A 56,841-nucleotide genomic window follows, 5' to 3' on the forward strand; every position below is an offset into this window, starting at 1 on the left:
GGGCGGGGTCCGTGGGGGCGGACAGGCGGCGCAGGCCGCGTACCGGTCTGATCAGCAGCAGGGCGGCCGACACGCCGACCGTCACCACCGCCGAGCCCAGCAGGAAGGTCTGCGGCTCGACCACCAGGGCCGCCGGGCCGGCGAGCGCCTGGCCGACCGCCATGCCCGCGACCGACCCGGCCACCTGGTAGGCGGAGACCCGGTTGAGGACGTCCGGCGCGACGAGCGTCTGCACGCTGGTCGACCACATGACCGACCAGAACGCCATCGCGCATCCCCCGATCACGTGGCCCGCCATCAGCGTCGGCAGCGGCGCGCCGAGGGCGACGGTCAGCGGCACCGGAGCGTAGCCGATCAGCGCGATCGCCCCGGCGGCCAGCGGCCGGGCCGGGCGCAGCCGGATGGCGACCACGCCGCCGATCACCGTGCCGAGGCCGAGCGCGGCCATCACCCAGCCGTAGTCGGCGCCGATGACCTGCGACGACAGCGGCACGGACGGCCCGACGACCAGGACGCCCCAGAACACCCACACCAGGATGACCGACCACATCCAGCTCCTGGCCTTGAACTCGTGCCAGCCCCGGCGCAGGTCGGCCAGCACGTTCGAGGGTTCGGGCCTGGGCACGGTGACGCGGACCAGCAGCAGGCAGATGGCGCTGACCAGGAACGTCCCGGAGTCCAGCGCGTACACGAACACCGGGCCGGCGGCGAGCACCAGGATTCCGGCCAGCGCGGGCCCGGCGAGCTGGGTGATGGCCTCGGCGATCTTCAGCGTGGCGTTGGCCCGCTGCGGGTCACGGGCGACGAGCGGCACCATGCCGTTGACGCCGGGCTCGAACATGCCGGCCCCGATCCCGGAGAGGAACGCCATCGCCAGCAGCAGGCCGTACGGCGGGGCGCCGTCGAGGAAGGCGACCGCCACCGTGGCCTGGGTGAGGATCCGCAGCAGATCCGCGACGATCATCACGGTACGGGCGCCGATGCGGTCGGCGAGGACGCCGCCGAAGAGCATGACGAGGACGGCGGAGGCGGTCCAGAGGGCCAGCACGTAGCCGACTCCCGCGATGCCGTACACCTGGCCGACCGCGAGGGCGGCGGCGACCGGCATCATGGCGTCACCGAGCAGCGAGATCGTCCGGGCGCCGAAATAGAGGGTGAAATTCCTCGTCCACATAAGCAACAATTGTGGATATTTCCAGATCAGGGCGCTGGTGTCCCAGATGACATCATTGGGTACATTTGCGCCATGCTCCTCGCGCCACCCCTGGACCTGCCCTCGGCCACGCTCCCCGCCTGCCCCCCGCCGCCTCCGCCGCTCGACCCGCACCGCGTGGTCGCCCTCGTCGGCGAGAACCAGGAGCTCTACCCCGTCACCTCGGCCTCGGCGGTCTTCGGCTACCAGGGACGCGAGATCCCCCAGCATTACAGCTTCCGCCTCTGCGCCGAACGCCCCGGCTCGCTCACCACCACGCTGGGCGCCCCCATCCACGTCGAACACGGCCTCGACGCCCTCGACACCGCCGACACCGTCGTCATCGCGAGCTGGACGGTCGCCCCCACGCCCGCCGTGCTCGACGCCGTCGCCGGGGTCCACGCCCGCGGCGGCCGGATGGTCGCCGTCTGCGCCGGGATCTTCATCCCGGCCGCGCTCGGCCTGCTCGACGGCCGCCGCGCCTCCGTCCACTGGGACCTCGCCGCCGACCTGGTCGCGCGCCACCCCCGCATCGTCCCCGACGACACCGTCATCTACGTGGACCACGGCGACGTCGCCACCGCCGGGGCCTCGGCCGCCACCCTGGACCTCTGCCTCCACCAGGTCCTCCAGGAGCACGGCGCGTCCCACGCCATGCGCGTCGGCCGCCAGCTCGCCGCCGGGCCGCACCGCGAGGGCTGCCAGCGCCAGTACCCGCCGCTGCCGACGGCCGGGCCCATGCCGGACTCCCTCGCGCCGCTGCTGGAATGGCTGCTCGCGCACCTGTCCGAGCCCGTCACCGTCGAGGACATGGCCGCCTTCTCCGGCGTCTCCCCGCGCACGCTCACCCGCCAGTTCGCCGACCAGCTCGGCGTCCCGCCGGCCCGCTGGCTGCTGGAGCGCCGCCTGGCCGCCACCCGCGCGCTCCTGGAGGACACCGACCTGCCGGTGGAGACGATCGCCGCCCGCGTCGGCCTGTCCTCGGCGGTCAACCTGCGCCGCCGCTTCCACGCCGCGCTCAACACCACCCCGGCCGCCTACCGCCGCGCCTTCCGCTGACCGGCCCCGTGCCAGGCTCGGCCGGGGGCGGCTACGGGGCGCGGTCCTCCGGGTCGGGGGCGGAGCCGCCGGCGACGAGGGCGTCGCCGAGCTCGGAGCGCAGGTAGAGGACCGAACGGCCGTGCCGCGCGCTGGTGAGCAGGCCGGCGTCACGCAGCGCGCGCAGGTGCTGGTTGACGGCCGAGGTGGTGACGCCGAGCCGGCCGGCCAGCTCGGTGGAGGAGGCCGGGGTCGCGAGCGTCGTCAGCAGGCCCGCGCGGGTCGCGCCGAGCAGTCCGGTGAGCGCCGCGGGGGAGCGGTGCGTCTCCGTCTGCCAGAGCGTGCCCGCGCCGCGCGTGCCGTACATGATCAGCGGCGGCTCCTCCGGCGAGATGGGCGCGGTAACCCCCCGGCCGAACAGCGTCGGCACGAGGGTGAGCCCCTCGCCGCCGGTGGAGCGCCGGTAGCCGGCGTTGGTGGTCAGGCGGACGCGCACCACGCCGCCGTCGAGGGAGACGCGTTCGCTGAGCCCGGCGAACATGGCCGCCAGGCCGTGCGCCGAGATGACCTGCGCCCGGTGGATGATGTCGGCCTGCAGGACCGTGCGCATCCTCGGCCACCAGGGCGCGAAGCAGGCGTGCCAGTACGCGCGCAGCGCCGTGGTGATGCGCTCGCGCACGGCGGCCGGGTCGCCGCGCAGCGGCTCGGGCAGCTCCCCTGGATGCAGGGCGCGCAGGTCGTCGAGCATGCGGTCCAGAGGGACGCGGGCGATGGCGGCGAGCTCGTCGTCGATGCGGGTGAGCGGCGCGTACGGCCGGGGCGTCAGGTAGTCGGGCGACCACATGGACGCGTTCGTGAGGGCGAGGAGCAGGGGCAGGTCGAGCCCGGCCCGGACCCGCTCGGTGCGCCGCAGCCAGGGCAGGTGCACGGGATAGCGCCCGGGGTCGCGGAACGTGCGCAGGGACAGCGTCAGCTCGTTGACGGGCGAGACGGCGAAGCGCACGTCGGCGACGTCCATTCCGGCGAGCTCGTACGAGATCAGCCCGCCGCCCGGGAGCATGACCATGTAGCCATACCCTACATCAATTCGCCCATCGGTCCCGATACGGCACAAAGGGGACCGTGATCCGTACCTTCTTCCCCGAGGACCGCGTCGGCCGCTCGCTCACGCTGAGCACGATGGCGTTCGCGCTGTCCAGCGGCGTCTTCTACACCGTCAGCACGCTGTACTTCACGCTCGTCGTCGGGCTCGCCCCCACCACCGTGGGCCTGGGGCTCGGCATCGCGGGCGGCGCCGGCGTGCTGTCCTCGTACGTCTCGGGACGGCTGTCCGACCGGCTCGGCGCGCATCGCGTCCAGGTGGCGGCCACGGCGCTCAACGGCGCGGCGATGCTCGGCTACACGCTCACCTCGGACGCCGTCGCGTTCACCGTGGTCGCCTGCCTGGCGACGGCGATGCGGTCGGCCAGCGGCACGTCGAAGCAGGCGATGCTGGCGCGCTGGTACACCGGCCCGGAACGCGTCGAGGTGCGGGCCCGGATGCGCGTGGTCACGAACGTCTTCATCGGCCTGGGCACCGTGGCCGCCGCCGCGGCGCTCCTGGCCGGCACCGCCGCCGCCTACCGGGCCGCGATGCTCGTCTCCGGCCTGCTGCTGCTGACGGCGAGCGTGCCCCTGGCGCGGCTGGGCAGCCGGGTGCCGGAGCTGGCCGGACGGATGGCCGCCCCGGCCGGTCCGGCGAAGGGCGCCGCCGCCGGGCCCTCGCCGCTCAAGGACCGCACGTACGTGGCGAGCGTCGCGTGCAACACGGTGGTGGCCATGCAGTTCGGCCTGATGACCGTCGGCGTGCCGCTGTGGGTCGCCTCCACCGAGGCCCCGACCGCCCTCGTGTCGGTGCTGCTCGTCCTCAACACCGTGGTCGTGGCCCTGCTCCAGGTGCGCTTCTCGCGCGGCGTGCACGACGTGCGCCGCGCCGGGATCGCCGTCCGCCGCGCGTCGTGGCTGCTCGCGCTCGCCTGCGGGGCGTACGCGCTGGCGGGCTACGGGAACGTGGCCGTCGCGTGCGCGCTGCTCCTGGTGGCCGCGTTCGCCCACACGCTCGGCGAGATCCTCGGCGAGGCGGGCGGCTGGGGCATGGCCTTCGAGCTGGCCGACCCGCGCAGCGCGGGCGCCTACCAGGGCCTCAGCCAGACCGGCTACTCGATCGCCGCGATGGTCTCGCCGGTGCTCGTCACCGCCACCGCAGTCGAGCACGGGACCGCGGGCTGGCTCGCGCTGGCCGTGCTGTTCGTCGCCGGCGGCACCGGGGCCGCGGCCGTCGCCCGCCGGCACCGCCCCGCGCCCGCCGCGGACGGGCCCCCGGCGGTCAGCGAGCCCGTCGGCTCGCCGCCCGCCTGACAGGCGCGCCGGGGCGACTTGACCGGATGATGTTGCCCGGCTCCCCGGAAAGGGCAGGGATCCCCGGAGACGATCATCCGCTCGGACGACCTGAGGAGCTGGTGTGCAAGACATCCTGTCGAGGATCTCGGACTTCGTCTGGGGACCGTTCCTGCTGATCCCGTTGCTCCTGCTGACGGGCCTCTACCTGACGATCATGCTGCGCGGGCTGCAGTTCCGCAGGCTGTTCTACGCGTTGTGGCTGGCGCTCATCCGGCGCAAGGAGCCGGGCGGCGTCGGCGACATCACCCACTACCAGGCGCTGTCGACGGCGCTGGCGGCCACCGTGGGCGTCGGCAACATCGCGGGCGTCGCCACGGCCATCCACTTCGGCGGGCCCGGCGCGCTGTTCTGGATGTGGGTGACCGGCCTGGTCGGCATGGCGACCAAGTACTCCGAGGCGTTCCTCGGCGTCCGCTTCCGCCGCACCGACGCCAAGGGCGAGCAGAGCGGCGGCCCGATGTTCTACCTCACCTACGGGGTGGGCGGCAGGTTCGGGGCGACGCTGGGCGTGCTGTTCGCGGTGTTCGGCGCGCTGGCGGCGTTCGGCATCGGCAATATGGTGCAGTCCAACAGCGTGGCCGACGCGATCAACGCGCAGTGGGACGTGCCCATGTGGCTGACCGGCGCGGTCATCACGGTGCTGGCCGCCGTCGTCATCCTGGGCGGCATCAAGAGCATCGGCGCGGTCACCAGCGCCTTCGTCCCCGTGATGATCGTCTTCTACATTCTCGGGGCGCTGTGGATCATCATCGCGAACGTCGGCGAGCTGCCCGGCGCGCTCGCGCTGATCTTCACCGACGCCTTCACGGGCACCGCCGCCACGGGCGGCTTCGCGGGCGCGGGCGTCCTGCTGGCGATCCGGTACGGGGTCGCCCGCGGCATCTTCTCCAACGAGTCCGGCCTCGGGACCGGCGGGATCGCCGCGGCGGCGGCCAAGACGACCGAGCCCGCGCGGCAGGCGCTCGTGTCGATGACGCAGACGTTCATCGACACGCTCGTCGTGGTCAGCATGACCGGCCTGGCCATCGTCGTCACCGGCGCCTGGCGCAGCGGCGAGAACGGCGCGCCGCTGACCACCCTGGCCTTCAGCCACGGCCTGCCCGGTCAGTGGGGCGGCATCGTCGTCACGATCGGCCTGGTGTTCTTCGCGTTCTCCACGCTGCTCGGCTGGGCGTACTACGGGGAGCGGTGCATGGACCGGCTCTTCGGGCGGGTGGCGGTGACGCCGTACCGGCTGCTGTTCATCGTGCTGATCTTCACCGGCACGGTGCTGGAGCTGCAGACGGTGTGGACGTTCTCCGACATCATGAACGGCCTCATGGCGCTGCCCAACCTCATCGGCCTCATCCTGCTGTCGGGCCTGGTCGTCCGCGAGACCCGCGCGTACTTCGCCAGACCGGACTGGCGGGACGACACGGTGTCGCGGTGAGCCCACGCGCCGTCACCACGGCCGGCTCCCGGACGGCCCGCGCCGCCAGGGCCTTTGGCCCGGACCTCTGTTTGAAACAACTGTTTACGGGCGCTGGTAGGATCGCCCGAATGGGAGTCCCTGAGGATTTGCTGGCCGCGGCCAAGCAGTGCCTGTCCGAGCGCGGCTACGCCCGCACGACGGTGCGCGACATCGTCGCCGTCTCCGGCAGCAACCTCGCCGCGATCAACTACCACTTCCGCTCCAAGGACGCCCTGCTCACCCAGGCGATGATCGAGACGACCGGGGAAGCGGTTGCCGAGGTCCTCAAGGCGTTCCCGGACGACTCCAAGCAGTGGTTCGAGGCGTTCTGGGGGGAAATGATCGAATCGTTCCGGGCCAATCCGATGGTGTGGCGCGCCAACGTGGAGACGCTCGCGCAGGCGCCCCACCTGCCCGAGGTACGGGCCCGCCTGACCGAAGGGCAGGCGCTCGCCCAGCGCGAGCTGGGCAGGCGGCTGCCGCACGGGGACGAGGCGGGCGCGCAGGTGCTGCTGACGCTGTTCATCGGCCTGCTGGTGCGCTGGCAGCTCGACCCGGACAACGCCCCGTCGGCCCGCGACCTGGTCGCCGGGATCCGCTCGGTGGCCGAGGCCGCGGGCGGCTAACGCATCGCGTGCCGTCCGGCGGGGTCCGGCTGGGCCGGCGGCGGCGTCGCGCGCCGCACGGAACGCAGCAGGACCGGCGCGAGCACCGCCATCAGGCACAGGCCCGCCGCGGCGGCGATCATGGCGTAGTGCTGGCCCTGCGTGAAGGCCACCCGGGCGGCCCCGGCCAGCGCGCTCCCGGCCGCCTCCGGCAGGTGCCGGGCCGTCTCCAGAGCGCCGCCGAGGGTGTCCATCGCGGGCGCGGGCGCGCCGGTGCCGGCGAGGTGGCCCCGGTAGACGGCGGTCCCGATACTCCCCAGCAGCGAGATGCCGAGCGCGCCGCCGAACTCGGTGGCCACCTGCGACAGCCCGGCGACCGACCCGGCCCGCTCCGGCGGGGCGGTGGCGATGATCAGATCCGAGGAGACGGTCAGGACGAGCGTCACGCCCCCGGCCATGAGCATGATCCCGGCGATCAGCAGACCGCCCTGGCCGGTCACGTCCAGCATCGAGAGCACCGCGAACCCGCTCGCGCCGACGAGCAGCCCCACGCAGACCACCAGCCCGGGCCGCACCCTGCGGACCAGGACGGGGGCCAGCCCGGCGGCGAGCATCGCGGTGCCCGCCGACGGCAGCGCGTACAGCCCGGCGATGAGCGGCCTGGCGCCCATGACCATCTGCAGATACTGGGTGGTGAACAGGCTGGAGCCGACCATGGCGAAGACGCCGAGCGTGTTGGCGCTGATGGCCGCGGTGAAGGCGCGGCTGCCGAACAGGCGCACGTCCAGCAGGGGATCGGCGGCCGAGCGCTGGCGGCGGACGAAGGCCACGCCCAGCGCCAGCCCGGTGACGACGGCGAGCACCGGGGCCCAGCCGAGGCCGTCCTGGGCGATGTGCTGGATCCCGTAGATCGCCGGCAGGATCGCGCCCAGTGACAGGGCCACGCTCACCAGGTCGAAGCGCCCCGGACGCGGGTCACGCGACTCGGGGAGCAGCAGCGGCGCCAGGACCAGCAGCAGCGCCATCACCGGCAGGTTGACCAGGAACACCGAGCCCCACCAGAAGTGCTCCAGCAGCGCGCCGCCCATCAGCGGGCCCAGCATGGCGCCACCGGCGAACGCGCCCGTCCAGATGGAGATCGCGACCCGGCGCTGGCCGTCGTCGTGGAACATGTTGCGGATCAGCGACAGCGTCGAGGGCATCAGGGTCGCGCCGCCCACCCCGAGCAGGGCCCGGGTGACTATGAGCAGGTCCGCGCTGGGGGAGAAGGCGGCGACCGCCGAGGCCGCGCCGAAGGCCGCCGCCCCGGCCAGCAGCAGCCGCCGCCGTCCGATCCGGTCGCCCAGCGTGCCCATCGGCAGCAGCAGCCCGGCCAGCATGAACGGGTAGATGTCGATGATCCACAGCAGCTGGGCGCCGCTCGGCGCCAGTTCGGCGCTGATGAACGGCAGCGCGTACGACAGCACGTGCAGGTCGACGGAGATCAGGAGCACGGGCAGGACCAGGACCGCCAGCCCGATCCACTGCTTGCGTCCGGCCCTCATGGCCGGCCCGCCCGGCCGAGGGGGTGCGGGGGGTGTGGGACCGCGGTCGTCGCGGTGGGTGATGTCATGCCGCCGACCATACACACGTTTGGCACAGTCGTGCAAAACACTTGTTTGTGACGATTGTTTGGATAGGGTGGCGGCATGACCGAGCGAGACGACCCGGCCCCGGCGATGCCGTCGCTGACCCTGCGTCAGGCTTTGCTGATCGTGGACGCGGTGAACGGCCTGGCCCCCACCGGCCGCCTGGCCAGGGCACGCCTGCTGGCGCGGGAGGTGGCGGCGGTGATCGCGCTGGGCGCGCCGGAGGTGTGGGCCGACGACGGGCGCGCCCTGCTGGGCCTGATCGGGACCTGGACGACCGGCGAGCGCCTGGCCGTCATCGACGCCGCCGAGCGGTTCTGGGCGTCCGCCGAGGGCGGCTACGAGGAGGGGCTGCGCGAGGCGGGCCTGCTGCCCGGGGCATGAACCGGGCGGGAACCCGGCCGTGCCCGGCGCCGGAGAGTGAGCCGGGCCTCCGTCATCGGTGGCGGACGACGCCCGTCATCGTGGTGCCGCCGGCGGGCACGCTGTTCACCGTCACCAGCCCGCCCACCTCGGCGAACGCGGCGCTCAGCGCGGCGATCCGCGACGCCGGCCACGGCTCGCCGCCGCCCTCGTGGCTGACCGTCAGGCGCACCCCCCGGGCGCCCGACGTGCAGGCCACGTGCACCACCGCCGGCCGCTCGCCGTCCTCGACCGCGCCCAGCGCCTCCCGCAGCGCCCGCGCGAGCGCCCCGGCGACCCGCGCCGGCACGGGCGTGCCGGTCCAGAGCCACGCCTCCACGGGGACGCCGGTCCGCTCCGACCAGGCGGCCAGCACCTCCGCCACCGTCGCGGGACGGCCGGGCGCACGCGTCCCGCTCACCGCGACCGGACCGCCATCCGCACCCCGATGACCCCGTACGTGCCCACCAGCCAGGCGGCGCTGACGTACGTGGACACGACGCCGCCGCCGAGGATCTGCGCGGCCATCGTCACCGGGAACCAGCACCCGGCCACGAGCGGCAGCCACCGCATCGCCCCCCGGTAACGGCCGGTCACCGCGACCGCCACGCCGAGCACCAGCATGCCGAGCATGCTCAGCGGCCAGCACCCGTCCAGAATCATCAGCCACAGCGGGAACTCGTCGTGCGTGGCGTAGCCGAACGACAGCGCGTTCAGCAGGAACGCCCCCGGCAGCAGCGCGAGCAGGACGACGGGCACGGCCCGCCCGGCCCGGTCGCCGCCGGCCCGGTCGGCCCGCAGCCGCCACACGAACGCCCACACCCCGGCCGCGAACATCATGCCGGTGACCGTGTCCAGCGTCTGGATGCCCTCCTGGATCTTCTCCCCGACCACGAGCGTGCCCACGGCCCAGGCGCTCGCGCCGGCCGCGAGCAGCACCCCGGCCGTCCGGGTCGCCGCCCGTCCGTCGGGGACCCTCGCGGCGAGGGTGGTGTCGTGCGGGCTCTCTGACATGGGGCGCCTCCGTCGTCGCGGGCCCCGGCCGGGCGCCGGGGCGGCCTCCACGGTCGCGCCGCCGCGTCCCGGGCCACCAGGGAACGCCGCCATCCCCGCCGTCCCGGCGCTGTCCCGGACCGGACGGGACAGGAGTCCCGGCCGATCCGGGATCGCGGTCACCTCCCGCCGGCGGCGGCGCGTGCCACGCTAGGGAGGTGTTCAGGTATCGCGCGGGCCGCCGCGTCCCGGGCCACCAGGAAACGCCCCCGCCCCCGTCCCCGCCGCCCCGCGACCCGGCGCGGACGGCCGCCGTCGCCGTCGCCGCCGCGGCGGGCCTGGCCGCGCTCGCCGCCACCGGGCTGGACCTCGCGGCGGGCCCCGCCGTCCGGCCCGAGCCGATCGACTGGCCGGTGTGGTCGTCGACGGTGCCGGGCGTCGCGCTCGCCGCCGCCGGGTTCGTCCTCGCCACCCGGCTGCCCCGCCACCTGATGACCTGGCTGCTGCTCGGCGGCGGCGCCGTCTCCGGCCTGAACGCGCTCGGCGCCGCCTACGCCGTCCTGTCGCTGCACGCGCACGGCGGGCGGCTGCCGCTGACGGCCGCCGCCCTGTTCGCCGGGGCGCGGCTCGGGCCGCTGCTCAACCTGGTGACGCCGCTGGTGCTGCTGTACTTTCCCGACGGGCGGCTGCCGTCGCCGCGCTGGCGCGCCGCGGCCTGGCTGACGCTCGGCTCGGCCGGGCTGGCCGCCCTCCTGTTCATGACCGTGCCCTGGCGGCTGATGTCGGCCGGACCCGGCTGGCCGGGCGTCGACGCGCCGCTGCCGCCGCTGCCCGACGCGGTGTGGACCGCCCTGCTGCCCGCCGCGCCCCTGCTGCTCGTGGTGAGCACGGCCGTCCCGGCGCTCGCGTTCGTCAGCCGCTTCCGCGGCTCGCGCGGCGTGCTGCGCGCCCAGCTCCGCTGGATGGCGCTGGCCGCGCTGCTCAACGGCGCGCTCATCCTGCTGCCGCTCGCGCTGAGAGGGCTGCCGCAGGACCTCGCGTTCGTGCTGTCGCTGCTGGCCGTCGCGGGCGCGGTGCTCGTCGCCGTCGGCCGCTACCGGCTGTACGACATCGACCCGCTGCTCGGCTGGACGCTGCTGTACGGCGGCCTGGCCGTGGCCGTCGTCGCCATCGACGTGCCCATCTTCGTCGGGCTCGGCGCGCTGATCGACGAGCCGGTCGCCGCCGTCCTGGCCGCCTCGGCCGTCGCCCTGGTGTACGCGCCGCTGCGCGAGCGGGCCCGCCGCTGGGTGAGCCGCGTCCTGACCGGCCGGGCCGAGCCGTACGAGGTCGTCTCGGTCCTGGCGCGGCGGCTGGAGGAGGCGACAGGCCCCGAACGCCCCCTGCTGGAGCCGCTGCTGGAGACCGCGCGGGCCGTCTGCGCCGCCTACGGCTCCCCGTACGCGAGGGTGGAGCTCGACCAGGCGGACGGCGGGACGCTCGTCGCCGAGCACGGCACGCCGGGCGGCGCCACGGTCGTGCTGCCGATCGGCTACCGGGGCGAGCCCATCGGGCGGCTGTCGCTGACCCCGCGCGGCCGGCTCGCCGAGGCCGACGAGCGGCTGCTGGCCGACGTCGTCCGGCAGACGGCGGCGGCGGTGCGGGCGATCGCGCTCAGCGAGGAGCTGCAGGAGAGCCGGGCGCGGCTGGTGTCCGGGGTGGCCGAGGAACGGCGGCGGCTGCGCCGCGACCTGCACGACGGGCTCGGCCCGGCGCTCGCCGCGGCGGCGCTGAAGGTCGAGGCGGCGGGCAACCTGATGGAGCGCGACCCCGCCGCCGCCCGGCAGGCGCTCGGCCAGGTGCGCGCCGATCTCGGCGCCGTCATCGGCGACGTCCGGCGGCTCGTGCACGACCTGCGGCCGCCCGCGCTGGACCAGTGGGGGCTGGCCGGGGCGCTGCGCAAGGAGGCGGCCAGGTTCAGCGACGGGGGGCTGGCCGTGCGCGTCGAGGTGCGCGGCGAGCTCGACGGGCTGCCCGCCGCCACGGAGGTCGCCGCGTACCGGATCGTGTGCGAGGCTCTCGTCAACGTGGCCAGGCACGCGGCCGCGCGGACGTGCGAGGTCCGGCTGACCCGGACCGGCGGCGAGCTGGAGGTCGAGGTGGCCGACGACGGCCGGGGCGTGGAGCCGCAGGCGGCGCCCGGGGTGGGGCTGATCGCCATGCGGGAGCGGGCGCGGGAGCTGGGCGGCCGGTGCTCGGTCGCGCTGCGGGCGGGCGGCGGCACGCTCGTCCGGGCGGTGCTGCCGTCGGGAGGCGTCGCGTGAGCGTGCCGCGCGTGCTGCTGGCCGACGACCATCCCGTCTACCGTGACGGGCTGCGCATGATGCTCGACTCGACGGGCCAGGTCGAGGTGGTCGGCACCGCCGCCGACGGCGCGCGGGCCGTGGCGCTGGCCGCCGAGCTGCGGCCCGACGTGGTGGTGCTCGACCTGCAGATGCCGGGCCTGGACGGGCTCGCCGCCGCCGAACGCATCCTGGCGGCGGCGCCGGGCACGGGCGTGCTCGTGCTGAGCATGCACGAGGACGACGACACCGTGCTGGCGGCGATGCGCGCGGGCGCGCGCGGCTACCTGCTCAAGGGCGCCGACCAGACGGAGATCCTGCGGGCGATCACCGCCGTCGCGGGCGGCGAGGTGATCTTCGGGCAGGCGCTGGCGGCGCGGGTGAGCGGCTTCTTCGCCCGGCTGGCGGGCGGCGACGCGCCGAGGGCGCAGCCGTTCCCGCAGCTCACCGCCCGCGAACGGGAGGTGCTTGAGCTGATCGCGGCGGGGCTGTCCAACGCGCAGATCGCGGCGCGGCTGTTCCTGTCGCCGAAGACGGTGCGCAACAACGTGTCGAACGTGTTCGCCAAGCTCCAGGTCGCCGACCGCGCCCAGGCGATCATCCGGGCACGCGACGCGGGTCTCGGCCGCTGACCTGCGCCCGGCCGGTCAGGAGCGCAGCAGGTGGCTGGTCAGCTCGTACAGGCGGTGGGCGGCGGCCGGGTCGAGCGTGGGCAGCGACGGGTCGAGCGGGCGGCGGCGGTCGTAGGCGAGCAGGCCGCCCGTGCCCGGCGGGTCGTCCATCAGCTCGATGATCGGCGCGATCGCCCGCTCGACCGGCTGGGCGGCGAGCCTGGCCAGCAGCTTGACGACGGACCTGGCGGGCTGCGCGAGCCCGTCGGCGCCGCTGTCGGTGAAGCCGGGGTGGTGCAGCAGGTAGCGGGTGCGGGCGTCCGGGTGGTTGCGGGCGTACGCGACGCCGAGCAGGTCGGTGGCGCGCCCGGCCTGCAGCATGGCCTTGACGGTGCCGTAGCCGCGCTTGAGCGACAGGTCGTCCCAGTGGATGCGGCCCTTGGTGACGCCGACGCCGCAGATGTTCACGATCATCGGGTTCGCGCCGCGTTCGAGCAGGCCGGTGAGGCCGTAGGCGAGCAGGAAGCGGCTGACGTAGTAGAGGGCGAACGTGGCCTCGTAGCCGTCGGGCGTCTCCACCCGCTTCGGGAACGGCCGCAGCGCGGTGCAGACCAGGCCGTCCAGCGTGTCGTGCCGTGCCTTGACCTCCTCGATCACCCGGGCGTTCTCCGCCGCCGACGTCAGGTCGGCGCGCACGAACGCGGCCCGGTCCGCGGCGCTCAGGCGGGCGGCGTCGTCGAGCAGGCGCCGCCCCCTGGCGGGGTCGCTGCCGACGACCGTCACCCGGTCGCCCCGGCTCAGGAAGTGCAGGGCGAGCCCGCGGCCCATGCCGTTGGTCCCGCCCGCCACCACGTACGTCCCCATGAGTCACTCCGTAAGTCATCGAACGCTGACTTGAGTGAACGTAGCACGACCTCCGCCTACAATGTCAACGGTCGATGACCGAGCGAGGAGGACCGCGGTGCAGAAGAGGGACAGGGAGGCCACCCGGGCGCGCCTGCTGGAGGCCGCCAGGCTGCGCTTCGCCCGCGAGGGCTACGACGCCACCAGCGTCCGCGACATCGCCCGCGACTCCGGCGTCGACGCCACCCTCATCTTCCGCTACTTCGGCTCCAAGAAGCAGCTCTTCGACCTGGCCACCGCCGCCGACGTCCCCGCTGGGCTGCTCGACGGCCCCCAGGAGGAGCTGGTCGCCCGCATGGTGCGCACGGTCGTCGAGCACGACTGGACCGCGTACGGCGGCGAGCACCCCCTGGTCGCCATGCTGCGCTCGTCGGCCCACGAGGACGCCCGCCGCCGCATCCGCGACGAGGTCTGCGCCACCTACGTCGACGCCCTGCGCGACCTGGCCGAAGGCGAGGACGCCGAGCTGCGGGCCGAGCTGCTCAGCGCCTGGATGGTCGGCATCGGCATCCTGCGCTCGGTCGTCGCCACCCCCGCCCTGGCCGGGGCGAGCGCCGCCGACCTGGACCCGCACGTCGCCGCCGTCGCCACGGCCCTCCTCGGCCGCCCCATGTCGGGCGCCGTCGCCCCCACCGGCGAACGCTGACGCACCCGCCTCCGCGCCTGGCCGCCGCTCAGGCACCCCGTGTATACCCTCGGTATATATTGGGCTCCCATGACAGTCCCCCTGGCCCTGCTCGGCCTCCTGGACCGAGAGCCCAGCTACGGCTACGACCTCAAGCGCGACTACGACACGTACTTCGCCAGGGGCAAGCCGCTGCCCTTCGGCCAGGTCTACTCGACGCTCAGCCGCCTGGCCAGGGACGGCAAGGTCACAGCCGGTCAGAGCGAGCCCGGCGACGGCCCCGACCGCAAGCGCTACTCCATCACCACGCTCGGCAAGCAGGAGGTGGACGCCTGGCTGGCCGAGCCGGTGGCGGCCGAGCCGTTCCTGCAGACGGTGCTGTTCACCAAGGTCGTGCTGGCGCTGATGCTGGGCCACGACGCGCAGCGCTTCCTCGACACCCAGCGCGCCACCCACATGCGGCGCATGCGCGAGCTGTCGGAGATCAAACGCGGCGGCGCGCTCGTCGACGCCCTGCTGGCCGACCACGCGCTGTTCCACCTGGACGCCGACCTGCGCTGGATCGACGTGACCACGGCCCGGCTGGGGGCGCTGGCCGAGACGGTGCGCCGCGCATGACCGTCGACGGCCTCCCCGTGCCGGGCCCGCTGCTGGAGGCCCGCGCGATCGACCGCTCCTACGGCCGCACGCAGGCGCTGCGCGAGGCCAGCCTGTCCGTGACGCCGGGGGAGATCCTGGCGATCATGGGCCCGAGCGGATCCGGCAAGTCCACGCTGCTGCACTGCCTGGCCGGCATCTTCACCCCCGACGCCGGCGAGGTCTGGTTCGACGGGCGGCGGCTCGACACGCTGAGCGACGCCCGGCGCTCGGAGCTGCGCCGCACCGCGTTCGGCTTCGTGTTCCAGTTCGGCGAGCTCGTGCCGGAGCTCACCGTGGCCGACAACGTCGCCCTGCCGCTGCTGCTCGGCAGAGCCGGGCGCAAGGAGGCGTACCGGCGGGCGGCCGGCTGGCTCCAGCGGCTGGAGCTGGACACCCTGAGCGGGCGGCGCACCGGCGAGCTGTCCGGCGGGCAGGCGCAGCGGGCGGCCATCGCGCGAGCGCTGGTGACGCGCCCCAAGGTGGTCTTCGCCGACGAGCCCACCGGCGCGCTCGACTCGCTCACCGGCGAGCGGGTCATGGACCTGCTCGTCGGCCTGGCCCGCGAGGAGGGCACGACCGTGGTCGTGGTGACCCATGACGCCCGCGTCGCCGCCTGCGCCGACCGGGAGGTCATGGTGCGCGACGGCAGGGTGACCGATCCGTACGTCGGCGGGGCCGTCCGATGACGCTCCGGCTCGGCCTGCGGCTGTCGCTGCGCGGCGGCCGGGAGGCGGCCGGCCGGCTGGTCCTCGTCGCGGCCTCGGTCGCGCTGGGGGTGGCGGTGCTGCTGTCCACCCTGGCGCTGTTCAACGCCTTCCGGGCCACCGCGGCCCGCCCGTGCTGGGAGTGCACGACCGGCTCCGCGCCGGGCGCCACCCCGGGCGCGGTGCTGTGGAACCACCGCCAGGACTCGTACGCGGGCCGCCCGATCGTCCGCCTCGACGTCGCCGTCCCCGCCACGCGGGCGGCCCTGCCCGGCATCCCGGGAATCCCGGAGCTGCCCGGAGCCGGCCGCCACTACGTCTCGCCCGCGCTGGCCGGGCTGATGGCCGCCGTGCCGCGCGACCAGCTCGCCGACCGCGTCCCCGGCACCCGCGCCGGCCTCATCGGCAGGGCTGCGTTGTCCGGCCCCGACGACCTGGTCGTCATCGCCGGCCGGAGCGCCGCGGAGCTGACCGCGATGGCCGGCACCGTGGCCGTCGGCGAGGTCGCCACCGCGCCGCGCGCCGACGACACCACCGCCCTGTACGAGCACGGGTTCGGCATCGCCGCCGTCGGCCTGGTCTTCCCGCTGCTCGTCCTCGTCGGCACCGCCACCCGCCTGGCCGCCGCCCGCCGGGAGGCGCGGTTCGCGGCGATCCGCCTGGCCGGCGCCACCGCGCGGCAGGTCAACGCGATCGCGTCGGTGGACGCGGCGCTCGGCGCGGCCCTGGGCGCGCTCGCCGGGATCGCCGTCTTCCAGGCGATCCGTCCCGTCCTGGCCGAGGTGGCCATCACCGGGTCCCGGTTCTTCCCCGACGTGGTCGCGCCCACCGCGCTCCAGTACGCAGCCGTGGCCGCGGGCGTCCCGCTCGCCGCGGCCGGAGCCGCCCTGTGGTCGCTGCGCCGGGTGCGGATCACCCCGCTCGGCGCGGCGCGCACGGCGCGGGGCTCCGCTCCCGGCTGGTGGCGGGTGCTCCCGCTCCTGGCGGGCCTGGCCCTGTTCGCCGGCCCGGCGATCGCGCCGGGGAAGGAGCCCGACGCGGTGCTCGTCGACACCGGCCTGGTGCTGATCATGGCCGGGCTCGTGCTGGCCGGGCCCTGGCTGACGATGCTGACCGCGCGGCTGGCCGCCCGCGTCACCTCCGGCCCGGCGACGCTGCTGGCCGCGCAGCGGCTGGCGGCCGACCCCAAAGGCGCCTTCCGGTCGGCGAACGGCATCGTGCTCGCGGTCTTCATCGGCACGGCCGTCGCCGGCATCGTCCCCGCCGTCGTCTCCGGCCAGCAGGCCGCGGGCGGCGGCACGCTGAACGCGGTCCTGCGGGCCTCCTTCGGCGACGACCGGCCCCTCCCGCCCGCCGCCGAGGCCGGCCTGCTGGCCCGGTTGCGCGCCCAGCCCGGTGTCACCGTGCTGCCGATTCACCACCGGCCCGACGCGCCGCCCCTGCCCCTGCGGCCTCCGCCGTGCGACCCGGGCCCCGGCTGCCGCCCCGGCTTCCTGCTGCGCCACGTGGTCGCGTGCGACGACCTGGCCGCCTTCCCGGCGCTCGGCCGGTGCGCCCCGGGCCCCCGCGCCGTGGCGGCCGACCTCAACCGGCTGCTGACCAGCGACAACATGCTCTCCGTCGACCGCAACCTGCCGGTCGTCGACGCGGCCAACCCGGCCGCGCCCGGCGACCCGGGCGCCCGGGCCGGACTGCCGCTGGCCGCGGTGCTGGTCCACACGGACGACCCGGCCGTACGCGAACGCGTCCGCACGCTGCTCGGCCCGTACCTCGCCCGCACCGGCAGCACCGAGACGCCGCAGACGTTCGCCGAGGTCGCCCAGGCCCGCGAGGTGCTGCTGGACCGGGTCGAGGACGCCGCGCTGGCCATCGTCGCGCTGACCCTGCTGGTGGCGGGCTGCGGCCTGCTGGTCGCGGTCGCCGGCGGCGTCGTGGAGCGCAAACGGCCGTTCACGCAGCTGCGGCTGTGCGGCACGCCGACGCGGACGCTGTCGAGCGTGGTGCTGCTGGAGACGGCGGCCCCCGTGGTGCTGGCCGCCCTGGTGGCGGCGGTCGCGGGGGTGGGCGTGGCCGGCCCGGTGATCGGCCGGCTGGCCATCAAGAGCGCCCCGGCGGCGCTGCCGGGCCCCGCCTACTTCCTGACCGTCGGCGGCGGCCTGGTCGTCGCGCTGCTCGTGATCCTCGCCGGGCTGCCGCTGCTCAAGCGCGTGACCGCGCCCGGCGGCGCCCGCTTCGAGTAGGACCGCCGGCGAACCCGGGCCCGGTCCGGCGACCGGCGGTGCCGACCGGCCGATCTTCGCCTATGCTCACAGTGACCCTTCGATCACCATGAGTGTCACTCGTGCGGCAGGAGCTCGGCATGACGGTCAGTCCGGCGCAGTCCCCGGCGACGAGAGCCGGGCGCCGCGACCGGGTCGTGCTCCGGCTCGGCGTCGCCTTCATTCGACCTCGGCTCTTAGCGGACGCCTCGCCGGGCGCGGCCGGCGCACATGACCGACGCCCCCGAGGAGAGTCATGACCCGATACGCGCCGATGCTGATTCCGGCCTGGCTCGCCCTGGGTGACCCCGCCGTGACCCGGGCCTTCGACCGGGCCGGCGACATGATCACCAGCTGGGCGCCGGGCATCGGGCGGCTGGTGGTGATCCGCGACCCGGTCCTGGTCCGGCAGGTGATGCGCGCCCCGGGCGAGGACGTCGACGCCGTGTCGGCCAACCGGCTGCAGGAGCCGGTGGTCGGCCGCCTCGGCCTGGCCGTGCTCGACGGCGACGAGCACCGCAGCATCCGCGCGATCATGCTGCCCGCGCTGAAGGGCCGGATCCTGCACGACCTGCGCGACGTCGCCGCCCGCATCGCGCTGCGCACCGTCGAGACGTGCCCGGCGGGCACGCCGTTCCGGCTGCTGCCGCGCCTGCGTACGGCCATGCTCCACGCCATCCTGCACACCACGGTCGGGAACGACCCGCTCCTGCTGCGCCGGTGGGGCACCCCGCTGCGCCGCCTGCTCAACCTGGCCGACTCCTACGAGATGAACGTGCGGTACGCGCTGCGTGACGTGGGCGGCCTCGCGCTGTGGCAGTCGTACCGGCGGCTGGGCCGCGAGTGCGACCGGCTCATCCACGCCGAGGTCGATCGCCGGCTGCGGCGCGGCGAGGACCACGACGACGTGCTCGGCCTGCTGATGCGGGCCCGCGACGAGCGCGGCGCCCGGCTCACCCAGCAGGCGCTGCGCGACGAGCTGATGAGCGTCATCAGCGCCGCGCGCACCTCCACCGCCACCGGCATCGCCTGGGCGTTCGAACGGCTCGCCCGGCATCCCGAGGCGCTGCGCCGCCTGACGGCGGAGGCAGACGCGGGCGAGGGCGCGTACGCCGACGCCGTCACCTACGAGACGCTGCGCGTGCGGCCGCCGGTCGCCTTCATCGGCCGCCGCACCGTGCGCGCCTACCGACTGGGCGGGCGCGTCCTGCCGCCCGGCACGCTGATCGCCGTGCACCTCAAGAGCCTGCACCACGGCCCCGGCCTCTACCCGGACCCGGAGGAGTTCCGTCCCGGACGCTGGTTCGACGGCCGGCCGGGCGGCTACGGCTGGATGCCGTTCGGCGGCGGCGCCCACACCTGCGTCGGCGACCGCCTGGCACTGCTGCACATCAGGACGTTCCTGCACGTGTTCGCCAGGCACGTGACGATCTCGCCCGCCGATCCGCGGGACGAGCCGGTCAGGTGGCGGGCCGTCTCCAACGTCCCGGGCCGCCAGTGCCGGCTCGTCCTTCACCCGCGCTGAGCCCCGGCCTGCGCCGGAACCTCACTCCACCTCGGTCACCGGCTCGGCGAACTGCGCCGAGTAGAGCGCGGCATAGGCCCCGCCGGCGGCCAGCAGCGACTCGTGGGTGCCCTGCTCCACGATCCGCCCGTTCTCCATGACGAGAATCAGGCTGGCGTCGCGGATCGTCGACAGCCGGTGCGCGATCACGAAACTCGTCCGCCCTTCGCGCAGGGAGCCCATGGCCCGCTGGATGAGCACCTCCGTCCGGGTGTCGACGGAGCTGGTCGCCTCGTCCAGGATGAGGATCGCCGGCTCCGACAGGAACGCCCGCGCGATGGTGATCAGCTGTTTCTCGCCCGCGCTGACCGTCGCGCCCTCCTCGTCGAGGACCGTGTCGTACCCGTCGGGCAGCGTGTGCGCGATCCGGTCCACGTGCGCGGCCTCGGCGGCGGCCTCGACGCGCTCGCGGGTGGCGCCCTCGGCGCCGTAGGCGATGTTCTCCGCGATCGTGCCGCCGAACAGCCAGGCGTCCTGGAGCACCATGCCCATCGCGCCGCGCAGCTCCTCCCGCGACATCGCCGCGATGTCGACGCCGTCGAGCGTGATCCGGCCGCCGGTCACGTCGTAGAAGCGCATGAGGAGGTTGACCAGCGTCGTCTTGCCCGCCCCGGTCGGGCCGACGATGGCCACGGTCTGGCCGGGCTCCACGGTGAGCGACAGGTTCTCGATCAGCGGCCGGTCCGGCGCGTACCGGAAGGACACGTTCTCGAACGCCACGCGCCCCCTGATCCGCGCCGGCCGGGCCGGGACCGCCGGTTCGGGCGACTGCTCGGGGGCCTCCAGCAGCTCGAAGACCCGCTCGGCCGAGGCGGCGCCCGACTGGACGATGCCCGCCATGCCCGCGACCTGGGTCAGCGGCTGGCTGAACTGCCGCGAGTACTGCACGAACGCCTGTACGTCGCCGAGCGAGATCGAGCCCGACGCCACCTTGAGCCCGCCGACGACGGCCACCAGCACGTAGTTGAGGTTGCCGATGAACATCATCGCCGGCTGGATGAGCCCGGAGATGAACTGGGCGCGGAAGCTGGAGGCGAACAGCGCCTCGTTGTGCTCGGTGAACGTCTCGGCCGCCTCGCGCTGCCTGCCGAACACCCTGACCAGCGTGTGCCCGCCGTACATCTCCTCGATGTGGCCGTTGAGCCGGCCGGTCGACGACCACTGCTTGACGAACTGCGGCTGCGAGCGCTTGCCCACGACGGCGGTGACGTAGATCGACACCGGCACGGTGACCAGCGCGATGAGCGCCAGGAGCGGCGAGATCCAGAACATCATCGCCAGCACGCCCACCACCGTCAGCAGCGACGAGATGAGCTGGCTCAGCGTCTGCTGCAGCGACTGGGCGATGTTGTCGGTGTCGTTGGTGGCGCGGCTGAGGATCTCGCCGCGCGGCTGGCCGTCGAAGTAGCTCAGCGGCAGCCGCCCCAGCTTGGCCTCGATCCGCTCGCGCAGCCGGTACGCCGAGCGCTGCACGACGTTCGTGGTGAGCCGGAACTGCGCGATGCCGAGCAGCGCCGCCACCAGGTAGATGGCCAGGACCCAGGCGAGCACCCCGGCCAGCGCGGCGAAGTCGATGCCCTGCCCCGGCACGACGCTCATCGAGGCGACCATGTCGGCGTACGTGCCCTGCCCCTGGGCGCGCAGCCCGGCCACGGCCTGCTCCTTGGTGAGCCCGGCGGGCAGCTGGGACCCCACGATCCCGGCGAAGATCAGGTCGGTGGCGTGGCCGAGGATCTTGGGCCCGATCACGGTCAGCGCGACCCCGGCGGCGCCGAGGGCCAGCACCACGACCAGCATCGGGCGTTCGGGGCGCAGCAGCCGCATCAGGTGGCGCAGGGTGCCCTTGAAGTCGCCGGGCTTCTCGGCGGGGCCGGACATCATCCGGCCGGGCCCGAAGCCGGGCTGCGGCCGGCGCGCGGGCGTCTGCGTGGTCATGCCGCGGCCTCCTGTTCGGTGAGCTGGGACAGGACGATCTCGCGGTAGGTCGGGCAGGTGTCCATGAGCTCGCCGTGGGTGCCGATCCCGGCCACGCGGCCGTCGTCGAGCACCACGATGCGGTCGGCGTCGCGGATGGTGTTGACCCGCTGGGCCACGATGACGATCGTGGCGTCGGCGATCTCCTCGGCGAGCGCCGTGCGCAGCCGGGCGTCGGTGGCGTAGTCGAGGGCCGAGAACGAGTCGTCGAACAGGTAGACGCCGGGCCGGTGCACGAGCGCCCGCGCGATGGCCAGGCGCTGGCGCTGCCCGCCGGAGACGTTCGTGCCGCCCTGCGCGATCGGCTCGTCCAGCCCGCCGGGCATCGCCTCGACGAACTCGCGCGCCTGCGCCACCTCCAGCGCCCGCCACAGCTCCTCGTCGGTCGCGTCCGGCCTGCCGTAGCGGAGGTTGGAGGCGACGGTGCCGGAGAAGAGGTAGGGCGCCTGCGGGACCAGGCCGACCCGCTCGGCGAGCGCCGCCGGGTCGAGGTCGCGCACGTCGACGCCGTCGACGAGCACCTGCCCCGAGGTCGCGTCGAACAGCCGGGGGACGAGGTTGAGCAGCGTCGTCTTGCCGCTGCCCGTGCTGCCGATGATCGCGGTGGTGCGGCCGGGCCGCGCCGCGAAGCTCACGCCGGACAGCACCGGCTCCTCGGCGCCCGGGTAGCGGAAGCCCGCCTCGCGCAGCTCCAGCTCGCCGGTGCGGCGTTGGGGGACGACCGGGTTGGCCGGCGGGCGGACGGTCGGCTCGGTGCCGAGCACCTCCTCGATGCGCTCGGCGCACACCTCGGCCCGGGGGATCATCATGAACATGAACATCGCCATCATCACGGACATGAGGATCTGCATCAGGTAGGAGATGACCGCGGTCAGCGCGCCCACCTGCATGGCGCCGCCGGCGATGCGGTCGGCGCCGAACCAGACCACGGCGACGCTCGACAGGTTCACCACCAGCATCACCGAGGGGAACATCAGCGCCATCAGCCGCCCGACCCGCAGCGACACGTCGGTGAGCTCGTCGTTGGCCGCGCCGAACCGCTCGCGCTCGTGCCGGTCGCGGACGAAGGCCCTGATGACCCGGATGCCGGTGATCTGCTCGCGCAGCACCTGGTTGATCCGGTCGATGCGCTCCTGCATGGCGCGGAACAGCGGGCGCATCCGCATCACGACCAGGCTCACGATGACGATCATCAGGGGCAGCGCGACGAGCAGCAGCGACGACAGCGTCACGTCCTGGCGCAGCGCCAGCACGATGCCGCCGACGCACATGATCGGCGCCGTCACCACCATCGTGCACGTCATCAGCACGAGCAACTGGACCTGCTGCACGTCGTTGGTGGTCCGGGTGATCAGCGACGGCGCCCCGAACCCGTTGACCTCCTGGGCGGAGAAGTCCTGCACCCGATGGAAGATCGCGGCCCGCAGGTCGCGGCCCAGCGCCATCGAGGTGCGGGCGCCGTAGTAGACGGCCACGACCGAGCAGACGATCTGCACGAGCGTCACCCCGAGCATCACCAGCCCGACGCGGACGATGTAGTCGGTGTCGCCCTTGACGACGCCGTCGTCGATGATGTCGGCGTTCAGCGTGGGCAGGTAGAGCGTGGCCAGCGTCTGGACGAACTGGAAGAGCACGACGAGCGTGATCTCTTTCCCGTACGGCCTGAGCCGGGCCCGCAGGAGACGGAGCAGCATCAGGGAGCGCTTCCTGTGGAAGGGGCGGGGGAGTGGCGCACGAGGAGACCGTCGAGCAGCATGGAGACGATCTCGTCGTCGTCCACGTCGCCGATCTCCGCGCCGCCGTGCCCGAGGTCGGCGTGCGCGCTGACCGCGACCAGCGTGAACAGCAGGTGGGCGGTGGTCTCGGGGGACCGGCGCAGCAGGTGGCGGTCGGGTTCGACGAGGGCGGCGAGCGCGGCGGCCAGCCGGTCCCGGCCTTCCACCATCCGGTCGCGGAAGCACGCGTCGCCGTTCATCAGCTCGCGGGGCGCGGTGAGGAGGTTGGCGTTGGCCCGCATCCCGGCTCTCAGGATCGCGACGGCCTCGCGCAGCCGCTCGCGCAGCCCGGCCGTGGTCGCGCCGACGGCCGCCAGCGCGTCGATCCCGGGCTGCGGGTCGAACGCGTTCATGAGCGCCGCGCGCAGCAGGGACGCCTTGTCGGGGAAGACGCCGAAGATCGTGCCTTCGGCCACTCCGGCGGCCTCGGCGATCTGGCGGGTGCTCACCGCGGTGCCGTGCTCGCGCAGCAGGGGGACGGTGGCGGCGATGAGCGCCGCCCGGCGGTCTTCCGGCGCCATGGCCGGCACTCTGCGCCTTTTGGACATGCCGGACACCCTAATGAGCGAGCGCTCACTCGTCCAACGGGTTTTCGGGGCGTCCGGTCTTCGGGGGGTCCGTGCGGGGAGAGGGCGGCCGCCCGGCCTCGTGGCGGGGCCGGACGGCCGTACGGGTCGGGGCCGTCAGAGCGGGCGCACGTCCAGGCCGTAGGAGACGCGGTCGATCCACCAGGGGCCGCAGCTCGCCGAGCTCCACTGCCCGGTGTTGGTCGTCACCCAGGCGCCGTCCCGGCGGCCGTTGACGCACTGGACGTAGGCGCGGAACTCGTAGGCGGGGCCGCTCGTCGCGCACCGGGCGGAGAACGAGTTCCCGCCCCAGCCGTATTCACAGTCGCCGGCCGCCGACGCCGGGCTCAGCAGGCCCGACCCGACGGTGACGGCTCCTGCCGCGAGCACGGTCGCGGCCAGGACACGCAGGGTTCTGGTCATACCTCTCCTTGTGCTGGTGACGGTCGCCCCGAGTGAATTGCTTAGGAAACTTTCCTAATCGAAAGATACGCGCCGACCAGGGCCCGTCAACCCCCGCGCCACCCCTTTCCGACCCCTCTCCTGCCCCCTCTCCGGAGCCGACGACAATGGGGGACATGACACGTGCTGTGTACGTCGCGGCGGGCGAGGCCGGGAGCAACAAGGCGACCGTGGCCCTGGGGCTGGTCGAGCTGCTGTCCCGGCAGGTCGGCGCCGTGGGCGTCTTCCGCCCCGTGGTCCGGGCGGGCCGCGAGGACGCGCTGGTCAACACCGTCAGGAGCCGCTTCCAGCTCGCCCTGCCGTACGGGGCCTGCGCGGGCGTCACGTACGACGACGTGCACGACGACGTCGAGCGCGCGGCCGGCGAGATCGTGGCCCGCTACCGCGCCCTCGCCGGGCGCTGCGACGCGGTGGTGGTGATCGGCACCGACTACACCGACGTGGGGGCGCCGACGGAGTTCGGCTTCAACGCCAGGCTGGCCGCCGACCTGGGCACGCCCGTGATCAACGTGGTCAGCGGGCGGGGCCGCACCGCCGCGCAGATCGCCGCGGCGGTCGAGCTGTCGACCCGGGAGCTGGCGCAGCACCACGCCCACGAGCTCGCCGTCGTGGTGACCCGGGCCGCGCCGGGCACGCCCGCCGTCGGGCACCGGACGCCGGTGTTCGTGCTGCCGGAGACCCCCTCGCTGCGCGCGCCGACGGTCGCCGACCTGCTCGACGCGTGCGACGGGAAGCTCTTCCTCGGCGAGCGGGAAGGGCTCGGCCGCGAGGCGAGCAGCCTCATGGTCGGGGCCATGTCGCTGCCCGGCATCCTCGACCGCTACACCGAGGGCGCCGCCGTCATCATCCCCTCCGACCGGGCCGCCGCCCTGCTGCCCGGTCTGATCGCCGCGCACACCTCGCCCGGCTTCCCGTCCCTGTCGGCCGTGGTGCTCACCGGCGGCACGGACCTGCCGGGGCCGGTCGACCGGCTGCTGCGCGGCATGACGATCCCGCTGCCCGTGATCGCCGCCGACCACGACACCTTCGAGACCGCCACCAGGCTGTCGGCCGTGGAGGGCCGCTTCACCCCCGAGGCCATCGGCAAGATCGACACGGCGCTGCGGCTGTTCGCCGAGCACGTGGACGGCCCGCTGCTGCTCGACCGGCTCGCCATCGCCAAGACCGACGTCGTCACGCCCCTGATGTTCGAGTACGAGCTGCTGGACCGGGCCCGCGCCCGGCGCAGGCACATCGTGCTGCCCGAAGGGGAGGAGCCCCGCATCCTGCGCGCGGCCGACATCCTGCTGCGCCGCGGCGTCGCCGAGCTCACCCTGCTCGGCGACGCGGAGCGGATCAAGGTCCAGGCCGGTCAGCTCGGCCTCGACCTGACCGGCGCCAGGGTGCTCAGCCCGTTCGACCCGGACCTGCGCGAACGCTTCGCCCGCGCGTACGCCGACGCCCGGGCGCACCGGGGCATGACCGTCGAGCTGGCCCGCGACGCCGTCACCGACGTGTCCTACTTCGGCACGCTGATGGTCCACACGGGCATGGCCGACGGCATGGTGTCCGGCGCGGCCCACACCACCGCCCACACCATCAGGCCCGCCTTCGAGATCCTGCGCCTGGGCCTGGTCTCCAGCGTGTTCTTCATGTGCCTGGCCGACCGGGTGCTCGTGTACGGCGACTGCGCGGTCAACCCCGACCCGAGCGCCGAACAGCTCGCCGACATCGCGATCGCCTCGGCGCGCACCGCCGCGTCGTTCGGCGTCGACCCCAGGATCGCCATGCTGTCGTACTCGACGGGCGCCTCGGGCGCGGGCGCCGACGTCGACAAGGTGCGCGCCGCCACCGAGCTGGTCCGCGAGCGCCGCCCCGACCTCCCGGTGGAGGGGCCGATCCAGTACGACGCCGCGGTGGACCCCGCGGTGGCGCGGGCCAAGATGCCCGACAGCCGGGTGGCCGGCCGGGCCACGGTCTTCGTCGTGCCCGACCTGAACACCGGCAACAACCTCTACAAGGCCGTCCAGCGCAGCGCGGGCGCCGTCGCGGTCGGGCCGGTCCTCCAGGGGCTGCGCAAGCCGGTCAACGACCTGTCGCGCGGCGCGACGGTGGCCGACATCGTGACCACCGTCGCCGTCACCGCCGCCCAGGTGAGCGACGAGCCCCCCGAGCCGCACGAGCCGCCCAGGTGAGCGGCGAGCCGCACGAGCTCACGCGCCGGACGGCCGCACCAGCGCGAGGGTCTGGGAGGCGATCTCCCACTCCTCGTCGGTGGGGACGACCAGGACGGCCACCTCGGCGCCCGGCGGCGACACCGCGCGCTCGCCCTCCCGCGCCGCCTCGTTGAGCGCGGCGTCCACGGTCACGCCGAGCCGGTCGAGCCCCGCCAGCGATTCGGCGCGGGTGGCGGCGTCGTGCTCGCCGATCCCGCCGGTGAACACGATCGCGTCCACGCGGCCGAGCAGCGCGTAGTAGGCGCCGACGTACGTGCGGATGCGCCGGGTGTAGACGTCCAGCGCCAGCCGGGCCGCGTCGTCGTCGCGGGCGCGCACCTCGCGCATGTCGCCGGACCCGGCCAGCGCCAGCAGGCCGCCCTCGTGGGTGAGCGCGCGCTCGACCCGCTCGGCGTCCAGCCCGGCCGCCCGCGACAGGTAGCCGGCCAGGGCCGGGTCGACGTCGCCGGAGCGGGTGCCCATGACGAGCCCCTCCAGCGGCGTCATCCCCATGGACGTGTCGACGCTGACGCCGCCGGAGATCGCGGTGGCGCTGGCGCCGTTGCCCAGGTGCAGCACGATCAGGTCGAGCTCGGCGAGGTCGCGGCCCAGCACGGCGGCCGCGCGCCGCGACACGTAGGCGCAGGACGTGCCGTGGAAGCCGAACCGGCGCACGCCGAACCGCTCGCGCCACTCGCCCGGCACCGCGTAGGTGTACGCCTCGGGCGGCAGCGTGCCGTGGAAGGCGGTGTCGAACACCGCCACCTGCGGCACCTCGGGGAACACCTCGCGGGCGAGCCGGATGCCGGTCAGGTTGATCGGGTTGTGCAGGGGCGCGAGCGGGGCGAGCTCCTCGACGGCGGTGATGACCTCCTCGTCGATGAGCACGGCCGAGGTGAACCGGGTGCCGCCGTGCACCACCCGGTGCCCGACCGCGACCGGCGCCGGCTCCGGGCCCGCCTCGGCGAACGCCGCCATCATCGCCGCCAGCCCCTCGGCGTGGTCGCGGAAGCGCCGCTCCACGACGTACGGCGGTGCGTCCCCGCGACGGTGGGTCAGCCGCCCCCGCTCCTCCCCGATGCGCTCGACGAGCCCCTTGGCGGCGCGCTCGCGCGTGTGCGGGTCGACGAGCTCGTACTTGATCGAGGAGGAGCCCGTGTTGAGGACGAGAATGTGGTCGGCCATGGGGACGAGCCTATTTCCGCGACGGCGGCCCGCCCCCGGCGGCCCGTCTCAGGTGGCCGTCTCAGGTGGCCGTCTCAGGTGGCCGTCTCAGGTGGCGGCCTCGTTGAGCGGGCGCCCGTACGTCTCGGGCGCCAGGAACGCCGACGCCACCACCCCCACGCCGCAGAACGCCCCCAGCAGCACCATCGTCAGCGAGATCCCCGCCCCGTCGAGCAGCGACGGCACCACGAACGTGCCCAGCACGGCGCCGATGCGGCTGGCCGCCACCCCGATCCCGAAGGCGGTCGCCCGGATCTCGGTCGGGAAGATCTCGTTGGGGTAGATCCACTGCAGGATCGTGGGGCCGCCGATGGCCAGTGCGTAGACGCCGGCGAGCAGCAGGATGACGGGCGGCGGCGCCTGCGCGAGCACGCCGAGCAGCACCAGGCAGCCCGAGGCCACCGCCATCGGCCAGATGAGCAGCGTCCTGCGTCTCATCCGGTCGGCGACCAGGGTCGCCACCACGCAGCCCAGCAGCAGCAGCCCCCCGACGGCGACGCTGGAGGCGCGGTCGTCGCTGATGCGCAGCGCCTGGAGGATCTGCGGCGCGAAGGCGTAGATCGCGTACAGCGGCGTCACCGAGCACGTCCAGAACAGCGCCACGAACACGGTGCGGCGCAGGTACACGCCCTGGAAGACGGTGCGGAACCGGGTGGGCGCCCGCCGCTCGCCGACGCCGTCGAGATCGGCCGACTCGCCGTAGACGCGGCGGGTGACGGCCAGCGCCTCGCCGCCGCGGCCCTTGGTGATCAGCCAGCGCGGGGACTCGGGCGTCCCGATGCGCAGCACGAACAGCACCGCCGCCACCAGCGCCGGCGACATGAGCAGCCACCGCCACGCGTCCGGCCCGAACCCCATCACCCACAGGCCGAGCAGGTACGCCAGCGCGTTGCCCGCCGACCACATGACCGTCTGCAGGCCGATGAGCGTGGCCCGCGACCGGCGCGGGGCGAACTCGGCCAGCAGCGAGGTGGCGATGGGGTAGTCGGCGCCGATGGCGACCCCGAGCAGCAGGCGCAGCACGAGCAGCTGCTCGGGCCCGGTGACGAAGAACTGCGCCCCGGAGAAGATCGCGATGGCCGCGATGTCCAGCGTGTACATGAGCTTGCGGCCCACGAGGTCGGTGACGTACCCGAAGACGAACCCGCCGGCGAACAGGCCGAGCAGCGCGGAGGCGGCCAGCGCGCCCTGCCACAGCTCGTCGAGCCGCCATTCGGCGGTCATCGGAGGCAGCGCGAGCCCGATGACGCCGAGCGCGAGGCCGTCGAGTAACGGCCCGCCGGAGCAGAACAGGGCCAGCCTGCGGTGGAAGGGCGTCATGGGGGCGTCGTCGATGACGTTCGCCGCCCGGGTCTCGTTCGTGGTCATGGGCTGCTCCGATCGGAGTGGGCCGCGTTCCTGTTCCTGGCGGCGTTGGCGTACCAGAACAGGGCGGCCAGCACGAGGCCGAGCGCGGCGAGCGAGACGAAGGGGTTGTCCAGCACCCGGATCGGCAGATCCCAGCCCATCGACCTGGGCAGCGCGGCGGAGAGCCCGACCAGGGCCTCGCCGGTGATGAGCCCCGAGCAGACCAGCACCGCCCGGTCGTGCGCGACGTCCTCGGCGCCGGGCTCGCCCGACCGCCGGCCGGCCCGTTCGAGCGCGTGGGCCAGCAGCCCGCCGACGAGCAGCGGCAGCGACAGGCTGAGCGGCAGGTAGATGCCGATCGCGATCGGCATCACGTAGATGACGGCCCCGCCGGTCACGCGGCGCAGCACCTGGTCCAGGACGATCAGCGCGACGCCGATCCCCGCGCCGGTCCACAGCATCCCCATCGGGACCGAGCCCCGGGTGAAGACCGCGTCGGCGAGGTTGGCGAAGATCACCGCCTGGGGCGCCTTGAGCGTGTCGCTGCCCTCCCCGCCGATGCCGTACCCGGCCAGCAGCAGGACCACGATGGGGGCGACGACGAAGGCGAACACCCCGACGCCGAACAGCTGCGCGAGCTGCACCCGGCGCGGCGTGCCGCCGAGGATCGCGCCGGTCTTGACGTGCTGCGCGGTGTCGCCCGCCGTCGCCGTGGCGGTGCAGACGAACACCGCGATGAGCAGCACGCACAGCACCACGCGCGAGTCGGCGCCGGCCCGCAGCAGCGTGAAGATCAGGGACGCGGCCAGGAACCCGCAGATCGCCAGCCCCGAGATCGGGTTGTTGGAGTTGCCGACGAAACCGACCACGTAGCCGGACACCGCCGAGAAGAAGAACACCAGGACGACGGCGACCACGGCCGACAGCGCCGCCAGCGCGACCGAGCCGACCATGGACCACACGAAGGCGAAGATGCCGAGCCCGGCCAGCGCGACGCCGCCGACGACCCAGCGCATGCCCAGGTCGGTGTCGGTCCGCTCGGTGGCGGCCCGCCGGCCGGGGCGCAGCCCGGCGAACGCGGTCCTGGCGCCCCGGGCGATCGACGTCCGGGCCTGGACGATCGACCAGCAGCCGCCGACGATCATCGCGCCGATGCCCAGGTAGCGGATGTGGGAGGCCCAGGTGTCCCAGGCGAGCGTCACCAGCGACCCGCCCGCGGCCGGCACGTCCGCCAGGAGCGGGATGGCGACCAGCCAGGACAGCACGCCCCCGGCCACGATCATCACCGTGAAGCGCAGCTTGACGATGAGACCGACGCCGACCAGCGCCAGCGAGATGTCCATGCCGCCGTAGAACACCCTGCCGCCGATCGCGACGGCGCCCTCGACCGTGCCCGAGATCACCTGGACGACGCTGGACAGGACCTTGAACACGGCGCCGGCCAGCACCGCGAGCCCCGCCGGCAGCAGGGTGCCCCGCCCGTCCTCCCCGGCCTCGGCGATCTTGGCGGCGGCCACGCTCTCCGGATAGGTCAGCTCGGGCGACTCCACCGTGAGCGAGCGGCGCAGCGGGATCATGAACAGGACCCCGAGCAGGCCGCCCAGCGCCGCCGCGAGGCTGACCTCCCAGTAGTCCAGGTCCTGCCTGACCCCGGCGAGCACCAGCGCGGGCAGGGTGAAGGCGACGCCCACCGCCAGCGCCTCGCCGGAGGAGGCGATGGTCTGCGCCAGGTTGTTCTCCAGCACGGTCGCCCGTTTCGCCCGGACGCGGATCAGCCCGGTGCAGATCAGCGCCGCGGGGATGGCCGCCGAGATGGCCAGCCCCGAGTACAGCGCCAGGTAGGTGATGGCCGCCGTCATGACGAAGCCGACAGCGAATCCGATCCCGACGGACCGTACGGACAGCTCCGAACGCTCGCCCAGCTCCTTCACGCGCATCCTTTCGTGGTGCTTGAACAGATCCGTGCTGCCGAACCGCCGGCGCGGTCCCTACTCGACCTTCAGGCGCACCAGCTCGTGCACCGCCTCGGCGTCGCGTTCGAGCTGCGCCCGGTCCTCGTGGACCAGCCGCACCAGGCCCCACGCAGACCCCAGGTCCACCGTGACCGGCCAGTAGCCGCCCTCCTCGGCGATCAGCCGCACGCCGTCGTACGACTCCAGCCGGCTGACCTCCTCCAGCCCCTCGAACCCGCTCACCCGGCCGGCGCGGTCGTTGATCAGGCAGCACATGTTGTAGTGCCGGTGGAAGACGTGCGGCTCGGCGTTGTCGTACTCGCCCAGGAAGATCTGGATGTTGTCGCGGTACCAGCTGCGGCCGGTGCACTTCTCGGCCATCAGCGGGGTGCCCGCGCCCGGCAGCCGGTTGTTGATCTCCAGGGCGCGCGGCCCCCGCGAGGTGAGCTTGTACTCGGTGTCGTTGATCCCGTAACGCACGTCGACCGCCGTGTTGAGATCCTGGATGTACGGCAGCGCCTCCAGCACCCCGGGATCGTCCAGCGGCAGCGACCGGAAGTTCCGGTAGACGCTGGGGCGCCCTTCCCGCTGCAGCTTGTCGTACTTGGCGGCCGAGACCAGCAGGCCCCGCCCGCCGTTGTGCAGCAGGTTCATGAAGTACTCGTCGCCGTCCAGGTACTCCTCGGCCAGCACCGAGCCGAAGCGCCTGTCGTACAGGTCGGGCAGGCTCGTGATCGCCGCGAACGCCTTGGCGACCTCCCGCTCGTCGGTGCAGACGAAGACGTTCGACGCGCCGGTGGAGGCGTTCGGCTTGAGCACCACGGGATACCCCTGGCGCTCGGACCACTCCACCACGGACTCCACCCGGTCGGACTCGTGGAAGGCCGCGCACGGCAGCCCGTGCGCGTTCCAGCGCTCCTTCATCGCGCGCTTGTTCACCCGGGCCGCCAGGCTCTCGACCGGGTTGCCGATCAGGCCGAGCTCGCCGGCGAGCAGATCGGTGATGTCGAGCGCGACCTGGGTGCCGGGGATGACGGCGGCGACCTGGCGGGAGGCCAGCAACGCCACCGTCTCCCCGATCGAGCGGTGCTCGTGGATCTCGTCGTAGTCGTCGGGCTGGAAGGTCTGCACGACGTACGAGGCGGTGTACTCCTGGCTCAGCACGGCGATCACGGACAGGCCGAGGGCCTTGCCGGCCTCCCCGTACGACGCCCCGCTCGCCACCGGGTCGACGACCGCTATCGTCCGGCGGTGTCCCGTCATCCCATGACCTCCTTGTTGTGACACGAACGCTGGTGACAGGAGCCCGTCAGGACACGAACTCGAAGTAGCCGTTGGGGGAGTAGTCGTAGCCGGCCCGCTTGAACCGCTCCGCGGGCATCGGGAACCCGGCCTCCAGATACCGTTCGAGGAAGTAGGCGCCCTCGCGCGAGTCGATGCCGATGCTCTTGGCGAGCGTGTCGTCCTCGACGTCCTGGGCGCGGGCGTACTCCACGAGCGTGTTCTTCATGCCGCTGCCGTCCGGCATGCGGATCTTGGGGCGGTTCGTGATGTACGCCGGCAGCCGGTCCTTGAAGGCCTCGCGCAGCAGCCACTTGTCCACGCCGCCGCGCAGCTTCATCTCCATCGGCACGCTGTAGGCGAACTCCAGCAGGTGGCGGTCCATGAACGGCACCCGGGTCTCGACCGAGTTCATCATGCTCGACCGGTCGACCCGCTGCAGGTCCGTACGGTGCAGGTTCGCCACCCGGTAGCGCATCAGGTCCACCGGGTCGTGGTGGTGCCGGAACAGGTCGTACCCGGCCATGACCTCGTCGCTGCCCTCACCGCACAGGGCGAGCTTGAAGCCGTGCCGCTTGGCCAGCTCGAAGGCGAAGTAGCCGACGCAGGTGTCCATGACGTCGATGGCCTCGAAGAACTCCGCGCCGTAGACGATGTCGGGGATGATGTCGACCAGCGCGTCCCGGTTGAGGTGCGCCACCACGTGCGGGATGTCGTGCTCCTGGCAGTAGCGCCGGGCGACCTCGATGTCGGCGGCCCCCTCGAACCCGATCGTCAGCGCCGTGACCGCCGGGTGGTGCAGGCGGGCGCTGGCCAGCACGGCCGCGCTGTCGATCCCGCCGCTGAAGGTGACCGCGACCGGCAGGTCGGTGTCGACCTGCCGCCTGACCGCGTCGTCGAACAGCTCCCGGTAGCGCGCCACCATGTCCCGCTCGGGCAGGTCGCACGGCGTGTCGTCGAGCTCGTGGTAGCGCGTGACCCCCCGCTCGGTGAGGTAGCTGCCCGGCGGCAGCGTCCGGATCTCCCCGGGCACCCCGAGCAGGCACTTCTGCTCGGAGGCGAACCGGTACACGCCGTCCGACACCACGTAGTAGAGCGGCTTCATGCCGACGTGGTCGCGGGCCGCCAGGAAGGTGCGCCGCTCGCTGTCGAAGACCACGAACGCGAACATGCCGTTGAACCTGCCGAGCATGTCCGGGCCCCACTCGGCGTAGGCCTGCGCGATCACCTCGGTGTCCGAGGTGGTCCTGAAGCGGTGCCCGAGCCGCTCCAGCTCGCGCCGCACGTCCTGGAAGCCGTACAGCTCGCCGTTGTAGGCGACCCAGATCCGGCCGTGCTGGTCGGACTGGGGCTGCTGGGCGTGCTCGCGGTCCACGATGGCCAGCCGGTTGGCGCCGAGGGCGGCGCCCACCTCCGAGCGCCGCTCGGCGAAGCACTCCGGGTCGCCGCGGTGCCAGATCTTCGCCAGCATCGCGATGAGCTCACGGTCGCGCGCCGCCAGCCGATGGGCGTCCTCGGCGACGACCCGGGGGTCGATGATCGCTGCGATTCCGCACAAGGTGATCTCCTCCTCCGTTACGCGTCGACCGTCGCGCCGAGGCGCTGCAGGTCATCGAAGAACCGGGGGTACGTCTGCGCCACGTACTGCGGGTCCTTGATCGTCAGCCCGGTACGGCTGCGCAGCGCGACCACGCTCATCGCCATGACCACGGCGTGGTCGTAGTGGCTGTCCACGGTGACGCCGCCGGGCACGCCGGCCGGCGAGCCGTGCACGATCAGCTCGTCCCGCTTCTCGTCGCAGGCGATGCCCGCGCGCTCCAGCTCCCGGCGGAAGTCGCTGATGCGGTCGCACTCCTTGTAGCGGATGTGCTCGATGTTGTAGAAGCGGCTCGTGCCGTCGGCGTGGGCGGCCAGCGCCGCCAGCGGCAGCACGGCGTCCGGCGCCAGCGAGCCGTCGAAGTCCAGCGGCCGCAGCTCGCCGCCGCCCTGCACGCGCAGCGTCGAGTCCTCCTCGGTGACGCTGACGCCGATGTCGCGCAGGTAGGCCAGCACCCCGTCGAGCTCCTCGAGCCGGTGGTGCCGCAGCTCCACCGTCGAGTCGACGCAGGCGGCCACGGCGAGCAGCGCCGCGGTGCTGGCCGGGTCGCTGCCGCAGACGTAGTGCGCCGGCTGGTAGGCGGTGGCGGCCGGCACCCGGTAGCTCATCATGTCCTCGCTCGCGGCGACCTCGACCCCGGCCGAGCCGAGCACCGTCAGCGTGGTCCGCACCATCGCCTTGGCCTTGAGCTCGTCCGGGACGCGCACCGACAGGGCGTCGTCGAGGAGCCCGCCGAGGAAGAGCAGGCCGCTGAGGAACTGGGAGCTGCGCCGGCCGGAGATCTCCACCTCGCCGCCGTGCGCGGCCGAGCCGTCGAGCGTGATCGGCAGGGTGCCCTCCTCGCCCGCCTCGACCACGACGCCGAGCGCCCGCAGCGCGTCGACCATCTCCTGGTTGGCCCGGCGGCCGAGGGAGTCGAGGTACGGCGTCATGAACGTGATGCCGCGGTTGCGCGCGGCGGCGCCCATGAGCAGGCGCAGCACGATGCCGGAGTTGCCGGGGGAGAGGGTCACGCCGTCGTGGAACCTGCCGGGGCCCTCCACCTGGAGGCGGCCGGGCTCGACGTGCGTCAGGCGCGCGCCGAGCTCCTGGCAGCACTCCATCATCGCCTTGACGTTGTTGCTGGAGGCGACGTTGTCGATGACGCTCGTGCCGGGGGCGAGGGACGCGGCGAGCACGGCCCTGGCCGAATAGCTCTTGGAGGCCGGCGGGACGACTTCGCCCTTGAGCACCTTGGCCGGGTGGACATGAAGCTGCTTGTACTGGAGGAAATCCATGGTCCTTCTCAACTCGTCTTCGACGGATCCGTCGTGAGCCCGGCGGCCGGCGCCTGGGTGCGGCCGGCCGCCCGGGGTGATCTGGCGGTTCTGCTGGAGCTAGTTGGCGACCTGCACCCGCGTGTGGCCGGTGACGACGCGCACGCCCAGGCCCTCCATGACCTCCAGGTAGTCGGGGAAGCTCGCGTGCAGGTGCTGCACTCCCTCGATGGACGTCGGCCGCCGCGCGCCGAGCGCGGCGGTGGCCAGGCTCAGGAAGATGCGGTGGTCGCCGTGGCTGTCGACGGTGACGCCGCCGGCCGGCGCCTGCCGCCCGGCGGTGGCGAACCCGTCCACCTCGCCGTCGGCGCCGTACGTGGGCTCGATCGCGCAGCCCATCCGGCGCAGCTCCCCGATCATCACCGAGATGCGCGGGCACTTGTGGTTGTTGACCTGAGCCGCGTTGCGCAGCGTCACCTTGGCCTCGACGAACGGCGCGATCGCCGCGAGGGTGGGGACGACGGTCGGGATGTTGCCGCCGTCGATCTCTATCGAGGCCGAGCCGGGCGAGGTGCGCCGCAGCCGCAGCTCGCCGCTCACCCTGTCGTGCTCGGCACGCACGCCCAGCGCCTCCAGCACCTCGAAGAACTCGGCCTCCGAGCTGAGCGAGGAGCGCTGGTAGCCGGCGACGGCGATCTCGCCGTGGTCGGCCGTGGCCACCGCGCCGGCCAGGTAGGAGAGGGCGGTGAAGTCGGAGGCCACCCGGTGGATGCGCGACTGGTAGGCCGACGGGGTGATCGTGAACGACCGCCCGTCCTGCTCCACGACCGCGCCCTGCTCCCGCATCATCTGCAGGGTCAGGTCCACGTACCCCTGCCCGACCGGGTCGTCGGTGCAGTCCACCCGGATCGCGCGGCGGGCCAGCGGCGCGACCAGCAGCACCGCCGTCAGCACCTGCGAGCTGTGCCGCGTGTCGACGGTGGTCCGGCCGCCGAGCCGGCGGCTGCCGTGGATGCGCACGCGCAGCCGCCGGGAGTCGCTGACGTCCTCGAACCGGCCGCCGAGGTCGCCGATGAACCCCATGTGCTCGCGCACGGGGCGGGCGAACATCGAGGTGTCGCCCTCGATGACGGTCTCGTGGCTGGACAGGCAGGCCAGCGCGGCGAGCGTACGGAAGTTGAAGGCCGAGCCCGCCACGGGCACCGGCGCCCGGCCCGCCCGCAGCGACCGGCCGACCCCCGACACGATCAGCTTGCCCGCCTCGTCGTGCAGCACGTCGAGGCCGAACTGCCGGGCCGCCGTGAACAGCTTCTCCGCCTCCGAGCTCCACGCCGGGTTCACGATGATGCTCGGCGCGTTGGTCAGCAGGCCGAGCAGAATGGCGCGCTGCATGTGCGGCTTCGAGTACGGCAGGCGCCCGGTCCCGCCGATGCCGCGTCGTGCCGGATGTATTTCCACCAGGCGCATCGTCGCGCTTCCCTCTTTTCCGGTCATCATGATTCCGCGGTGCCCGGTAGTATCGCGGTCGCGGTGATTTCGACGAGGAACTCCGGCTTCACCAGGGCGACGGCCACCGTGGTGTTCACCGGCGTGATGTGCCCGAAGTACTTCTGGAACGCCCGGGCATAATCGTCGAAATGGGCGAAGTCGGTGAGGTGCGTGGTGGTGCTCACGACGTCCTCGAGCTCCGCGCCGAGGCGGCGCAGCGAAGTCTGAATTTTCTCGATGATGAATTCCGTCTGGGCGAACGCGTCGTGGCCGACCGCGTTTCCCTCCCCGTCGGCGGCGACGGTTCCCGCGATGAACACCTGGTTTCCGATGCGGACGCCGCGGGAGTATCCCATCTGCGGTTCCCAGGGCGACGCGCTGAAGATGATCTTCTTCTCGGACTGCCGGTCCGCTGCTGCTGTTGCGGTGTTTTCCATGCTCAACCGTCTGACTTCCCTTGTGAGGTGGTGTTTTCGGGCATGCGTGGGCCCGAGATCGGATAATGCGCGGTGAAAACTGAGTACGGCAGGCTCGCGCCGCCGCCGCGCAAAAGAGAAGTGTTTCCGGCGAAATGGGTTCCCTACGTCATGGGAGCAATTCCGGAGCCCCCCGGCTCCACCCGTCGCCGTGTGGCGCGATCATGCAAAGGAAGATCGCTGGTATTTCCCCCGATGTGCCTCCAGTGCCTTGCCGCCCGCTTTCCTTTGGCTACATAAGTACATGCGGAGACATGAGTCAAGGGTCACTCTTCCGGCTTTTGCCCGGCTCAACATCGACATCGGGGCGGAGTGGCGAGAAAGCGCATGTGGAAGGGCGGTCCGGCACCCGGTTTCGCCGGAGGAGAATGATTTCGGACGGTGACTTACCGGGAAAAGACTCGTCCGGACCGCCCGTGTCGGATCGGCAGTCAGGCCGGGAGACGGCGAGAATATTTCTTATAATCTTCCGCCGGCGGCCACCTCCGATCCTCCGGACGATCGGACACGTCACCGCGGCAGGGCCGCGCCGGTCCCCGCCGGGCGGGGTATGCCGGGAGTGACCCGCTCGGGACCAATGGCCGGACCTTCCGGGACTTCCTCCTCCTGTGCCGTGCGGGCCGCCGGGGCGAGGCTGGCGGCGAGAGCCGGCAGGCAGTGAGGAGACGTGAGATGGCCGATCGGATCGTGGTGGGCGTGGACGGGTCCGCGCCGGCGGCCGCGGCGGTGGAATGGGCGGCGGCCGACGCCCAGCGGCGCGGGCTGGACCTGCGGATCGTGCACGTGTGCGGGCACGAGACGGACGCCGGAGAGACGCTGGAGATCGCCGCCGACCGGGCGCTCGCGCTGACCCGCGACGTCGAGGTGACCACCGAGTCGCTGCCCGGGCACGCGGCCGACCGGCTCATCGGCGAATCCGCGACGGCCGACAGCCTGGTGCTCGGCAGCCGCGGGCTCGGCGGGTTCACCCGGCTGCTGGTCGGCTCGGTGAGCGTCGCCGTGGCCGGGCACGCCGCCGGGCCGGTCGTCGTCGTCCGCGCCCCGCGCGTGGTCGAGCACGGCAGGGTCGTGGTCGGCTACGACGGCTCGGAGCACTCACATGCCGCCATGGAGTACGCCGTCCAGCAGGCGCGCGCCCGCCAGGCCCAGCTGCACGTGGTCACGTCCTGGCAGATGCCGCCGTTCTTCTCCTCGCACGCCGTCGCGTACACCGGCCTGATCGAGGAGGCGATGGAGGACGAGATGCGCATGGCGCGCGAGCGCGTGACGCCCTGGCGGCTGGCCAACCCCGGCCTCGTCATCACCGACGAGCAGTCGCGCATCCACCCGATCTCCGCCCTCGTCGAGGCGGCCGAGTCGGCCGACCTGGTCGTGGTGGGCTCGCGCGGGCGGGGCGGCTTCGCCTCGGCGCTGCTCGGCTCGGTCAGCCACGGCGTGCTCCACCACGCGCCGTGCCCGGTCGCCGTGGTCCGGCCGCGCCCATGAGCCCCGTCGCGCTCGTGCTCTACGAGTCCCGGTACGGCAGCACGCGGCTGATCGCCGAAGCGGTGGCGGAGGGCCTGGCCACCCGGATGCCGGCCGAGGCGCGCGAGGCCGCCGCCACGCCCGCCCGCCTGGGGGAGGACGTCACGCTCCTGGTGATGGGCGCGCCGACGCACGCCTCCCCGATGAGCCGGGCGCCCGTCCCGCGGGGCGGGGGCGTGCGGGAATGGCTGGCCGCGCTCGACCCGCCGCCGGCCACGCTCGGCTCGGCCGCCTTCGACACCCGCGTGGGCAGGCCCCGCCTGCCCGGCTCGGCCGCCCGCGCGCTGACCAGATCGCTGCGGCGGCTCGGCGTCAGGTCCGTCGCCCCGGCGCGGAGCTTCGCCGTCACCGCCGCCCAGGGCCCGCCGGCCGAGGGCGAGCTGGACCGTGCCAGGCGATGGGGTGAGACCCTCGCCGCCCGGCACCTACCGGCGGAGCAGGACGCCGCGACCGCCTCCGTGCGCGGCTGAGCCCCCGCTACAGCAGCGTGGTCATCGCCGCGATCACGAAGATCAGCGCGATCGGCCCCAGCACCGCCGACGACACCACGATCGCCCGGTGGCCGGGCAGCAGCCGGGCCAGCGCGTGCGACGCCGCCTGCCGCACCGTCCCCGCGCCCGGCAGCACGAACAGCCCCAGCGTGAACACGGCCGCCGCCAGCGGCTCCACGTGGCTGGTGCTCAACCGGCCGGTCCAGTGCAGGAAACTGGAGGCGGCGATGCCGAGCGCCAGCGACAGCACGACGTGGCCCACCGTCACGAGCACGACCCTGGACAGCGTCCGGCGGTGCTCGCCCAGGAAGTACGCCCCGGCCCGCAGCGCCACGGACAGCGCCGCCGCGGTCAGCCCGACGCCGACCGGCTTGAGCACGGTCAGCGCCATCAGCGTCACCAGGACGAGCACCCCGGAGAAGTCGCTGCCGGCCAGGAACCGCCGCAGGTCGAAGGGCTCCCGGGGCGGCGACGGGCGCTCGGGCTCCGGCCGCTCGGCATGCACCGTCGGCGCGGGCGCGGCCACGGGGCCGGCCGGCGCGTACCGGACCGGCGGGAGCAGGTCGGAGACCGTGTCCAAGGCCCGCGTACGGTCCGCCCGCACGGGCTCCGGGCTTACGGGCTCCGGGCTTGGAGGCACCGGGCGCACCGGCTCCGCGCGCCCGCCCGGGTCGAGCGCCCCGGCCATTCGCAGCAGCTCCCGCGCGCTGGGCCGCGCCGCCGGATCGACCTGGAGCGCCCGGCTCAGCCAGCCCCGCAGCCACGCCGGGGCCCGGTCGATCTGCGCCCGGCCTTCCAGCGTGTTGAAGCAGACCGCCTCGAACGTCCCCGTCCCGAACGGCGGCAGCCCCGTAGCGGCGAAGAACACCGTCGAGGCCAGCGCGTGCACGTCGGCCGCCGGCGTGATCACCGAGCCCCGGATGATCTCCGGAGCCAGGTATCCGGGCGTGCCGACGAACATCCCGGACTGCGTCAGCCGGGCCGCGTTCACCAGGTGGGCGATGCCGAAGTCGATCACCAGCGGCTCGTCCCCGACCAGCATGACGTTGGACGGCTTGAGGTCGCGGTGGATGACGCCGGCCTCGTGGATGTCCACCAGCGCCTGGCACAGCTTCCTGGCCAGCGCGACGACCTCACCGGCCCCCAGCGGGCCCCGGTCCAGGATCGTCGCCTCCAGCGTGCGCCCCGGGGCGAACCGCGTCACCACGTACGGGGTGCCGCCCGTCAGCTCCGCGTCGAGCGTCTCGGCCACGTACCGGCTGCGCACCCGCCGCATGGTCTCCACCTCGCGGACCAGCCGGTCGCGCGCCTTCAGGTCGGCCGCCACGTGCGGGTGCAACACCTTGATCGCGACTTGCCGGCCCGCGCCGTCGAGTCCGAGATGGACGACTCCCATGCCGCCCTCGCCGATCTTCTCGATCAGCCGGTACGGGCCCAGATGCTCCTGCGTCCGCGTGCTCATTCCCGACGTCTTCCTCCTTGCTCCGGCAGCGCCCCCGCCTTGGACATTAAGCGACGACCGGCGCCGGCGCGGCGTCTAGGCGACGTCGGGCCGGGTCATCAGCGGTGATCGCACGTGCACCTCAAGGCTAGGGCCGGTCAGGGGGACGATGTTCCACGCCGCCACCGCCGTCCGCGCGACGGCGTCCACCACCAGCCTGACCCGGTGCGGCGTGGTGATGACATAGACGTCGGCGACGAACGTGTCGCCCTGCCAGGCGGCGGACGCCACGACGGGACGGCCGAGCGGCGCGCTCTCCCGCCACCCGCCGTGCCCGGCCTCGACGACGAGGGAAGCCCCGAGCCGCAGGAGCCACCCGCCGTCCACCGGCTCCGCCGCCACCGTGCTCCCCTCGGGCAGCGGCGACCCCTCGGCGCAGGCGTCGAGCCGCGCCTCGACCGGACGCCCCGGCTCGGCGGTCCCCGGCACCGGCGCGAACGACAGCCCCCGCAGCCGCGCGGCCAGCTCCTCGTCGTCCCCGGCGCTGTCGGCGCGGTCCAGGCCGGGCAGCAGGCACTCCCAGATCGCGTCGAGCACGCCCTGCTCCTGGTGGTGGGCGCCGGTCAGGACGACCACCAGATCGTGCGACGGGGCGACCACGAACTGCTGCCCGAAGGAGCCGACGCCGTGGAAGCCGTGCGGCGACGTCCAGAACTGGTAGCCGTAACCGTCCAGGAAGTCGGCGTCCCCCGGCATGTCCTCGGGCGGCAGCGGGTCGGCGTGCCGCCTGGTGGCCAGCTCGATCCAGGCGGCGGGGACGAGCCGCCGGTCCCCGCGGACGCCGCCGCGCAGCAGCAGCTCGGCGAAGGCGGCGACGGCCTCGGTGGTCAGGTGCAGGCCGTGGAAGCCGAACGCGGCGCCGCTCGCCACCCGGTCCCACTCGGCGTGATCGACGCCCATCGGCTCGAACAGGCGCTCGTCGAGCAGCTCCGGCAGGCCGAGTCCGGTGACCCGCTCGACCATCCGGGCCAGCACGTACGTGGTCGCGTTGTCGTAGGTGTGCCGGGTCCCCTCGGGGTCGGTGAACGGGATGCGCAGGAAGCCCTTCACCAGGTCGTCCGGTTCGAGCCGCCAGGCCTCGCCGAGGCTGTCCGTGCGGTAGCCGGCCGTCATGGACAGCAGGTGGTGGACGGTGAGGCGGCGCGCCTGCGCCGAGACGCCCGCCGGGACGTGGTCGGGCAGCACGTCCACCACCCGATCGTCGAGCGAGAGCAGCCCGTCGGCGATCGCGAGCCCCACGGCGACCGAGGTGAACGACTTGGTCACCGAGTACAGGAGGTGCGGGCGCCCGGCCGAGTAGGGCGCCCACCAGCCTTCGGCGACGACGTGACCGTGGCGGACGACCATGATCGAGTGGCACTCGACGGACCGCTCCTCGAGCCGGTCCAGCAGCGCGGCGACGGCGCGCGACGACACCCCCGAGGCGGCCGGTGTCGAGCGCGGCAGCAGTGCGCGGTGAGAAGGCATTCCGGCACCGTAACAAAGCCACCGAAACCGCCCCACCGATTTAAGGGCGGGCCCGGACTCGGGCGCGACGTACGCGCCGGGGCCGCGCCCGCCCGGCATGCCTGCGCCCGGCCGTAGCATGGGGGCGTGCGGACGTTCATGCACGGGCCGGCGGCGTGGGGGGTCGAGAGCCCGCGGCGGCCCAGCCGGGTGGCCGGCGTCACCATGGCCGGGTTCCGCGTCCGTGACCTGGACACGCTCCGGATGGTGCCGCACCCGGCCGTGACGGTGGTCCTGAACTTCGGCGACGGCTCGCCCGTCCTCGACGGCGCCCCCGGGCACGGGCGCGGCGGCAGCATCGTCGCCGGGCCCGGCCTCGGTGCCGCGGGCGCGGTCCGGGTGCGCGGGGAGAACGTCGCGTGCGTCCAGGTGCGCCTGTCCCCGGTGGCCGCGGGCGCGGTCCTGGGCGTCTCCCCGGCCGAGCTCGACGGCGCCGTCGTGCCGCTGGACGACCTGTGGGGCGCGGAGGCGTCACGCATCCGCGAGCGGCTGGGCGAGGCTGCCTCGTGGCAGGAACGCTTCGCGCTGACGGACGAGCTGCTCGCCCGCCGCGACGGCGCCGGGCCGCCCGTGGACCCGGAGGTCGCCTGGGCCTGGCACCGGATCGCCGCCGGCCGCGGCCGGGCCCGGGTCGACGGGCTCGCGGCCGAGGTCGGGTGGAGCCGCAAACGGCTCTGGTCCCGGTTCCGGTCGCAGCTCGGGCTGCCGCCCAAGCAGGCGGCGAAGCTGGTCCGCTTCGACCACGCCGCCCACCGCCTGGTCGCGGGGGAGAGCCCGGCCCAGGTCGCGGCCGACGCCGGCTACGTCGACCAGTCCCACCTGCACCGCGACGTCCTCGCCTACACCGGGGCCACCCCCGCGACCGTGGCCGGCGAGGCGTTCCTGGCCGTGGACGACCTCGCCTGGCCCGGCCACGCGGCGCCCCGGCCGCCCGCGCTCACCCGGGCGGCACGACGAGGCCCGCCGGGTCGAGCGGGGCCTTGAGCCACTTCCGCTCGTGCGCCAGGTCCGCCAGCCGCCGCAGCTCCTCCAGGTCCGGCGTGGCGGGATAGACGCCCTGCCTGATCCGCAGGGCGGCCGGCTCGGTGATGCGGATGTAGTGCGGCAGGATCGCCGCGACCTGCCCGGGGTCCTCCGCGATCAGGCGGTGCGCCCGGGCGAGCGCGCGCCGGAACGCGGCCAGCGTGGCCGGGTTGCGCCGCACCCAGTCGTCGCCGGCCATCCACCCGGCCACGTGCAGCCCCGCGAACGCGCCGGTCATCGGGTCCGCCAGCACCCGCGTACGCCGCTGCGCGACCCCCTGGGAGACGAACGGCTCCACCAGCAGAGCCGCCGCGAACCGGCCCTTCTCCAGCCCGCCGATCAGCTCGGGCAGCGGGGTCTCCACCAGGACGACGTCGCTCCGCCTCAGCCCGGCGCGCTCCAGCGTGGCCTCCAGCGCCAGCTCCTCGACGCTCCTCAGCCCGGCGACGCCGATCCTCCTGCCCTTGAGCCCGGCCACGGACCTGATGCGGGACCCGGCACCGACCACGAGCGCGGTGGTCCCCGGCCGCGCCTGGTGGAGGCTGCCGACGATCTTCAGGGGGTGGCCGTTCTCGGCCGCCATCAGCGTCGCGAGATAGTCGGTCTGCGCGAGGTCCAGATCGCCGGCGCTCACCCGGGGCAGACCCGCGGCGGCGGCGGGGATCACGTGCGGCTCCACCGTCAGCCCCTCCTGCCGGAAGAACCCCTTGGCGTTCGCCACGTACAGCGGCGCCGCCGCCGCGCTCGCCACCACCCCGACCCGGAGCGTGCTCCGCTCGGGCGGGGGCGCCGGCGCGGCGGGCTCCTGCCGCGCGCCGGGCAGCGCGCGGACGCCGACGGTCGCGGCGAGCACCGTGACGACGACCACGGCCGCCGCGGTGAGCGCCACCAGGTTGCGCCGCCTGCGCCGGTGGATCTCGATGGCCCGGGCGGCCAGATCCCGGTCCGGCATGTCCTCCGCGATACGCCCGAGAGCGTCTCCCAGCCAGGTCATCGGCGCGCCTCCCTCATGTCGGCCGGATCGTCCAGAACGGGCAGGCGCGAGGCCAGCTCGGGCGCCAGCGCGCGCAGCCGGGCCAGGGCGTGATGCGTCTGGCTCTTCACCGTGCCGACCGAACAGCCCATCAGCCCGGCGACGTCACGTTCGGTGCGGTCCTCGTAGAAGCGCAGCACGATCACCGCGCGCTGCTTGGGGGTCAGCCGCATCAGCGCCTGGCGCAGCACGATCCGCAGGACTGTGGAGTCCTCCGTCGAATAGCCCCGCTCGGGCGGCTCCGGGCTCAGCACCTCACCGGTGACGCGCCGCCGCCGCCACGAGATGTACTGGTTCACCAGGGCCTTGCGGGCGTACGCGTCGGGCCGGTCCATCCGGCGTAACCTCGGCCAGCGCCCGACCATCCGCACCAGCACGCTCTGCAGCAGGTCCTCGGCGAGATGCACCTCACCGGTCAGCAGGTATGCCAGACGCATCAACGGGCGCTGGTGAGCATCGACGAACGCCCGGAAACTGGCATCGCGATCCACGTCTCTCCTCAACTCGGTCACCCCCCAAACGCCGCGAACCCCCGGAAAGGTTGGCACCGGACCCCGGACCCGGTTCGACACCCAGATGTCGGCTGCCGTTCACGAGGGGCGGCCATCGGCCGGAAACCAAGATCGGATAGCCTCCAGAAGTCAAGATCACTTCTGAAGGGACGAAGCATTGCCCCAGGCATGGAAACTCAGGCTGGCCACTCTTGGCGCGGCGTTCGCGCTGCCGCTGGCGGTGATCGCGGTCCCCGCCCAGGCGGCGGAGCCGGCGCCGCTGCTCACGCCGGGCGAGCCGCAGGCCGGAGCCGAGGACCGCTACATCGTGGTCATGAAGCCCGAGAAGGCACGCTCGCGCGACTTACGCTCCTCGCTGGAACGTGACACCGTGGTGAACGGCGGCCGGGTCACCCGCCGCTACGGCAAGGCGCTGGCCGGGTTCGCGGCAGTCCTGCCCGGCAAGGCGCTGGCCGCGGTACGGGCGCACGCGGCCGTCGCCTACGTCGAGCGCGACTCCGTCATCACCGGCAGCACCGTGCAGCCCAACCCGCCGAGCTGGGGCCTCGACCGCGTCGACCAGCGCGCCCTGCCGCTCGACAACAGCTACACCTACAACGCCACCGGCGCGGGCGTCACCGCGTTCATCGTCGACAGCGGCATCCGCACCACGCACACCGAGTTCGGCGGGCGGGCGTCCTTCGGCGCCAACTTCGTCGCCGACGGCACCACCGAGGACTGCCACGGCCACGGCACGCACGTCGCGGGCACGGTCGGCGGCGCCACGTACGGCGTGGCCAAGGCCGTCAACCTGGTGGCGGTGCGCGTGCTCAACTGCAGCAACAGCGGCCTGACCAGCGACCTGGTCGCCGCGATGGACTGGGTTGCGGCCAACCACCCGCCGCGCTCGGTGGCCAACTTCAGCCTCCAGGGCTACGGCACGGCCAGCAACGACGCCGCCGAAGGGCTGATCGACTCGGGCGTGCAGACCGTGTTCATCGCCAACAACTACAACACCGACGCCTGCACCAACGCGCCGCGCTCGCCGCGCGGGGTCGTGGTCGGCGCGACGACCATCCTGGACGAGAAGGCGAGCTTCTCCTCCTTCGGGCCGTGCGTGGACGTGTTCGCGCCCGGCACGGCGATCACCTCCTCGGTCAGCACCAGCGACACCGCCTCGGGCGCCTGGTCGGGCACGTCCATGGCCGCCCCGCACGTCACCGGCTGGATCGCCCGCCACCTCCAGGAGAACCCCGCCGCCACGATGGCCGACAGCAAGGCGGCCATCATCAGCAGCTCCACCAAGGACGTGCTGACCGGCATCGGCGAGGGCTCCCCCAACCGGCTGCTGTACGCCGCCCCCGGCCCCGCGCCGGACGACACGGTCGCGCCCAGCACGCCCGGCACCCCGGTCGCGAGCGGCCTGACCGCGCGCGGCGTCACGCTCACCTGGACGGCCTCCACCGACAACGTCGGCGTCGCCGGGTACGACCTCCACACCGGCGCGGGCCAGCCCGTCGGCTCCTACACCGGCACCGTCGCCCAGCTCGGCGACCTCGCCCCGGACACCACCTACACCTACTACGTCCGGGCCCGGGACGCGGCGGGCAACCTGTCGGCCCCGTCCGGCACGGTCACCGTCACCACCCCGCCCGACGCGGCGGCCGGCTCCTGCAAGGTGACCTACCGCATCACCTCGCAGTGGGACAACCAGTTCAACGCCGAGGTGACCTTCACCAACACCGGCCAGACCGCGGTCGACGGCTGGACCATCGGCTGGTCCTACCCGGCCGGCCAGCAGGTGATCAGCGGCTGGAACGCCACCTTCGCCCAGACCGGCACCGCCGTCACCGCGGCGAGCCTCGACTGGAACCGCGGCGTCGCGCCCGGCGCGTCCGTCTCGGCCGGGTTCAGCGGCAGCCACACCGGGTCCAACCCGGCGCCGGCGGCCTTCACCGTCAACGGCTCGCCCTGCACCACGAGCTGACGTAGACCGCGCGGAGGCGGAGGCGTCCCCCCGCCTCCGCGCGGCACCCCCCCCGGGCCCGCTGATTCGTATCAGCTCGATTGACGGCCGCCACCCCGCCGGGCGAGCGTGTGGCACCCGGTCGCCGGGACGGTCATCCAGTCGCCGAACGACGACGACCACGGCTGCTGGGCGACGGCCCTCCCCGGCCGGCGGCCGGACGCCGACGGCGCCATGCCCGTGGAGTTCCTCGGCGGCAACCCCTACCGGCCGCGCCACCGCACACCGGACGCCTCGGTGGTCGCCGACGTGCGGATCACCGGCGGCCAGGTCCGCCGCTCGGTCCGCGCGGTCTCGGCGGCCGCGACCGCGGGCGGGCTGGAGCCGCGCCGCGCCGGGGGAGTGGTCCGCTTCAGCTGGGGCGCGGGACGGCCGGCCGCGTTCGCCGTGACCTCGGTGGCCTGCCTGCGGGACGGCAGGCGGCGGCTGCACGTGCTGCGGGCGCCGCACGACGGCACGTTCGATGCCGCGATCACGTTCGACTGCTGGCCGCCTGCTAATCCGTATTACTCCCGCCCCGCCCCTTGACGGTGACGAGACGCGTACCGGACACTCTCTTCCACTGCTAATGCGCATTACCTGAAGGAAGGTGAGATGGGACGCATCACGCAGCGCGACATCGCCCGGCTCGCCGGCGTCAGCCAGACCACGGTCTCGCTGGTGCTCAACAACCGGCCGGGGGCCGAGACGAGGATCCCGGCCGAGACCCGGGACCGGGTGCTGCGCGTCATCAGGGAGACCGGCTACGTGGCCGACCCGCTGGCCAGGCGGCTGGCGGCGGGCCGGAACCGGATCCTCGGCGTCTTCACCTACGAGCCGGTCTTCCCGAGCGCGACGGGCGACTTCTACCACCCGTTCCTCATCGGGATCGAGGAGTCGGCCGAGCAGGTGGGCTGCGACCTGCTGCTGCTGACCAGCGCCCCGCTGGTCGACGGCCGCAAGCGCATCTACCACCAGGACCACCGCCTGCGCCTGGCCGACGGCTGCGTCCTGCTCGGCCGCGAGCTCGACCGGGAGGAGCTGGCCAGGCTGGTCGCCGAGGGCTACCCGTTCGTCTCGGTGGGCCGCCGCGACGACGCGGGCGGCCCCGTCTCCTACGTCGGCGCCGACTACGGCAGCGTGGTGCGCGAGCTGGTGGAGGGGGCCCGCGGCCTGGGTCATGAGAAATTCGCGTACGTCGGGCACGGCGCCGGGGCCGAGTCGTTCGCCGACCGCCACCGCGGATTCCAGGAGGGGACGGCCGGGCTCCAGGCCGTCACCCTCCCTCCGGCGGACGCCGAGGACGCGCTCGGCACCGACGCCACCGCGATCTTCGTGGAGGAGTATGCCGACGGCGCGGTCATCCTCCAGGCGGCCAGGGCGCGCGGCCTGGCCGTGCCCGGGGACCTGTCGATCGTCACGCTCGGCGACCCCACCAGGCCCGCGCCGACCGACATCGACTTCACCGGCTTTCGCATCCCCCGTGCCGAGATGGGACGGCAGGCGGTGGAAGTCCTCACCGAACTCATCGAGGGCGGCAGCCCGGTCCAGCGGCTGCTCCCGTGCGAACCCGTCAAGGGTCTGACCCTGGGAAGGAACAACGTTGCGTGAGCTGAGCACCGAGGTGCTGGTCGTCGGAGGCGGCCTCGGGGGAGTGGCGGCGGCGCTCGCGGCGCTCCGAGCCGGACGGCGGGTGATCCTCACCGAGGAGCACGCCTGGCTGGGCGGGCAGCTGACCAGCCAGGCGGTGCCGCCGGACGAGCACACCTGGGTCGAGCAGTTCGGCGTCACGGCGAGCTACCGCGCGCTGCGCGACGGCATCCGCGACTACTACCGCCGCCACTTCCCCCTCACCGAGCCCGCGCGGGCCTGGCGTGAGCTCAACCCCGGCGCCGGCTGGGTGAGCCCGATCTGCCACGAGCCCCGGGTGGCGCTGGCCGTCATCGAGGCCATGCTCGCCCCCTACCGGGGCAGCGGGCGGCTCACCGTGCTCCAGCCGTGCACGCCGCTGGCGGCGGAGACCGACGGGGACCGCGTCCTTTCCGTACGGCTGCGCCACGAGGGGGACGAGGTCGTGGTGACCGCGCCCTACGTCCTGGACGCCACCGAGACCGGCGAGCTGCTGCCGCTGACCGGCACGGAGTACGTCACCGGCTTCGAGTCGCGCGACGACACGGGCGAGCCGAGCGCCCCCGCCGAGGCGCAGCCGCTCAACATGCAGGCGATCTCCGTCTGCTTCGCGGTCGACCACATGGACGGTGACCACACCGTCGACCGGCCCGCCTCGTACGACTTCTGGCGCGACTTCGAGCTGCCCTTCTGGGGCGGCAAGCTGCTCGGCTGGCGCAGCCCGAACCCGCGCACGCTGGAGATCGGCGAGCGGAGCTTCACCCCCAACCCGGACGACGATCCGCTGCTGGTCCGTGCCGACCAGCGGCGCAACCCCGGCGACGGCAACCTGTGGACCTTCCGCAGGATCGCCGCCCGCCGCCTGTTCACCCCGGGCGCGTACGCCAGCGACATCTGCCTGGTCAACTGGCCGATGATCGACTACGTGCTCGGCCCGGCCTTCGACGTGCCCGACGCCGCGCAGCACGTGGCCGCCGCCCGCGAGCTGTCCCGTTCGGTCCTGTACTGGCTGCAGACCGAGGCCCCGCGGCCCGACGGCGGCACCGGCTGGCCGGGGCTGCGGCTGCGCGGCGACGTGACCGGCTCGGCCGACGGCCTGGCCCAGGCTCCCTACATCCGGGAGTCGCGCCGCATCCTGGCCGAGCACACCGTGGTCGAGCAAGACGTGGTCAAGGGCGCACGCTACGGTGATTCGGCCGGGATCGGGATGTACCGCATCGACCTGCACCCCTCGACCGGCGGCGACAACTACATCGACGTGCCGAGCGCGCCGTTCGAGATCCCGCTGGGCGCGCTCGTCCCGCGCCGGGTGGACAACCTCCTGCCCGCCGGCAAGAACCTCGGCACCACGCACATCACCAACGGCTGCTACCGGCTGCACCCCGTCGAGTGGAACATCGGCGAGGCCGCGGGCGCGCTGGCCGCCTTCTGCCTGGACAGCTCGGTGCCGCCGCGCGCCGTCCGGAACGATCCAGACCTGCTGGCCCGCTTCCAGGACCGCCTGGAGGCCCAGGGGATCGAACTGCACTGGCCGGATATTTCCGGTTATTAACCCCCCGCAAGGAGTAACGACATGCGCACAAAGGTGACCGCGCTCGGGCTGGCGGGCACGCTGGCCCTCGCGGCCTGCGGATCCTCCGCCGAGCCGCAGGGCGGCCCCGTCACGCTGCGAATGACGATCTGGACCGGCAACGAGGCCCACCTCAAGCTGTTCGGCGACATCGCGGCCGCGTACCGGAAGACCCACCCGGACGTCACGGTGAAGTACGACACCCTTCCGGTGGAGACCTACACGACCACGCTCACCACCCAGATCGCCGGCGGCAACACCCCGGACCTGGCGTGGATCTTCGAGAACTCGGCCCCCGACTTCGTCGGCTCCGGCGCGCTGGTCCCGCTGGACACCCTGGTCAAGCCCGAGGAGCTCGCGCCCAGCACCACCAGGCTGTGGCAGAAGGACGGCGCCCTGTACGCCTACCCGTTCTCCACCTCGCCCTTCGGCGTCTTCGTCAACACCGACCTGCTCAAGAAGGCCGGGCAGAGCGTGCCGGCCAAGGGCTGGACGTGGGAGGAGGCCGTCAAGATCGCCTCGGCCGTGCAGGAGAAGACCGGCAAGGCCGGCCTGGTCGTGCGCGACTTCGACTACAAGGGCTGGGACAACCTGGCCGCCGTCTGGGGCGGCTGGGGCGCCGAGGCGTGGAGCGAGGACGGCAGGACCTGCGGTTTCGACAAGCCCGAGATGATCGAGGCGATGGGCTTCCTGCACAAGGCGATCTTCACCGGCAAGGCCATGCCCGCCCCCGGCACCACCGCCGACTTCTTCGCCGGCGAGGCCGGGATGACGATCACCCAGATCTCCCGCGCCTCCCTGCTCCAGGACGGCGCCTTCGGCTGGGACCTGGTGACGCTGCCCACCGGGCCGAAGGGCGCGTACAGCGTGATCGGCCAGGCCGGCATCGGCGTGCTCAAGAAGTCCAGGAACGCCGAGGCCGCCGCCGACTTCCTGGCCTTCTTCACCAACCCGGAGAACTCCGCCAAGCTCGCCCAGTACTTCCCTCCGCCCCGGCAGCCGCTGCTGACCGCGGACTCGCTCGCGAAGAGCAACCCGCTGCTCAAGCCGGAACAGCTCCAGGACGTCGTGGTCGACGGCATCGCCGCCGGCCGCGTCAAGCCCAGCCACACCGGGCAGGCCGAGCTGAGCCAGGCCGTACGCGCCGGGCTGGACCAGCTGTGGCAGCCGGACGCCGACGTGGCGACCGTGATGAAGGGCGTCTGCGCCGCCATCCAGCCGATGCTGGCCAAGTGATGGCGCTGTCCGTGACCCGCCGGGCGGGCTGGTGGACCGCCCGGCGGCGCGACCACCTGCTCGGCTACCTCTTCATCGGGCCGCAGCTCGCGGGCAGCCTGCTCTTCGTCTTCCTGCCGCTCGGGCTCGTCCTCACCTACAGCCTCAACGAGTGGAACGTGTTGGCGGACACGTTCACCTTCGTCGGCGCCGACAACTACCGGCGGCTGCTGAACGACCCGAACATGGCGTCGGTGCTGACGGCCACCGGGCTCTTCTCCGTGGGGCTGGTCGTCCTCAACCTCGCGCTGGCGCTGCTGCTGGCCGTCCTGCTCAACCAGCGGCTGCGCGGCACCACGGTGTTCAGGACGCTGTTCTTCTCCCCGGTGGTCGTCTCGCTCGTGGCCTGGACGATCGTGTGGGGGTTCCTGCTGCAGAACAACGGCGGCATCAACGCGATCCTGGCCGCCGCCGGCATCGAGGGGCCCAACTGGCTGCGCTCCGGCTCGTGGGCGACGGTCTCGGTGATCGTGGTCCAGGTGTTCAAGAACGTCGGGCTCAACATGGTGCTCTTCCTGGCGGCGCTGCAGGGCGTGCCGAAGGACCTGTACGAGGCGGCCCGGCTGGACGGCGCCTCGGCGTGGACCCGGTTCCGGCGGATCACGCTGCCGATGATCAGCCCGACCGTGCTGCTCACCTCGATCATCACGGTCGCCGGGTCGCTGCAGGTGTTCGCCCAGATCGCGGTGCTCACCCAGGGCGGCCCCGGCACCTCGACCACCGTGCTCGTCTACTACCTGTACCAGCAGGCCTTCCAGTTCCACCACTTCGGCTACGGGGCCACGCTGTCGGTGCTGCTGTTCGTGATCGTGCTCGCCCTCACCCTGCTGCAGTGGCGCATGCGCAGGAGGTGGGTGTTCCATGAGGCGTAAGACCCTGCTGTACGGGCTGCTGTGCGTGCTGTGCGTGCCGTTCGTCTTCCCGACCTGGTGGATGGCCACCTCGTCGCTGAAGCCGGTGAGCGAGATCTTCGCCTTCCCGCCCTCGCTGTGGCCGGGGCGGCCGACGCTGGAGGCCTACCGGCAGGTCTTCGAGCTGCAGCCGTTCGCGCAGCAGTACTGGAACAGCCTCTACATCGCCGCGGTCGTCACGGCCGGCACGCTGGTGGTCTCCGCACTGGCCGGCTACGCCTTCGCCCGCATCCGCTTCCGCGGGTCGAACGTGCTGTTCGTGATCGTGCTGACCGGCCTGCTCATCCCGAGCGAGGTCACGATCGTGCCGCTGTTCCAGCTCTTCCACGGCTGGGGGCTGACCGACACGCACTGGCCGCTGGTCCTGGTGCCGATGCTGGGCGCACCGAGCGTGCTCGCCACCTTCATCATGCGGCAGTTCTTCCTGGTGCTGCCCCGCGAGCTGGAGGAGGCCGCGGCCGTCGACGGCCTGGGGCGGTTCGTCACGTTCGTGCGCATCGGGCTCCCGCTGGCCCGCCCCGCCCTCGGGGCCGTGGCCATCTTCACCTTCCTGCACAGCTGGAACCTCTACCTGGAGCCGATCGTGTTCCTCTCCAGCCCGGAGAAGTTCACGCTGCCCCAGGCGCTGACGCAGTTCGTCGACGCCTACGGCGGCCCCATGTGGAACGTCCAGCTCGCCGCCGCCTCCATGACGGCGCTGCCGGTGCTGGTGGTGTTCGTCCTGGCGCAGAAGCAGTTCGTCGAGGGCCTGGCCCACACCGGGCTGAAGGGGTGAGGGGCGCTCCCGGGCCGCCGGAGGCTCAGGCCGCCTTGGCGGCGGCCCTGTCGCGGGTCGCCCAGAGGTAGACGAGCGCGCCGGCGAACAGCGCGATCGAGGTCCACTGGTTGATCCGCAGCCCCAGGAGCGTCACCGCGTGGTCGACCCCGCCCACCGGGTCGATGCGCAGCCCCTCGATCCAGAACCGCCCCAGCGTGTAACCGGCCACGTAGAGGGCGAACAGCCGCCCCGGGCGCGGCGCGAACCGCCTGCCGGCGTAGAGGAGGGCGAAGCCGAGCGCCAGGCTCCACAGCGACTCGTACAGGAACGTCGGATGGTAGAGGACGCCCGGCTCGCCGCCGTGTGCCCGGTCGATCTCCAGGCCCCACGGCAGCGTGGTCGGCGAGCCGTACAGCTCCTGGTTGAACCAGTTGCCCCAGCGCGCGATCGCCTGCCCGAACGCGATGCCGGGCGCGACCGTGTCGGCCACCTCGCCGAGGGACAGCCCCCGGCGGCGGCAGGCCAGCCACACGCCCACGCCGCCCAGCGCGACCGCGCCCCAGATGCTGAGTCCGCCCTCCCAGATGAACAGCGCCTGGTAGGGCTCCTTGATCGCGCGCTCGCCGAAGTACGTCTGCCAGTCGGTGATGACGTGGTAGAGGCGCGCGCCGACCAGGCCGAAGATCACCCCGGGGAACGCGATGTCGCCGATGACGCCCTTCTCGCCGCCCCGGGCGCGCCAGCGCCGCTCGCTCAGCCAGATGCCGAACGCGATCGCGACGATGAAGCACAGCGCGTACGCCCGGATCGGGAGGAATCCGAGATGCCAGACCGCTTCGGGAGGGCTGGGGATCGAGGCGAGGGCCATGCGGGTGAGGCTAGCCCACGCGGGGCCACCTCAGGCAGGCCCGCTTCACGCGCGGTTCACGGTGCGCGGCAGCAGCGCGAGCAGCCCCACCAGGACGAGGGCGGCCGGCGCGCCCCAGAACAGCACCTCCGGGACGGCGGCGGCGGTCGCCGACGCACCAGGGGGCCGCCCCTGGAGCTCGCGGGCCAGGACGCTGCCGAAGACGGACACGCCCAGCGACAGCCCCAGCCCGCGGACCGACACCACGGCCGACGTGGTCGCGGCCAGGTCCGCCGGAGAGGCCGCGTTCTGCGCGACGACCACGAGGTTCTGCATCAGCAGCCCGAAGCCGACGCCGAGCACGCCGAGGACCACGGCCAGCAGCACGTACGGAGTGCCGGGCCGGAGCAGGCTCAGCAGCCCGAACCCCGCCGCCGCGATCAGCGCGCCGGCGAGCAGGTACGGCCGGAACCGGCCGCTCGCGCCGATCCGGGCCCCGGCCAGCGAGGAGACCGCCATGAACGTCAGCACGTACGGGTTCAGCGCCAGCCCCGCCTGCGTCGCGCCCATCCCGTACGCGGCCTGCAGGTACGTCGGCAGGTAGACGGTCGAGCCGCCGAGCAGCGCGCCGAGCAGCGCGGTCGCGGGCAGCGCGACCCGCAGCACGGGATCGGCGAACAGCCGGGGCGGCAGCAGCGGGTCGGCCGCGCGACGCTCCTGCCACACGAACAGCGCGCCCAGCGCCACCACGGCCGCCGCCAGCGTGAGGATCACGCCGGAGTCCCACGCGTACGCGCGGCCGCCCCACTCGGCCACCAGCAGCAGGCTCACCATCGCGCCGGCGACCAGCACGGCCCCGGCCAGGTCGACGCGGCCGTTCCCGCCGGTCCTGGGCAGCCGCAGCGCGAACGCGGCCAGCGCGACGGCGAGCAGGCCGAGCGGCAGGTTGACGTAGAAGATCCACCGCCACCCCCACGCGTCGGTGATCGCGCCGCCGGCGAGCGGCCCACCCACGCTGGCCAGCGCGAAGACGCCGCCGGTGAACCCCTGGACCCGGCTGCGCAGCCGGGCCGGGTACAGCTCCGACAGCGCGATCGTCGGCAGCACGAACAGCGCCCCCGCCCCGGCGCCCTGGAACGTCCTGGCGGCGATCAGCTCGGGCATCGTCCGCGCCAAGCCGCACAGCGCCGACCCCGTGACGAAGATCGCGACCCCCGTCACGAACACCGCGCGGCGGCCGAACCGGTCGCTGAGCCGCCCGTACAGCGCGCCCGTCGCGGTCGAGGTCAGCACGTACGCGGTGACGATCCAGCCGATCGCGTCCAGGCCGCCCAGGTCGGCCGCGATGTCGGGCAGCGCGACCGCCACCACGGTCTGGTCCAGGATCGACAGCAGCATGCCGATGAGCAGCCCGGCAGTGGCGAGCGGCACGTTGCCGCCGCGCGTCACCGCCGGGGCGACGTCCGTGCGCGTCATCGCCCGGCCCCCGCGAACGGGTTCGGCAGCCCGAAGTCGGCGCTCAGCAGGTCCTGGTCGAGCGCCGCCGCGGCCACGGTGCCGCTCGCCGCGGCGGCGATCACCGCGGCCAGCGGCACCGGCACGCTGGCCCGGCGGGCCATGTCGCCCGCGGCGTACACGCCGGGCACGCTGGTCTGCCCGAACTCGTTCACCTCCACGCACCCGTCGGCGAAGGCCGCGCAGCCCAGGCGGGCGGCCAGGCCGGAGCGCTGGCGCGGCACGTTGACGACGAACACCGCGTCCCGCTCCACCGGCGGCCCGGACGCGAACATGATCCGCTCCAGCCGCCCGCCGTCGCCCTCCAGGCGGGTGACGGCCTCCTCACGGACGCCGACGCCGTGCCCTTCCAGCGTGGCCCGCGCCTCCGGGTCGAGCGGGCGGCCGTCGGCGCACAGGACGACGCCGGCGGCGAAGCGGCTGAGCTGCAGCGCCAGCCGGACGCGGGACGGGTCGGTGCCGAGCACGGCGACCCGCCTGCCGGTGCACTCGTAGCCGTGACAGTAGGGGCAGTGGAAGGCGGAGCGCCCCCACAGCTCCCGCACGCCGGGCGGGCCGGGAAGCTCGTCGGCCAGCCCGGTCGCCAGCAGCAGCCGCCGCCCCTCCACCGTGCCGCCCACCGTGCCGCCCACCGTGTCGCCTGCCGTGTCGCCTGCCGTGTCGCCGCCGGACAGCTCCAGCCGGAACCCCTCGCCGTCCCGCGCGCTGACCTCGGCGACCGTCCCGGTCCTGGCCCGCACCGACGGGTACGCGGCCAGCTCCTCGCGGCCGAGCTTGCGCAGCTCGCCGGGCGGCGTGCCGTCCCGGGTCAGGAAGTTGTGCACGTTCTGGGCGGCGGCGTTGCGGCCCTCCCCGGCGTCGAGCAGCAGCGCCGATCGGTGCACCCGCCCCAGGGCCAGCGCTGCGGACATCCCGGCCGGGCCCCCGCCGACGATGACGACGTCGAACATCTCTTGCCTCCCTAGCAGTGATCGCTTGGCGTGAGGCAAGTGTGCAAGTTAATGTCAACATGAAGTCAAGGGCTCGTCTGGCCCGTCGGTCTTGCACCGCAGGCATAAGCTGTTGCCCATGACGCAAGAGGACGAGGATCTCGACCACCTGGTGCGCACGCGCATCCGCGCGCTGCGGGTCGCGCAGGGCTGGTCCCTGGAGGAGCTGGCCACCCGCGCCCGGATGAGCCAGTCCTCGCTGAGCCGCATCGAGAACGGCCGCCGCCGCCTCGCGCTGGACCAGCTCGTCACCCTCGCCCGCGCCCTGGACACCTCCCTCGACCAGCTCGTCGAGACCGCCGCCGACGACGTCGTCACCAGCCCGACGATCGACGCCGCCCACGGCCTGATGCGCTGGCCCGTCAAGGCCGACCCCGGCATGACCGTGATGCGCCGGCGCATCACCGAGCCGCCGCCCGCCAACCCGGCCCGCATGCGCGCCCACCCGGGCCGCGAATGGCTGGTCGTCCTGTCCGGCACGGCCGTCCTCATGCTGGGCCACCGCCGCCTGCGCCTGGAGGCCAACCAGGCCGCCGAGTTCCCCACGATGACGCCGCACGCCATCGGCGCCGAAGGCGGACCGTGCGAGATCCTGGGCATCTTCGACCGTGACGCCCAGCGCGGCCACCACCGCGAGGGCGGCGACCGGCGGGACGACGTCCCCGCGTGAGGAGGATCCGATGCTGACCGTTCGCGGCGTGTCGTACCTGGTGGACGACGCGCCACCCGGCGAGGTCGGGCGGGACCTGCGGGTGATTCGCGAGGAGCTGCACTGCACGGCGGTGATGCTGATCGGCACCGACGAGGAG

The 56,841-nt window shown here is 73.5% G+C and carries 50 protein-coding genes (1 of these 50 only partly in view); 25 read left to right on the forward strand and 25 right to left on the reverse strand.

Translation table 11 applies throughout. The annotated features are described in order from the left end of the window. On the reverse strand, positions 1–1,174 hold a 1,174-nt coding region (locus tag ACBI99_RS17205), incomplete at its 3' end, for an MFS transporter (protein ID WP_375072693.1). A 72-nt stretch (positions 1,175–1,246) separates the two neighbouring features. Between ACBI99_RS17205 and ACBI99_RS17210 the strand changes: the two genes are divergently transcribed. Then, positions 1,247–2,251, forward strand: coding sequence for a GlxA family transcriptional regulator (locus ACBI99_RS17210; RefSeq protein ID WP_375072694.1), 1,005 nt, complete (start codon positions 1,247–1,249; stop codon positions 2,249–2,251). Between the two features lie 31 nt (positions 2,252–2,282). On the opposite strand, the gene ACBI99_RS17215 is transcribed toward ACBI99_RS17210, so the two are convergent. Continuing rightward, complete coding sequence (locus ACBI99_RS17215; protein WP_375072695.1) at positions 2,283–3,296, reverse strand: DUF5937 family protein; 1,014 nt, start codon at positions 3,294–3,296, stop codon at positions 2,283–2,285. Positions 3,297–3,352: 56 nt separating this feature from the next. Between ACBI99_RS17215 and ACBI99_RS17220 the strand changes: the two genes are divergently transcribed. The 3 genes from ACBI99_RS17220 (at position 3,353) to ACBI99_RS17230 (ending at position 6,745) form a co-directional block, all read left to right on the forward strand. Then, positions 3,353–4,627, forward strand: a complete 1,275-nt coding sequence (locus tag ACBI99_RS17220; RefSeq protein ID WP_357593845.1) for an MFS transporter — start codon at positions 3,353–3,355, stop codon at positions 4,625–4,627. Between the two features lie 103 nt (positions 4,628–4,730). Continuing rightward, positions 4,731–6,098 (forward strand): sodium:alanine symporter family protein, encoded by a 1,368-nt coding sequence (locus ACBI99_RS17225; protein WP_364177335.1) that lies wholly within the window; start codon positions 4,731–4,733, stop codon positions 6,096–6,098. 110 nt (positions 6,099–6,208) lie between these two features. Continuing rightward, on the forward strand, positions 6,209–6,745 hold the full coding sequence (locus ACBI99_RS17230; protein ID WP_219510961.1) for a TetR/AcrR family transcriptional regulator: 537 nt from the start codon (positions 6,209–6,211) through the stop codon (positions 6,743–6,745). Here ACBI99_RS17230 and ACBI99_RS17235 read toward each other — a convergent pair. Next, positions 6,742–8,268 (reverse strand): MFS transporter, encoded by a 1,527-nt coding sequence (locus ACBI99_RS17235; protein ID WP_219510962.1) that lies wholly within the window; start codon positions 8,266–8,268, stop codon positions 6,742–6,744. The two genes, ACBI99_RS17230 and ACBI99_RS17235, sit on opposite strands and share 4 nt — an antisense overlap. 144 nt (positions 8,269–8,412) lie before the next feature. Here ACBI99_RS17235 and ACBI99_RS17240 point away from each other — a divergent pair, with 144 nt between their 5' ends. Beyond that, positions 8,413–8,736, forward strand: coding sequence for a hypothetical protein (locus ACBI99_RS17240; RefSeq protein WP_357593847.1), 324 nt, complete (start codon positions 8,413–8,415; stop codon positions 8,734–8,736). A gap of 52 nt (positions 8,737–8,788) precedes the next feature. Here ACBI99_RS17240 and ACBI99_RS17245 read toward each other — a convergent pair whose 3' ends face one another. Continuing rightward, positions 8,789–9,175: a hypothetical protein gene (locus tag ACBI99_RS17245; protein WP_219510966.1), complete on the reverse strand. Its 387-nt coding sequence runs from the start codon at positions 9,173–9,175 to the stop codon at positions 8,789–8,791. Further along, positions 9,172–9,768 (reverse strand): hypothetical protein, encoded by a 597-nt coding sequence (locus ACBI99_RS17250; RefSeq protein ID WP_219510968.1) that lies wholly within the window; start codon positions 9,766–9,768, stop codon positions 9,172–9,174. Before ACBI99_RS17250 ends, ACBI99_RS17245 begins: the two co-directional genes overlap by 4 nt. Positions 9,769–9,965: 197 nt before the next feature. Here ACBI99_RS17250 and ACBI99_RS17255 point away from each other — a divergent pair, with 197 nt between their 5' ends. Both ACBI99_RS17255 and ACBI99_RS17260 read left to right on the forward strand, forming a co-directional pair. Continuing rightward, complete coding sequence (locus ACBI99_RS17255) at positions 9,966–12,050, forward strand: sensor histidine kinase (RefSeq protein ID WP_375072696.1); 2,085 nt, start codon at positions 9,966–9,968, stop codon at positions 12,048–12,050. Next, a complete protein-coding gene (locus ACBI99_RS17260; protein WP_219510972.1) occupies positions 12,047–12,700 on the forward strand; it encodes a response regulator transcription factor in 654 nt (217 codons plus the stop codon). Before ACBI99_RS17255 ends, ACBI99_RS17260 begins: the two co-directional genes overlap by 4 nt. A 15-nt stretch (positions 12,701–12,715) precedes the next feature. On the opposite strand, the gene ACBI99_RS17265 is transcribed toward ACBI99_RS17260, so the two are convergent. Then, entirely contained in the window at positions 12,716–13,543 is an 828-nt protein-coding gene (locus ACBI99_RS17265) for an SDR family NAD(P)-dependent oxidoreductase (protein ID WP_375072697.1), read from the reverse strand. Between the two features lie 97 nt (positions 13,544–13,640). Between ACBI99_RS17265 and ACBI99_RS17270 the strand changes: the two genes are divergently transcribed. From ACBI99_RS17270 to ACBI99_RS17290, 5 genes are all read left to right on the forward strand, one after another. Beyond that, positions 13,641–14,228, forward strand: a complete 588-nt coding sequence (locus ACBI99_RS17270; protein ID WP_375072698.1) for a TetR family transcriptional regulator — start codon at positions 13,641–13,643, stop codon at positions 14,226–14,228. Between the two features lie 69 nt (positions 14,229–14,297). Continuing rightward, entirely contained in the window at positions 14,298–14,825 is a 528-nt protein-coding gene (locus ACBI99_RS17275) for a PadR family transcriptional regulator (RefSeq protein ID WP_219510980.1), read from the forward strand. Then, positions 14,822–15,532, forward strand: a complete 711-nt coding sequence (locus ACBI99_RS17280) for an ABC transporter ATP-binding protein (RefSeq protein ID WP_219510982.1) — start codon at positions 14,822–14,824, stop codon at positions 15,530–15,532. The genes ACBI99_RS17275 and ACBI99_RS17280 overlap by 4 nt, the downstream gene beginning before the upstream one ends. Beyond that, positions 15,529–17,790, forward strand: coding sequence for an FtsX-like permease family protein (locus ACBI99_RS17285; RefSeq protein WP_375072699.1), 2,262 nt, complete (start codon positions 15,529–15,531; stop codon positions 17,788–17,790). Before ACBI99_RS17280 ends, ACBI99_RS17285 begins: the two co-directional genes overlap by 4 nt. 274 nt (positions 17,791–18,064) lie before the next feature. Next, positions 18,065–19,333, forward strand: coding sequence for a cytochrome P450 (locus ACBI99_RS17290; RefSeq protein WP_375072700.1), 1,269 nt, complete (start codon positions 18,065–18,067; stop codon positions 19,331–19,333). A gap of 21 nt (positions 19,334–19,354) precedes the next feature. Here ACBI99_RS17290 and ACBI99_RS17295 read toward each other — a convergent pair whose 3' ends face one another. The 4 genes from ACBI99_RS17295 to ACBI99_RS17310 all read right to left on the reverse strand — a co-directional run bounded on the left by ACBI99_RS17295 (position 19,355) and on the right by ACBI99_RS17310 (position 24,110). Further along, on the reverse strand, positions 19,355–21,307 hold the full coding sequence (locus tag ACBI99_RS17295; protein ID WP_219510988.1) for an ABC transporter ATP-binding protein: 1,953 nt from the start codon (positions 21,305–21,307) through the stop codon (positions 19,355–19,357). Continuing rightward, positions 21,304–23,040: an ABC transporter ATP-binding protein gene (locus ACBI99_RS17300; RefSeq protein WP_219510989.1), complete on the reverse strand. Its 1,737-nt coding sequence runs from the start codon at positions 23,038–23,040 to the stop codon at positions 21,304–21,306. The genes ACBI99_RS17295 and ACBI99_RS17300 overlap by 4 nt, the downstream gene beginning before the upstream one ends. Next, complete coding sequence (locus tag ACBI99_RS17305) at positions 23,040–23,642, reverse strand: TetR/AcrR family transcriptional regulator (RefSeq protein ID WP_219511013.1); 603 nt, start codon at positions 23,640–23,642, stop codon at positions 23,040–23,042. Before ACBI99_RS17305 ends, ACBI99_RS17300 begins: the two co-directional genes overlap by 1 nt. 162 nt (positions 23,643–23,804) lie before the next feature. Continuing rightward, entirely contained in the window at positions 23,805–24,110 is a 306-nt protein-coding gene (locus ACBI99_RS17310; RefSeq protein WP_219511016.1) for a hypothetical protein, read from the reverse strand. Positions 24,111–24,265: 155 nt separating this feature from the next. Here ACBI99_RS17310 and pta point away from each other — a divergent pair, with 155 nt between their 5' ends. Next, a complete protein-coding gene (gene pta / locus ACBI99_RS17315; RefSeq protein ID WP_375072701.1) occupies positions 24,266–26,323 on the forward strand; it encodes a phosphate acetyltransferase in 2,058 nt (685 codons plus the stop codon). An 18-nt stretch (positions 26,324–26,341) separates the two neighbouring features. Here pta and ACBI99_RS17320 read toward each other — a convergent pair whose 3' ends face one another. The 8 genes from ACBI99_RS17320 to ACBI99_RS17355 form a co-directional block, all read right to left on the reverse strand. Then, positions 26,342–27,529, reverse strand: coding sequence for an acetate kinase (locus ACBI99_RS17320; RefSeq protein WP_357593627.1), 1,188 nt, complete (start codon positions 27,527–27,529; stop codon positions 26,342–26,344). Positions 27,530–27,616: 87 nt separating this feature from the next. Then, on the reverse strand, positions 27,617–28,936 hold the full coding sequence (locus tag ACBI99_RS17325) for an MFS transporter (RefSeq protein ID WP_357593629.1): 1,320 nt from the start codon (positions 28,934–28,936) through the stop codon (positions 27,617–27,619). Continuing rightward, positions 28,933–30,846: an OPT family oligopeptide transporter gene (locus tag ACBI99_RS17330; protein ID WP_375072702.1), complete on the reverse strand. Its 1,914-nt coding sequence runs from the start codon at positions 30,844–30,846 to the stop codon at positions 28,933–28,935. The genes ACBI99_RS17325 and ACBI99_RS17330 overlap by 4 nt, the downstream gene beginning before the upstream one ends. A 57-nt stretch (positions 30,847–30,903) precedes the next feature. Beyond that, positions 30,904–32,130 carry an ATP-grasp domain-containing protein gene (locus ACBI99_RS17335; RefSeq protein ID WP_219511028.1) on the reverse strand — a complete coding sequence of 409 codons (1,227 nt, stop codon included), beginning with the start codon at positions 32,128–32,130 and terminating at the stop codon, positions 30,904–30,906. 46 nt (positions 32,131–32,176) lie between these two features. Beyond that, positions 32,177–33,706, reverse strand: coding sequence for an asparagine synthase (glutamine-hydrolyzing) (asnB, locus tag ACBI99_RS17340; RefSeq protein ID WP_375072703.1), 1,530 nt, complete (start codon positions 33,704–33,706; stop codon positions 32,177–32,179). A 17-nt stretch (positions 33,707–33,723) separates the two neighbouring features. After that, positions 33,724–35,022, reverse strand: a complete 1,299-nt coding sequence (aroA, locus tag ACBI99_RS17345) for a 3-phosphoshikimate 1-carboxyvinyltransferase (RefSeq protein WP_219511033.1) — start codon at positions 35,020–35,022, stop codon at positions 33,724–33,726. A gap of 99 nt (positions 35,023–35,121) precedes the next feature. Beyond that, positions 35,122–36,498, reverse strand: a complete 1,377-nt coding sequence (locus ACBI99_RS17350) for a hypothetical protein (protein WP_357593633.1) — start codon at positions 36,496–36,498, stop codon at positions 35,122–35,124. Further along, positions 36,495–36,926 (reverse strand): RidA family protein, encoded by a 432-nt coding sequence (locus ACBI99_RS17355; RefSeq protein WP_357593635.1) that lies wholly within the window; start codon positions 36,924–36,926, stop codon positions 36,495–36,497. The genes ACBI99_RS17350 and ACBI99_RS17355 overlap by 4 nt, the downstream gene beginning before the upstream one ends. A 711-nt stretch (positions 36,927–37,637) precedes the next feature. Here ACBI99_RS17355 and ACBI99_RS17360 point away from each other — a divergent pair. Both ACBI99_RS17360 and ACBI99_RS17365 read left to right on the forward strand, forming a co-directional pair. Continuing rightward, the gene (locus tag ACBI99_RS17360; RefSeq protein WP_357593637.1) at positions 37,638–38,450 is read left to right on the forward strand and encodes a universal stress protein; all 813 of its coding nucleotides are present in this window, start codon (positions 37,638–37,640) and stop codon (positions 38,448–38,450) included. Continuing rightward, complete coding sequence (locus ACBI99_RS17365; protein ID WP_357593639.1) at positions 38,447–38,959, forward strand: flavodoxin; 513 nt, start codon at positions 38,447–38,449, stop codon at positions 38,957–38,959. Before ACBI99_RS17360 ends, ACBI99_RS17365 begins: the two co-directional genes overlap by 4 nt. Before the next feature lie 7 nt (positions 38,960–38,966). On the opposite strand, the gene ACBI99_RS17370 is transcribed toward ACBI99_RS17365, so the two are convergent. Next, a complete protein-coding gene (locus ACBI99_RS17370) occupies positions 38,967–40,442 on the reverse strand; it encodes a serine/threonine-protein kinase (protein WP_357593641.1) in 1,476 nt (491 codons plus the stop codon). 75 nt (positions 40,443–40,517) lie between these two features. After that, entirely contained in the window at positions 40,518–41,948 is a 1,431-nt protein-coding gene (locus ACBI99_RS17375) for a serine hydrolase domain-containing protein (protein WP_375072704.1), read from the reverse strand. 126 nt (positions 41,949–42,074) lie between these two features. Here ACBI99_RS17375 and ACBI99_RS17380 point away from each other — a divergent pair, with 126 nt between their 5' ends. After that, a complete protein-coding gene (locus ACBI99_RS17380) occupies positions 42,075–42,971 on the forward strand; it encodes a helix-turn-helix domain-containing protein (RefSeq protein ID WP_375072705.1) in 897 nt (298 codons plus the stop codon). On the opposite strand, the gene ACBI99_RS17385 is transcribed toward ACBI99_RS17380, so the two are convergent. Continuing rightward, positions 42,925–44,004 (reverse strand): ABC transporter substrate-binding protein, encoded by a 1,080-nt coding sequence (locus ACBI99_RS17385; RefSeq protein WP_357593647.1) that lies wholly within the window; start codon positions 44,002–44,004, stop codon positions 42,925–42,927. The genes ACBI99_RS17380 and ACBI99_RS17385 overlap by 47 nt on opposite strands. Next, positions 44,001–44,591 (reverse strand): SigE family RNA polymerase sigma factor, encoded by a 591-nt coding sequence (locus tag ACBI99_RS17390; protein ID WP_375072933.1) that lies wholly within the window; start codon positions 44,589–44,591, stop codon positions 44,001–44,003. Before ACBI99_RS17390 ends, ACBI99_RS17385 begins: the two co-directional genes overlap by 4 nt. Positions 44,592–44,712: 121 nt before the next feature. Here ACBI99_RS17390 and ACBI99_RS17395 point away from each other — a divergent pair, with 121 nt between their 5' ends. The 7 genes from ACBI99_RS17395 to ACBI99_RS17425 all read left to right on the forward strand — a co-directional run bounded on the left by ACBI99_RS17395 (position 44,713) and on the right by ACBI99_RS17425 (position 52,699). Beyond that, positions 44,713–46,521, forward strand: a complete 1,809-nt coding sequence (locus ACBI99_RS17395) for a cellulose binding domain-containing protein (protein WP_219520038.1) — start codon at positions 44,713–44,715, stop codon at positions 46,519–46,521. Between the two features lie 108 nt (positions 46,522–46,629). Beyond that, positions 46,630–47,088, forward strand: coding sequence for a hypothetical protein (locus ACBI99_RS17400; RefSeq protein WP_375072706.1), 459 nt, complete (start codon positions 46,630–46,632; stop codon positions 47,086–47,088). A gap of 66 nt (positions 47,089–47,154) precedes the next feature. Continuing rightward, positions 47,155–48,150, forward strand: a complete 996-nt coding sequence (locus ACBI99_RS17405) for a LacI family DNA-binding transcriptional regulator (RefSeq protein WP_219509038.1) — start codon at positions 47,155–47,157, stop codon at positions 48,148–48,150. Then, on the forward strand, positions 48,143–49,720 hold the full coding sequence (locus ACBI99_RS17410) for an FAD-dependent oxidoreductase (protein ID WP_219509039.1): 1,578 nt from the start codon (positions 48,143–48,145) through the stop codon (positions 49,718–49,720). The genes ACBI99_RS17405 and ACBI99_RS17410 overlap by 8 nt, the downstream gene beginning before the upstream one ends. Before the next feature lie 21 nt (positions 49,721–49,741). After that, positions 49,742–50,974 (forward strand): ABC transporter substrate-binding protein, encoded by a 1,233-nt coding sequence (locus ACBI99_RS17415; protein WP_219509040.1) that lies wholly within the window; start codon positions 49,742–49,744, stop codon positions 50,972–50,974. Further along, positions 50,974–51,885 carry a carbohydrate ABC transporter permease gene (locus ACBI99_RS17420; protein WP_246645849.1) on the forward strand — a complete coding sequence of 304 codons (912 nt, stop codon included), beginning with the start codon at positions 50,974–50,976 and terminating at the stop codon, positions 51,883–51,885. The genes ACBI99_RS17415 and ACBI99_RS17420 overlap by 1 nt, the downstream gene beginning before the upstream one ends. Beyond that, positions 51,875–52,699: a carbohydrate ABC transporter permease gene (locus ACBI99_RS17425; RefSeq protein WP_219509042.1), complete on the forward strand. Its 825-nt coding sequence runs from the start codon at positions 51,875–51,877 to the stop codon at positions 52,697–52,699. The genes ACBI99_RS17420 and ACBI99_RS17425 overlap by 11 nt, the downstream gene beginning before the upstream one ends. Positions 52,700–52,724: 25 nt before the next feature. Here ACBI99_RS17425 and lgt read toward each other — a convergent pair whose 3' ends face one another. From lgt to ACBI99_RS17440, 3 genes are read right to left on the reverse strand one after another with little or no spacing between them, the layout of a single operon-like run. After that, positions 52,725–53,549, reverse strand: coding sequence for a prolipoprotein diacylglyceryl transferase (gene lgt, locus ACBI99_RS17430; protein ID WP_219509044.1), 825 nt, complete (start codon positions 53,547–53,549; stop codon positions 52,725–52,727). Between the two features lie 45 nt (positions 53,550–53,594). Then, positions 53,595–55,004: a DHA2 family efflux MFS transporter permease subunit gene (locus ACBI99_RS17435; RefSeq protein WP_375072707.1), complete on the reverse strand. Its 1,410-nt coding sequence runs from the start codon at positions 55,002–55,004 to the stop codon at positions 53,595–53,597. Next, positions 55,001–55,993, reverse strand: a complete 993-nt coding sequence (locus ACBI99_RS17440; RefSeq protein WP_375072708.1) for an NAD(P)/FAD-dependent oxidoreductase — start codon at positions 55,991–55,993, stop codon at positions 55,001–55,003. Before ACBI99_RS17440 ends, ACBI99_RS17435 begins: the two co-directional genes overlap by 4 nt. Before the next feature lie 118 nt (positions 55,994–56,111). Between ACBI99_RS17440 and ACBI99_RS17445 the strand changes: the two genes are divergently transcribed. Beyond that, complete coding sequence (locus ACBI99_RS17445; protein WP_219509050.1) at positions 56,112–56,702, forward strand: helix-turn-helix domain-containing protein; 591 nt, start codon at positions 56,112–56,114, stop codon at positions 56,700–56,702. Between the two features lie 10 nt (positions 56,703–56,712). After that, positions 56,713–56,841 carry the start of a hypothetical protein gene (locus ACBI99_RS17450; RefSeq protein ID WP_375072709.1) on the forward strand. Its footprint extends 867 nt past the window's final position, so the window shows 129 of its 996 coding nt (coding positions 1–129); the start codon lies at positions 56,713–56,715; the stop codon falls past the right edge of the window.

Origin of the sequence: Nonomuraea sp. ATR24, assembly GCF_041950485.1 — a bacterium.
Lineage (GTDB): Bacteria > Actinomycetota > Actinomycetes > Streptosporangiales > Streptosporangiaceae > Nonomuraea > Nonomuraea ceibae.

Coding starts and splice junctions, on each gene's coding strand:
- ACBI99_RS17210 (WP_375072694.1), top strand. CDS start 1,247: ATGCTCCTCGCGCCACCCCTGGACCTGCCCTCGGCCACGCTCCCCGCC.
- ACBI99_RS17215 (WP_375072695.1), bottom strand. CDS start 3,296: ATGGTCATGCTCCCGGGCGGCGGGCTGATCTCGTACGAGCTCGCCGGA.
- ACBI99_RS17230 (WP_219510961.1), top strand. CDS start 6,209: ATGGGAGTCCCTGAGGATTTGCTGGCCGCGGCCAAGCAGTGCCTGTCC.
- ACBI99_RS17235 (WP_219510962.1), bottom strand. CDS start 8,268: ATGAGGGCCGGACGCAAGCAGTGGATCGGGCTGGCGGTCCTGGTCCTG.
- ACBI99_RS17240 (WP_357593847.1), top strand. CDS start 8,413: ATGACCGAGCGAGACGACCCGGCCCCGGCGATGCCGTCGCTGACCCTG.
- ACBI99_RS17250 (WP_219510968.1), bottom strand. CDS start 9,768: ATGTCAGAGAGCCCGCACGACACCACCCTCGCCGCGAGGGTCCCCGAC.
- ACBI99_RS17265 (WP_375072697.1), bottom strand. CDS start 13,543: ATGGGGACGTACGTGGTGGCGGGCGGGACCAACGGCATGGGCCGCGGG.
- ACBI99_RS17275 (WP_219510980.1), top strand. CDS start 14,298: ATGACAGTCCCCCTGGCCCTGCTCGGCCTCCTGGACCGAGAGCCCAGC.
- ACBI99_RS17280 (WP_219510982.1), top strand. CDS start 14,822: ATGACCGTCGACGGCCTCCCCGTGCCGGGCCCGCTGCTGGAGGCCCGC.
- ACBI99_RS17285 (WP_375072699.1), top strand. CDS start 15,529: ATGACGCTCCGGCTCGGCCTGCGGCTGTCGCTGCGCGGCGGCCGGGAG.
- ACBI99_RS17290 (WP_375072700.1), top strand. CDS start 18,065: ATGACCCGATACGCGCCGATGCTGATTCCGGCCTGGCTCGCCCTGGGT.
- ACBI99_RS17295 (WP_219510988.1), bottom strand. CDS start 21,307: ATGACCACGCAGACGCCCGCGCGCCGGCCGCAGCCCGGCTTCGGGCCC.
- ACBI99_RS17300 (WP_219510989.1), bottom strand. CDS start 23,040: ATGCTGCTCCGTCTCCTGCGGGCCCGGCTCAGGCCGTACGGGAAAGAG.
- ACBI99_RS17305 (WP_219511013.1), bottom strand. CDS start 23,642: ATGGCGCCGGAAGACCGCCGGGCGGCGCTCATCGCCGCCACCGTCCCC.
- ACBI99_RS17310 (WP_219511016.1), bottom strand. CDS start 24,110: ATGACCAGAACCCTGCGTGTCCTGGCCGCGACCGTGCTCGCGGCAGGA.
- pta (WP_375072701.1), top strand. CDS start 24,266: ATGACACGTGCTGTGTACGTCGCGGCGGGCGAGGCCGGGAGCAACAAG.
- ACBI99_RS17320 (WP_357593627.1), bottom strand. CDS start 27,529: ATGGCCGACCACATTCTCGTCCTCAACACGGGCTCCTCCTCGATCAAG.
- ACBI99_RS17325 (WP_357593629.1), bottom strand. CDS start 28,936: ATGACCACGAACGAGACCCGGGCGGCGAACGTCATCGACGACGCCCCC.
- ACBI99_RS17335 (WP_219511028.1), bottom strand. CDS start 32,130: ATGACGGGACACCGCCGGACGATAGCGGTCGTCGACCCGGTGGCGAGC.
- aroA (WP_219511033.1), bottom strand. CDS start 35,022: ATGGATTTCCTCCAGTACAAGCAGCTTCATGTCCACCCGGCCAAGGTG.
- ACBI99_RS17350 (WP_357593633.1), bottom strand. CDS start 36,498: ATGATGACCGGAAAAGAGGGAAGCGCGACGATGCGCCTGGTGGAAATA.
- ACBI99_RS17355 (WP_357593635.1), bottom strand. CDS start 36,926: ATGGAAAACACCGCAACAGCAGCAGCGGACCGGCAGTCCGAGAAGAAG.
- ACBI99_RS17360 (WP_357593637.1), top strand. CDS start 37,638: ATGGCCGATCGGATCGTGGTGGGCGTGGACGGGTCCGCGCCGGCGGCC.
- ACBI99_RS17365 (WP_357593639.1), top strand. CDS start 38,447: ATGAGCCCCGTCGCGCTCGTGCTCTACGAGTCCCGGTACGGCAGCACG.
- ACBI99_RS17370 (WP_357593641.1), bottom strand. CDS start 40,442: ATGAGCACGCGGACGCAGGAGCATCTGGGCCCGTACCGGCTGATCGAG.
- ACBI99_RS17375 (WP_375072704.1), bottom strand. CDS start 41,948: ATGCCTTCTCACCGCGCACTGCTGCCGCGCTCGACACCGGCCGCCTCG.
- ACBI99_RS17385 (WP_357593647.1), bottom strand. CDS start 44,004: ATGACCTGGCTGGGAGACGCTCTCGGGCGTATCGCGGAGGACATGCCG.
- ACBI99_RS17405 (WP_219509038.1), top strand. CDS start 47,155: ATGGGACGCATCACGCAGCGCGACATCGCCCGGCTCGCCGGCGTCAGC.
- ACBI99_RS17415 (WP_219509040.1), top strand. CDS start 49,742: ATGCGCACAAAGGTGACCGCGCTCGGGCTGGCGGGCACGCTGGCCCTC.
- ACBI99_RS17420 (WP_246645849.1), top strand. CDS start 50,974: ATGGCGCTGTCCGTGACCCGCCGGGCGGGCTGGTGGACCGCCCGGCGG.
- ACBI99_RS17425 (WP_219509042.1), top strand. CDS start 51,875: ATGAGGCGTAAGACCCTGCTGTACGGGCTGCTGTGCGTGCTGTGCGTG.
- lgt (WP_219509044.1), bottom strand. CDS start 53,549: ATGGCCCTCGCCTCGATCCCCAGCCCTCCCGAAGCGGTCTGGCATCTC.
- ACBI99_RS17435 (WP_375072707.1), bottom strand. CDS start 55,004: ATGACGCGCACGGACGTCGCCCCGGCGGTGACGCGCGGCGGCAACGTG.
- ACBI99_RS17440 (WP_375072708.1), bottom strand. CDS start 55,993: ATGTTCGACGTCGTCATCGTCGGCGGGGGCCCGGCCGGGATGTCCGCA.
- ACBI99_RS17445 (WP_219509050.1), top strand. CDS start 56,112: ATGACGCAAGAGGACGAGGATCTCGACCACCTGGTGCGCACGCGCATC.